This window comes from Nitrospirota bacterium, assembly GCA_016214855.1.
Classification (GTDB): Bacteria; Nitrospirota; Thermodesulfovibrionia; order Thermodesulfovibrionales; family UBA6898; genus UBA6898.
In genome coordinates this window covers 57672-115342 of sequence record JACRMT010000018.1, presented here as the reverse complement: position 1 = coordinate 115342, position 57671 = coordinate 57672, and the positions used below count along the sequence as shown (strand labels likewise).

At 50.3% G+C, this 57671-nt stretch carries 58 protein-coding genes, 1 pseudogene and 1 riboswitch (1 of these 60 only partly in view); of the genes and pseudogenes, 18 read left to right on the top strand and 41 right to left on the bottom strand.

Annotation, left to right across the window (positions count from 1 at the left end):
* Positions 1-818 precede the first annotated feature (818 nt).
* From HZB62_14920 to HZB62_14895, 6 genes are all read left to right on the top strand, one after another.
* The gene (locus HZB62_14920) at positions 819-1808 is read left to right on the top strand and encodes a glycosyltransferase (GenBank protein ID MBI5076441.1); all 990 of its coding nucleotides are present in this window, start codon (positions 819-821) and stop codon (positions 1806-1808) included.
* Positions 1808-2890: a radical SAM protein gene (locus HZB62_14915; protein MBI5076440.1), complete on the top strand. Its 1083-nt coding sequence runs from the start codon at positions 1808-1810 to the stop codon at positions 2888-2890. Before HZB62_14920 ends, HZB62_14915 begins: the two co-directional genes overlap by 1 nt.
* Positions 2891-2957: 67 nt before the next feature.
* The gene (locus HZB62_14910; protein ID MBI5076439.1) at positions 2958-4124 is read left to right on the top strand and encodes an NAD(P)/FAD-dependent oxidoreductase; all 1167 of its coding nucleotides are present in this window, start codon (positions 2958-2960) and stop codon (positions 4122-4124) included.
* Positions 4117-4704 (top strand): septum formation inhibitor Maf, encoded by a 588-nt coding sequence (gene maf, locus HZB62_14905; GenBank protein ID MBI5076438.1) that lies wholly within the window; start codon positions 4117-4119, stop codon positions 4702-4704. The genes HZB62_14910 and maf overlap by 8 nt, the downstream gene beginning before the upstream one ends.
* A 101-nt stretch (positions 4705-4805) precedes the next feature.
* Positions 4806-5024, top strand: coding sequence for a hypothetical protein (locus tag HZB62_14900; protein MBI5076437.1), 219 nt, complete (start codon positions 4806-4808; stop codon positions 5022-5024).
* 5 nt (positions 5025-5029) lie between these two features.
* Entirely contained in the window at positions 5030-5311 is a 282-nt protein-coding gene (locus HZB62_14895; GenBank protein MBI5076436.1) for a type II toxin-antitoxin system RelE/ParE family toxin, read from the top strand.
* Positions 5312-5349: 38 nt separating this feature from the next.
* Here HZB62_14895 and HZB62_14890 read toward each other — a convergent pair whose 3' ends face one another.
* The 6 genes from HZB62_14890 to HZB62_14865 form a co-directional block, all read right to left on the bottom strand.
* Complete coding sequence (locus HZB62_14890) at positions 5350-6027, bottom strand: spermidine synthase (protein ID MBI5076435.1); 678 nt, start codon at positions 6025-6027, stop codon at positions 5350-5352.
* Between the two features lie 30 nt (positions 6028-6057).
* Positions 6058-6591: an adenine phosphoribosyltransferase gene (locus tag HZB62_14885; protein MBI5076434.1), complete on the bottom strand. Its 534-nt coding sequence runs from the start codon at positions 6589-6591 to the stop codon at positions 6058-6060.
* 11 nt (positions 6592-6602) lie between these two features.
* Complete coding sequence (mtnP, locus tag HZB62_14880) at positions 6603-7370, bottom strand: S-methyl-5'-thioadenosine phosphorylase (GenBank protein ID MBI5076433.1); 768 nt, start codon at positions 7368-7370, stop codon at positions 6603-6605.
* A gap of 226 nt (positions 7371-7596) precedes the next feature.
* Complete coding sequence (locus HZB62_14875) at positions 7597-8127, bottom strand: ferritin family protein (protein ID MBI5076432.1); 531 nt, start codon at positions 8125-8127, stop codon at positions 7597-7599.
* 69 nt (positions 8128-8196) lie between these two features.
* Positions 8197-8418 (bottom strand): hypothetical protein, encoded by a 222-nt coding sequence (locus tag HZB62_14870; GenBank protein ID MBI5076431.1) that lies wholly within the window; start codon positions 8416-8418, stop codon positions 8197-8199.
* 147 nt (positions 8419-8565) lie between these two features.
* The gene (locus HZB62_14865; GenBank protein MBI5076430.1) at positions 8566-10419 is read right to left on the bottom strand and encodes an ABC-F family ATP-binding cassette domain-containing protein; all 1854 of its coding nucleotides are present in this window, start codon (positions 10417-10419) and stop codon (positions 8566-8568) included.
* A gap of 380 nt (positions 10420-10799) precedes the next feature.
* Between HZB62_14865 and HZB62_14860 the strand changes: the two genes are divergently transcribed.
* The gene (locus HZB62_14860; GenBank protein MBI5076429.1) at positions 10800-10994 is read left to right on the top strand and encodes a 4Fe-4S binding protein; all 195 of its coding nucleotides are present in this window, start codon (positions 10800-10802) and stop codon (positions 10992-10994) included.
* On the opposite strand, the gene HZB62_14855 is transcribed toward HZB62_14860, so the two are convergent.
* Both HZB62_14855 and HZB62_14850 read right to left on the bottom strand, forming a co-directional pair.
* Positions 10991-13360 (bottom strand): endonuclease MutS2, encoded by a 2370-nt coding sequence (locus HZB62_14855; protein ID MBI5076428.1) that lies wholly within the window; start codon positions 13358-13360, stop codon positions 10991-10993. The two genes, HZB62_14860 and HZB62_14855, sit on opposite strands and share 4 nt — an antisense overlap.
* Before the next feature lie 39 nt (positions 13361-13399).
* On the bottom strand, positions 13400-14158 hold the full coding sequence (locus HZB62_14850; protein ID MBI5076427.1) for a hypothetical protein: 759 nt from the start codon (positions 14156-14158) through the stop codon (positions 13400-13402).
* A 194-nt stretch (positions 14159-14352) separates the two neighbouring features.
* On the opposite strand from HZB62_14850, the gene HZB62_14845 reads away from it, so the two are divergent.
* The gene (locus HZB62_14845; GenBank protein ID MBI5076426.1) at positions 14353-14952 is read left to right on the top strand and encodes a hypothetical protein; all 600 of its coding nucleotides are present in this window, start codon (positions 14353-14355) and stop codon (positions 14950-14952) included.
* On the opposite strand, the gene aspS is transcribed toward HZB62_14845, so the two are convergent.
* Both aspS and HZB62_14835 read right to left on the bottom strand, forming a co-directional pair.
* Positions 14949-16739 (bottom strand): aspartate--tRNA ligase, encoded by a 1791-nt coding sequence (aspS, locus tag HZB62_14840; protein MBI5076425.1) that lies wholly within the window; start codon positions 16737-16739, stop codon positions 14949-14951. The genes HZB62_14845 and aspS overlap by 4 nt on opposite strands.
* Complete coding sequence (locus tag HZB62_14835) at positions 16736-17467, bottom strand: rRNA pseudouridine synthase (protein ID MBI5076424.1); 732 nt, start codon at positions 17465-17467, stop codon at positions 16736-16738. The genes aspS and HZB62_14835 overlap by 4 nt, the downstream gene beginning before the upstream one ends.
* A 156-nt stretch (positions 17468-17623) precedes the next feature.
* Positions 17624-17702, top strand: a riboswitch (cyclic di-GMP riboswitch).
* A gap of 56 nt (positions 17703-17758) precedes the next feature.
* On the opposite strand from HZB62_14835, the gene HZB62_14830 reads away from it, so the two are divergent.
* A complete protein-coding gene (locus tag HZB62_14830) occupies positions 17759-18652 on the top strand; it encodes a phosphate/phosphite/phosphonate ABC transporter substrate-binding protein (GenBank protein MBI5076423.1) in 894 nt (297 codons plus the stop codon).
* A gap of 57 nt (positions 18653-18709) precedes the next feature.
* Complete coding sequence (locus tag HZB62_14825; GenBank protein ID MBI5076422.1) at positions 18710-21589, top strand: EAL domain-containing protein; 2880 nt, start codon at positions 18710-18712, stop codon at positions 21587-21589.
* A gap of 51 nt (positions 21590-21640) precedes the next feature.
* On the opposite strand, the gene HZB62_14820 is transcribed toward HZB62_14825, so the two are convergent.
* The 16 genes from HZB62_14820 to HZB62_14745 all read right to left on the bottom strand — a co-directional run bounded on the left by HZB62_14820 (position 21641) and on the right by HZB62_14745 (position 37968).
* A complete protein-coding gene (locus tag HZB62_14820; GenBank protein ID MBI5076421.1) occupies positions 21641-21823 on the bottom strand; it encodes a hypothetical protein in 183 nt (60 codons plus the stop codon).
* A 66-nt stretch (positions 21824-21889) separates the two neighbouring features.
* A complete protein-coding gene (locus tag HZB62_14815) occupies positions 21890-23437 on the bottom strand; it encodes a 5'-nucleotidase C-terminal domain-containing protein (GenBank protein MBI5076420.1) in 1548 nt (515 codons plus the stop codon).
* A gap of 57 nt (positions 23438-23494) precedes the next feature.
* Positions 23495-25474, bottom strand: coding sequence for a response regulator (locus HZB62_14810; GenBank protein ID MBI5076419.1), 1980 nt, complete (start codon positions 25472-25474; stop codon positions 23495-23497).
* A 107-nt stretch (positions 25475-25581) separates the two neighbouring features.
* Positions 25582-28422 carry a PD-(D/E)XK nuclease family protein gene (locus HZB62_14805; protein MBI5076418.1) on the bottom strand — a complete coding sequence of 947 codons (2841 nt, stop codon included), beginning with the start codon at positions 28420-28422 and terminating at the stop codon, positions 25582-25584.
* Positions 28419-31523 (bottom strand): UvrD-helicase domain-containing protein, encoded by a 3105-nt coding sequence (locus HZB62_14800; protein MBI5076417.1) that lies wholly within the window; start codon positions 31521-31523, stop codon positions 28419-28421. Before HZB62_14800 ends, HZB62_14805 begins: the two co-directional genes overlap by 4 nt.
* A gap of 102 nt (positions 31524-31625) precedes the next feature.
* Positions 31626-31799: a type II toxin-antitoxin system HicA family toxin gene (locus tag HZB62_14795; GenBank protein ID MBI5076416.1), complete on the bottom strand. Its 174-nt coding sequence runs from the start codon at positions 31797-31799 to the stop codon at positions 31626-31628.
* Positions 31796-31993: a type II toxin-antitoxin system HicB family antitoxin gene (locus tag HZB62_14790; protein ID MBI5076415.1), complete on the bottom strand. Its 198-nt coding sequence runs from the start codon at positions 31991-31993 to the stop codon at positions 31796-31798. Before HZB62_14790 ends, HZB62_14795 begins: the two co-directional genes overlap by 4 nt.
* Positions 31994-32228: 235 nt before the next feature.
* Entirely contained in the window at positions 32229-32468 is a 240-nt protein-coding gene (locus tag HZB62_14785) for a hypothetical protein (GenBank protein ID MBI5076414.1), read from the bottom strand.
* Between the two features lie 52 nt (positions 32469-32520).
* The gene (locus tag HZB62_14780) at positions 32521-34164 is read right to left on the bottom strand and encodes an AIPR family protein (protein ID MBI5076413.1); all 1644 of its coding nucleotides are present in this window, start codon (positions 34162-34164) and stop codon (positions 32521-32523) included.
* A gap of 605 nt (positions 34165-34769) precedes the next feature.
* On the bottom strand, positions 34770-35228 hold the full coding sequence (locus tag HZB62_14775; protein MBI5076412.1) for a biphenyl 2,3-dioxygenase: 459 nt from the start codon (positions 35226-35228) through the stop codon (positions 34770-34772).
* A 314-nt stretch (positions 35229-35542) separates the two neighbouring features.
* Positions 35543-35857, bottom strand: a complete 315-nt coding sequence (locus tag HZB62_14770; protein ID MBI5076411.1) for a type II toxin-antitoxin system RelE/ParE family toxin — start codon at positions 35855-35857, stop codon at positions 35543-35545.
* Positions 35842-36030 carry a hypothetical protein gene (locus HZB62_14765; GenBank protein ID MBI5076410.1) on the bottom strand — a complete coding sequence of 63 codons (189 nt, stop codon included), beginning with the start codon at positions 36028-36030 and terminating at the stop codon, positions 35842-35844. The genes HZB62_14770 and HZB62_14765 overlap by 16 nt, the downstream gene beginning before the upstream one ends.
* Before the next feature lie 499 nt (positions 36031-36529).
* Positions 36530-36910: a PIN domain-containing protein gene (locus HZB62_14760; protein MBI5076409.1), complete on the bottom strand. Its 381-nt coding sequence runs from the start codon at positions 36908-36910 to the stop codon at positions 36530-36532.
* Positions 36907-37101 (bottom strand): type II toxin-antitoxin system VapB family antitoxin, encoded by a 195-nt coding sequence (locus HZB62_14755; protein ID MBI5076408.1) that lies wholly within the window; start codon positions 37099-37101, stop codon positions 36907-36909. The genes HZB62_14760 and HZB62_14755 overlap by 4 nt, the downstream gene beginning before the upstream one ends.
* A 264-nt stretch (positions 37102-37365) precedes the next feature.
* The gene (locus HZB62_14750) at positions 37366-37671 is read right to left on the bottom strand and encodes a HigA family addiction module antidote protein (GenBank protein MBI5076407.1); all 306 of its coding nucleotides are present in this window, start codon (positions 37669-37671) and stop codon (positions 37366-37368) included.
* Between the two features lie 15 nt (positions 37672-37686).
* A complete protein-coding gene (locus HZB62_14745) occupies positions 37687-37968 on the bottom strand; it encodes a type II toxin-antitoxin system RelE/ParE family toxin (protein ID MBI5076406.1) in 282 nt (93 codons plus the stop codon).
* 171 nt (positions 37969-38139) lie between these two features.
* Here HZB62_14745 and HZB62_14740 point away from each other — a divergent pair, with 171 nt between their 5' ends.
* Positions 38140-38331 carry a hypothetical protein gene (locus tag HZB62_14740; protein ID MBI5076405.1) on the top strand — a complete coding sequence of 64 codons (192 nt, stop codon included), beginning with the start codon at positions 38140-38142 and terminating at the stop codon, positions 38329-38331.
* Between the two features lie 12 nt (positions 38332-38343).
* Complete coding sequence (locus HZB62_14735; protein MBI5076404.1) at positions 38344-38736, top strand: hypothetical protein; 393 nt, start codon at positions 38344-38346, stop codon at positions 38734-38736.
* Between the two features lie 369 nt (positions 38737-39105).
* Here HZB62_14735 and HZB62_14730 read toward each other — a convergent pair whose 3' ends face one another.
* The 12 genes from HZB62_14730 to HZB62_14675 all read right to left on the bottom strand — a co-directional run bounded on the left by HZB62_14730 (position 39106) and on the right by HZB62_14675 (position 50060).
* On the bottom strand, positions 39106-39324 hold the full coding sequence (locus tag HZB62_14730; protein ID MBI5076403.1) for a hypothetical protein: 219 nt from the start codon (positions 39322-39324) through the stop codon (positions 39106-39108).
* Between the two features lie 55 nt (positions 39325-39379).
* A complete protein-coding gene (locus tag HZB62_14725) occupies positions 39380-39934 on the bottom strand; it encodes a hypothetical protein (protein MBI5076402.1) in 555 nt (184 codons plus the stop codon).
* A 442-nt stretch (positions 39935-40376) separates the two neighbouring features.
* Complete coding sequence (locus tag HZB62_14720; protein MBI5076401.1) at positions 40377-41105, bottom strand: hypothetical protein; 729 nt, start codon at positions 41103-41105, stop codon at positions 40377-40379.
* A gap of 241 nt (positions 41106-41346) precedes the next feature.
* On the bottom strand, positions 41347-41535 hold the full coding sequence (locus tag HZB62_14715) for a hypothetical protein (protein ID MBI5076400.1): 189 nt from the start codon (positions 41533-41535) through the stop codon (positions 41347-41349).
* Positions 41536-41635: 100 nt separating this feature from the next.
* Positions 41636-42280 carry a cytochrome c biogenesis protein CcdA gene (locus tag HZB62_14710; protein ID MBI5076399.1) on the bottom strand — a complete coding sequence of 215 codons (645 nt, stop codon included), beginning with the start codon at positions 42278-42280 and terminating at the stop codon, positions 41636-41638.
* Complete coding sequence (locus HZB62_14705) at positions 42280-42684, bottom strand: thioredoxin family protein (protein ID MBI5076398.1); 405 nt, start codon at positions 42682-42684, stop codon at positions 42280-42282. The genes HZB62_14710 and HZB62_14705 overlap by 1 nt, the downstream gene beginning before the upstream one ends.
* Before the next feature lie 85 nt (positions 42685-42769).
* The gene (locus tag HZB62_14700) at positions 42770-46021 is read right to left on the bottom strand and encodes an efflux RND transporter permease subunit (protein ID MBI5076397.1); all 3252 of its coding nucleotides are present in this window, start codon (positions 46019-46021) and stop codon (positions 42770-42772) included.
* Positions 46022-46030: 9 nt separating this feature from the next.
* On the bottom strand, positions 46031-47101 hold the full coding sequence (locus tag HZB62_14695) for an efflux RND transporter periplasmic adaptor subunit (protein ID MBI5076396.1): 1071 nt from the start codon (positions 47099-47101) through the stop codon (positions 46031-46033).
* A gap of 11 nt (positions 47102-47112) precedes the next feature.
* On the bottom strand, positions 47113-48462 hold the full coding sequence (locus HZB62_14690; protein MBI5076395.1) for a TolC family protein: 1350 nt from the start codon (positions 48460-48462) through the stop codon (positions 47113-47115).
* Position 48463: 1 nt separating this feature from the next.
* Positions 48464-48889 carry a metalloregulator ArsR/SmtB family transcription factor gene (locus HZB62_14685; GenBank protein MBI5076394.1) on the bottom strand — a complete coding sequence of 142 codons (426 nt, stop codon included), beginning with the start codon at positions 48887-48889 and terminating at the stop codon, positions 48464-48466.
* 151 nt (positions 48890-49040) lie between these two features.
* The gene (locus tag HZB62_14680; GenBank protein MBI5076393.1) at positions 49041-49511 is read right to left on the bottom strand and encodes a nuclear transport factor 2 family protein; all 471 of its coding nucleotides are present in this window, start codon (positions 49509-49511) and stop codon (positions 49041-49043) included.
* A 9-nt stretch (positions 49512-49520) separates the two neighbouring features.
* Entirely contained in the window at positions 49521-50060 is a 540-nt protein-coding gene (locus HZB62_14675) for a hypothetical protein (protein ID MBI5076392.1), read from the bottom strand.
* 116 nt (positions 50061-50176) lie between these two features.
* Here HZB62_14675 and HZB62_14670 point away from each other — a divergent pair, with 116 nt between their 5' ends.
* Both HZB62_14670 and HZB62_14665 read left to right on the top strand, forming a co-directional pair.
* Positions 50177-51109, top strand: a complete 933-nt coding sequence (locus HZB62_14670; protein ID MBI5076391.1) for an RluA family pseudouridine synthase — start codon at positions 50177-50179, stop codon at positions 51107-51109.
* Between the two features lie 94 nt (positions 51110-51203).
* Positions 51204-51701: a DinB family protein gene (locus HZB62_14665; protein ID MBI5076390.1), complete on the top strand. Its 498-nt coding sequence runs from the start codon at positions 51204-51206 to the stop codon at positions 51699-51701.
* Between the two features lie 261 nt (positions 51702-51962).
* Here the strand turns inward: HZB62_14665 and HZB62_14660 are convergent, their stop codons facing one another.
* The 3 genes and pseudogenes from HZB62_14660 to pgi form a co-directional block, all read right to left on the bottom strand.
* Complete coding sequence (locus tag HZB62_14660; protein MBI5076389.1) at positions 51963-52181, bottom strand: type II toxin-antitoxin system HicB family antitoxin; 219 nt, start codon at positions 52179-52181, stop codon at positions 51963-51965.
* A 15-nt stretch (positions 52182-52196) separates the two neighbouring features.
* Positions 52197-52481, bottom strand: a pseudogene (locus HZB62_14655) (DUF1016 family protein).
* 28 nt (positions 52482-52509) lie between these two features.
* Positions 52510-54171 (bottom strand): glucose-6-phosphate isomerase, encoded by a 1662-nt coding sequence (gene pgi / locus HZB62_14650; GenBank protein MBI5076388.1) that lies wholly within the window; start codon positions 54169-54171, stop codon positions 52510-52512.
* Positions 54172-54415: 244 nt separating this feature from the next.
* On the opposite strand from pgi, the gene pheA reads away from it, so the two are divergent.
* The 4 genes from pheA to HZB62_14630 all read left to right on the top strand — a co-directional run.
* Entirely contained in the window at positions 54416-55489 is a 1074-nt protein-coding gene (gene pheA / locus HZB62_14645) for a prephenate dehydratase (protein MBI5076387.1), read from the top strand.
* Positions 55486-56562, top strand: coding sequence for a histidinol-phosphate transaminase (locus HZB62_14640; GenBank protein ID MBI5076386.1), 1077 nt, complete (start codon positions 55486-55488; stop codon positions 56560-56562). Before pheA ends, HZB62_14640 begins: the two co-directional genes overlap by 4 nt.
* A gap of 62 nt (positions 56563-56624) precedes the next feature.
* On the top strand, positions 56625-57650 hold the full coding sequence (gene aroF / locus HZB62_14635; GenBank protein MBI5076385.1) for a 3-deoxy-7-phosphoheptulonate synthase: 1026 nt from the start codon (positions 56625-56627) through the stop codon (positions 57648-57650).
* Positions 57651-57653: 3 nt separating this feature from the next.
* Positions 57654-57671: the 5' portion of a prephenate dehydrogenase/arogenate dehydrogenase family protein gene (locus HZB62_14630; protein MBI5076384.1), read on the top strand. It continues 837 nt past the right edge of the window; 18 of the gene's 855 nt are visible here — the first part of the coding sequence; it begins with the start codon at positions 57654-57656; its stop codon lies beyond the right edge, outside the window.

The following is a 57671-nucleotide window of genomic DNA, read 5'->3' as shown; positions in this document are numbered from 1 at the left end:
TATATGAAAAGACGTTATTCGTAGAAGGATTGTCGAATTGTCATTCCTGCTTGTGCTTATGCTTGGGTATCCGGAATCTTTCAGAAAAAGAGGGACTCCCATTTCACTTGCGGGAATGACGAGTTCTTATCTTTTCGGATCTGTTTTTGAGATGCCTTCTAATTCAAATACTTCCTTGACCTGATGAAGATATGATCCTGGTGGGAGCAGAACTGTTGTTATGGAGTGCTTTTTCGGCTGGAAAGTATAGGTCTGACTGATGCTCTCACAATATTGAGGAAATCCTATAAGGATACAAAGAAAAAAGGCCGGAGGCATCATAAAATACCTCAGGCCTTTTAATACATTTATGGAGCCGTCCTCGGGTCAGCGTGACCTAATACACCCGCTGGCTTCTCAGCTTACAGCCAAACCACTATGGGGATGACCAATTACCCTACAGCGGCTCCAGTATGATAAATGCGATGCCCCAGATCCGGGAAACCAAAAGCTGTTTCTAATTGGGGGCTTCGAAAGATGCTTCAGGCTTCCTCCTCACTGCAGGAGGCTTGCTCACCGCATCTCACTCCCGCTCCCTAACCGAGTTGCTTGATCCTTTGGTTTCACCCGGTCCGGAGAACCGCAAACCCTTTTCCTGATTTTATTGTAGCGCGTTCAGCAGAGAAGTCAAGAACTATAACGTCGGCAAATCAGACCTATAAGTTTTCCTGCTAATGCAGCCTGATGCAGGTGAGAATTCCTGACATGTAAAGGATACGCCGCAAAATATGAGAAATATTTAATTGGCATATGCAGGGGGCTTACTTCATAATAAGCCGATGAATACGCGGCTGTCGGTGATCATCCCGAACCATAACGGCAGTGCCTTTGTCGGCACCTGCCTGAAGGCGTTATTCTCTGCCAGACACCAGCCCTTTGAGGTGATCGTTGTCGATGACGGCTCGACTGACAACTCTGTTGAAATTATAAGCAGGTTCCCCTGCAGGCTCATCAGACTCGAACAGCAGGAAGGCGCGTCCAGGGCGAGAAACATGGGGGCAAAGAACAGCCTCGGCAACGCCCTCTTCTTCATCGATGCGGACTGCATTGTCCAGGACGATACGATCCTGCATGCCGGCAATGCCTATGAAAAGAACCAGGACCGTGTCATAGGCGGCAGCTATACGCCTGTTGCCTTTGACGACACTTTTTTCAGCACCTTTCAGTCCATATTCATCAATTATTCGGAACTCAGGACAGCCGAGCCTGACTATATTGCCGGCCATGCAATGGTGATAGGCCGGGACATCTTCGAAAAGAGCGGCGGTTTTCCCGAGGACTTTACACCGATCATAGAGGATGTGGAATTCAGCCACAGACTGCGGAGGTCGGGACAACGGCTCATCATGGACAGCTCTATCCTTGTGAGGCACATCTTCAACTACGATCTCGGCAAATCACTCGGAAATGCCTTCAGGAAGGCAAAATACTGGATCGCATACTCTATGGGCAACCGGGATTTGACGGCAGATTCAGGAACAGCGTCAGTGCAACTGAAGATCAATGTGCTCTGCTCTTCCCTCGTATGGTTCTTTTTCCTCTGCCTCGTCATCTCCCCTGATATCATTTTCCTGCTCTGTATGATCATCGTCTTCATTGTTGATCTTGCACTTAACAGGGCGCTTATCAGTGCCTTTTTCAGAGAAAAGGGCCCGGCCTTCGGCATCAAGGCAACGCTCTACTATTCAATGATCTATCCCCTTGCAGTTGCAGCAGGCGGAGCAGCGGGCATGGCTTTTTATGTTCAATCCCAGAGGAAAGCGGCATAATGTATTCCCCTTTCCGTCATGTCAGTTCCATCTTCAGCAAGAGCCGGCCGATCCATCTGACCTTCTTCATAACACACAGGTGCAATGCCAGATGCCCCTTCTGCTTTTATCTCAGATCAGACGATGATCAGATTTCTGACCGGGAGCTTTCCCTTGATGAGATCAGGAAGGTATCCTCATCGCTGGGCAACCTGCTCTGGCTGTCATTTTCAGGCGGCGAGATCTTTCTCAGGGATGATCTGTCCGAGATCAGCAGGATCTTTTACAGAAACAATAAGCCGGCGATCATACTCCTTCCGACCAATGGCCTGATGCCAGGCCGCATCAGGGAGATGACCGAACAGATACTTAAAGACTGTTCAAAAAGTACGATAGCCGTAAAACTGTCGCTCGACGGGCTGAATGAGGCTCATGACAGGCTGCGCAATACCCCCGGCAGTTTTTCAAAGACCATAGAGTCCTATCACCTGCTCAGGGATCTTCTTGCGGTATACTCCAATTTTGAATTAGGCGTGAACACGGTCTTCTGCTCGGAAAATCAGGACCGGATGGATGAGATCATAGATTTTGTGAACAACATGGAAAGCGTAAAGACCCATACCATCTCCCTGATCAGGGGGAACCTTTCGGACAAAAGTTTTAAGAACGTTGACCACCAAAAATATCAACATGCGATCGGGAGGCTTGAGCAGAACCTGAAGAACAAGGGATCAGCCAGGACATATCGTTTCCGCGGTGCGCGCATCAAGGCAGCGCAGGACATCTTGCAACGCAGGCTCATATCCCGCACTGACGATGCGCAGATGCGTTTGATCCCCTGTTATGCCGGGGCGCTGAACGTTGTGCTTGAGGAGAACGGAGAGGTTTTCCCCTGCGAGATCCTGAGAAGAAGTCTGGGAAACGTCGGGGATCATGGATATGATATTCAGAAGCTCCTGAGATCGGACCGGGCAAAGGCAATATTGAACAGCATCAGGGACAGTCAATGCTACTGCACCCATGAATGTTATTTTATGACCAACATCCTCTTTAATCCGCGTCTGTACCCTGCCCTTGCCCGTGAATATCTCCAGGTAAGGTAGCGTTCAGGGAATATCCTCAACTATCCCCTTGCCCCCTTTTTCCGAAGAGGGGTATGATTAAACCCTGATGCAAAAAGACGTTATCATAATCGGCGCCGGGGCATCCGGCCTCATCTGCGCGATCGAGGCAGGAAAGCGGGGGAGGTCTGTTCTTGTGCTGGACCATAGCCAGAAGATCGGCAGCAAGATAAGGATATCAGGCGGCGGCAGATGCAATTTTACGAACCTGCATGTCTCTGCAGAACACTATATTTCGCAGAACCCGCATTTCTGCAGATCTGCACTTTCCCGGTACACCCCGGAAGACTTCATCTCCCTGCTCAGAAAATACAGAATAACGTTTCACGAAAAAGAAGCAGGGCAGCTCTTCTGCGATGCGACCTCTGCTGAGATCATCGTGATGCTCAGGGCTGAATGCGAAAAAGCAGGCGCAGACATTCACCTTGGATGCAGTGTCAAAAGCATTAAGCATGATGGACTGTTCTCCGTCGCAACAGACAGAGGGACTTTTCAGGCGGAATCACTGGTCATCGCGACCGGCGGACTGTCGTATCCCAAACTCGGTGCTACTGACTTCGGCATTAAGATCGCAGAGCAATTCAAGATCAATGTCATATCACCAAGGCCCGGTCTTGTGCCCCTCACTCTTTCAGGGAAGGAGCTGGAGATATTCAGAGACCTGAGCGGTGTTTCGATCAATGCAGAGGTCACCGTGAACAGGACATCCTTTCGCGGCAGCCTCCTTTTCACGCATCGCGGACTGAGCGGTCCGGCCATACTCCAGATATCCTCATACTGGAACAAGGGCGATCTGCTTTCGATCGATCTTCTGCCCGGGGTCAATGCGTATGAGCTCCTTCTTGCCAACAGACAGAGCAGAAAAGAGATCAAGACCCTGCTCTCTCAATATCTGCCTTCGCGCTTCACTCAGGCCTGGTGCAGCAATTATCTTCAGACCAAACCTGTCTGCCAGTTCATTGAAAGGGAACTGCGGGAGGCAGCTGATAAGCTCCATGCATGGCAGGTCAAACCATCCGGCACTGAAGGGTATGGCGCGGCTGAGGTGACGGTTGGCGGAATAGATACAGATGAAGTATCCTCCAAGACCATGGAAACGAAAAAAGTGCCGGGACTGTATGTTATCGGAGAGGTATTAGATGTGACAGGGCAGTTGGGCGGATTCAATCTTCATTGGGCCTGGGCATCGGGTCATGCGGCAGGGCAGTATGTCTGAGCAGAGAACGATAATCCTGGCATCAGCATCGCCCCGGCGCAAGGAACTCCTGTCGCTCATCGGCCTGAAATTCAGGGTCGATGTAAGCGACTATGAAGAAGATCTCAACCTTAAGCTCAAGCCGCACGAACTCGCCAAACATCTTTCCTTCGAAAAAGCACGTGCGGTTGCAGGTAAGCATAAGGATGCTCTCATCATCGCAGCAGACACCTTCATCGTCTTTAAGGGCAAACTGTTAGGCAAGCCGCATACAGATAAAGAGGCCATGCGGATGCTCACCCTGCTGAACGGCAAACTGCATTCGGTCATAACAGGATATACGGTGCTGGACACCAGTAACGGCAAGAAGTCTTCCTCCGCAGTAGAGACAAAGGTCTGGTTCAGGAAGATGGCGAATGAAGAGCTGCACGCATACGTCGAAACAGGCGAACCTCTGGACAAGGCAGGCGCGTACGCGATCCAGGGCATCGGTTCCCTTATCGTGAAAAAGATCGAAGGCGATTATTTCAATGTTATCGGCCTGCCGGTTGCAAGCCTTTCAGCGACCCTGAAGAAGTTCGGGATAAGCGTTTTAGATTGATAGCATACCCCCAATATGCCGTGTCCATACTTAGTTGCATTATGCAATCAATAGACATATAATGAAACATAATGCAACAGATGTAAACGGAGGAATGAACTATGGCAACAGCAGTAAGAGTATCTGAAGAGCTTCTTGTTGAGGCAAAGAAATTCAGCCGCATTGATCATAGGTCCCTGGCCGGCCAGATTGAACATTGGGCCCGTATGGGCAAGTGTGTTGAGGAGAACCCTGATCTGACATACTCTCTTATTAAAGAGATCTTGATGGGATTGGAGGAATTGGAGCAAGGCGAGAGAACCGAATACTCATTTGAATAATCCCCATGACAATATACCAATCAAGGTCTTTTGAACAAAAAGTTAAGAAAATGCCGAAGCAGGAAAAAATGGCATTAGACCTGGAGATACGAACAATTGCGAAAAACCCATCTATTGGAGAGGAAAAAAAAGGCGCCCTCAGAGGCGTATTTGTACATAAATTCAAAATTAAGACAACCCAATATCTTCTCGCTTATCGCAAAGCTGGTGTCGATCTGGAACTGGTCATGATCGGACCACACGAAAACTATTATCGAGAGTTAAAGCACTATCTGAAAAAACGATGAAACAGGATGACTATCGTCCCGGCAGTTGTATGTATCAATCAGTCTCCCCGCTGGGCAAGCCAGACCGTGTACCTCGCCCCTCCGCGCGCACCGCGTGAACGCACAGGGACCTCGTCAACCGTGAAGCCGGCCTTGCGAAGCCGCTTCACAAACGCATCATTCGTGCCGGCTGACCAGACTGCAAGCACTCCTCCGGGCCGCAGGGCATCATAGGCGATCTTCAGGCCTGCCGCTCCGTAAAGCAGGTCATTGCTCTTCCGGGTCAGGCCCTCGGGCCCGTTATCAACGTCCAGCATAATGGCGTCGTATGCATGCTGCTTCTCACGCATCACCTCTCCAACATCATTCTCACGCACAATCACACGAGGGTCCTTAAGAGGATTGCCGGCAAGCTCAGCCAGCGGGCCGCGGTTCCACACAACGACTGCAGGGACGAGTTCGGCAATTACCACGCTGCTATCACGAGTCAGACTGTTCAGCGCTGCCCTCAGGGTATAGCCCATGCCCAGGCCGCCGATCAGGACGCGGGGATGGGGACGGTTAGCAATCCTCTTGCAGGAGAGTTCTGCCAGCGCATCTTCAGACCCGTAATGACGGCTGTTCATGAGCTCGCATTTATCGATCCTGATCGAGAACTCGGTCCCGCGCTGGTAAAGCCTGAGCTCTCCGCCGTCTCCGGGCGCCTGAGCACTATCAAGGAACTTCCAGGGGATCATCAGCACCTCACTTGTCTATGCTGCAATAAACTAATCCCCTTCGAACTCGGTCTGGCAGTATGACTTATAACCCTTTTCAGCAAGCTTTTTTGCGCCACCCACATCCGGCAGGTTCACGATAAAGGCCATCTCGGCAACAACACCGCCCAGTTTCTCGATAAGCGCTGCAGCTGCAAGCGCAGTCCCTCCGGTTGCAAGCAGGTCATCGACCAGAAGCACTCTCGTCCCCTTGCTGATAGAATCGACATGCATCTCTATCTTGTCTGTGCCGTATTCAAGCGCATATTCATGGCTGATCTTTTCTCCGGGCAGCTTGCCCGTTTTGCGCACAGGGACAAATCCCTTGCCGAGCGTATAGGCAAGTGCGCCGCCAATGATAAATCCCCGGGCTTCAATACCGACGATGATGTCGAAGTCGATCTCATCGGTAATATACCGCTGGGTAAAGTTATCGATCACCAGCCTGAAGCCGACAGGGTCCTTGATAAGCGTCGTAATGTCCCTGAACATGATCCCCTTCTTCGGGTGATCGGGTATGGTCCTGATTCTTGATTTGATCGACATGGTCTCCTCCTTTATCCGCAGTGGCTGTGCACAGCCGTTATCTTCGATATAGCTTTCAGAAGCAGCTGCTTAACATTTTCTGCATTCTTATGCATGGTCGCCAGGATCATCTCCCAGGTAACAGGCTCCTCATCCTCTTTCCAGCAGTCATAGTCGGTTGACATGGCAATCGCCTGGTAGCAGAGGCCAAGCTCCCTCGCAAGGATCACCTCAGGGACCGTTGACATATTGATCACATCAGCGCCGAGCATCCTGAACATATGCGATTCTGCCCTGGTCGAAAACCGGGGCCCCTCGATCACCACGACCGTGCCTTTCGTGTGGTGGCGCAGCTTCAGCTCTTTCGCTGATCTGACCAGCAGCGACCGCAGATCAGAACAAAAAGGGTCTGCCATGGGCGTATGGACAACCTTATTCTCGGTATGAAACGTCAGGTTGCGATGCTTTGTAAAATCGATAAACTGGTCAACAAAGACCAGATCGCCGGGCCTGATCTTCTCCCGCAGCGATCCCACCGCAGTAGTAGCCAGGATATGGGTGCAGCCTTCCTGCTTGAGGCTATGCACGTTCGCCCTGAAATTCACGCCCGTCGGATAGATCGAATGGTCCTTGCCGTGACGCGCGAGGATCACAACGTCAATGCCGGTGATCTTGCCGGTCGTGAGTGCTGACGACGGGCTGCCATACGGAGTTTTTACCTTCTTCTCTTTCTTGTTCTGCAGCAGCTTCGGGTCATCCATACCCGATCCACCGATAATGCCTATCTTGATCCCAGCCATAGCATCTCCTTCTTAATATGGTGTTCAGCGTATGAAGATTAATGAAATGTCGAAATGGTTGTCAAGCAGGAAAAAATAAAACGCGTGAAGTCATTAACTGAAAAATCCCTCCTATCCTCCCCTTGTCAAAGGGAGGTATTCTACCCCTCTTTGGCAAAGAGGGGTGTGAGGAGATTTTTGAAATTTGTCAGAATACTTATTGGTAACATGCTACTGCTTCTGCAATTCAGACTTTCTTTTCGAGCAGTTTTGCAAGGCGTTCGAGATGTTTTTTCTCTTCTTCACCCAACAGTGAAAAGACCCTGCTTGCATCTCCCTCGAATCTCCGTCCCATCTTGATATACAGGTCATAGGAATTCGTCTCAAGAGATATGGCGAATTCAAGGATCGCTGTGACATCCTTATCCCTCGCCCAGAGAAGCGATTCATCAACCCTGACGCCGCCTTCCATGATCTCTCCCTTTTCTGTCGCAGGCTTATCCCCGATAGCACTGCCGCCCGAATAGGTCTTGTAGAGTTCAGCAAGCGTCTTTTCATGGCTTTCTTCTGCTTTGGCAAGGCTCTGGAACAGATGCCGGGCATCCTCGTCCTTCAGAAATTCATCGAGCCGGCTATAGAACTGCCGTGAACCGTCCTCCAGCATCCAGGCGAGCATTGCAAGTTCGTCCGGCTTTACAGCATCGCCGAAAAAGGCCATGCCCGCCTCGGGAGGTCCTTGAGCGAGCAGTCCCTCCCAGGCCCTGATGCCTCCCTGCATGTTGAATACATTATTAAAACCGGAGTCATTAAGGATTGCCGCAGCCGCCCGGCTGCGAACGCCTGATCCTCAATAGGCTATTGTCGGCTTGGCCTTGTCCACCTCATTGAGATGAGCCTGGAGCTCACCCACCGGCATGAGCCTCGCACCGGCAAGATGGCTGAGCTCATATTCGATCGGCTGACGGACATCGATCAGATTAAACTCATCAGGGTTCTTTCCCTTCATGAATTCCCGCACCTCTTCAGCGGTCATCGAGACAACAGGTTTGAAATAATCAAGCAATGCCATAATGTTCTCCTCAATAAGACAAAAGCATATTAGGTTGATTAGTCTATAGTCTTTCAGGACTATAGAGAATATTGCTACAGCAAGCTTTGTGATCCCGCAGATCTGTTCGCCCTAAGCACCTAACAATCTACTGACTTTTTACCTGCTTTATGCAACCTCTTTCAGCTGCTCCTCGAACTCCCTGCTTTTCCTCTCGAACTCTTCGGTCAATGTCGCAAGTTCATTGAACAGGGGTTCGATCTTTTTCTGCATGTCGTGGATATCCTTTGACAGACTCTGGATCTGATCTCCATGGCCCTTCTGCGTCGCGTCATGGAGCGCCTTTGTATCATGCTCTATTTTCTTTTCAAGTTTTACAATAGCATGTTCTATCTCTGTTATCCGCTTCTGGATCGGGTTCAGCACCTTCGACTTGTTCGTGACGATCTCTGCACGCATCTTTCTCAGGTCCTTTCTGTTGATGCCCTTTTCAGCCTTCGGCTTCTTTTCAGCTCCGTTCTCAACCGATGCTTCATCCTTCCACCCGACCCGGTCAAGGAAATCCTGATACGTGCCTTCAAAGACGCTCACCTTATTGTCATCGAAGATCACCAGCTTTTCAGCTATTGCATGGAGGATCATCTCACTGTGCGTAACGATCACAACAGCACCCGCAAAGGCCTCGATCGCCTCAACAAGAGAATCTATGGACTCCATATCGAGATGATTTGTCGGCTCGTCAAGAAAGAGCAGATTGGCAGGGCTGACCAGGATCTTGCCTAACAGGACACGGCTCTTTTCACCGCCGGAAAGCACGGATATCTTCTTGAGCGCATGGTCCCCGGTGAACATCATTAACCCGCAGATCTTCCGGCTGACGCCGCGGCTGTGGTCCGGGTGGACATCCATGATCTCTTCTTCCACCGTATTTGCCGTATTCAGTCTGCTGATATTTGTCTGGCCGAAGTATGCAAGCTTTGTGGCAGGATGGGGTGTGATCACACCATGCTGCGGTTTCAGTTCACCGGCAAGGAGGTTCAGGAGCGTTGTCTTGCCCTTGCCGTTCTTTCCTACGATCGCGATGCGGTCTCTCTTCCCGATAACCAGATTGAGGTCCTTGATCAGCTGCTCATGTTTGTCAAAGCCGAACGATACGGTCTCGGCAACCATAAGCTGCTTGCCGGTGAACGGCGCAGCATTAAACGAAAAATCAAGCGTCCTGAGATCGGTCAACTTTTCGAGCCGCTCATGCCTCTGGAGCGCCTTGATCCTAGACTGCACTGCCTTTGCCTTATTTGCCTGGGCCCTGAAGCGGTTGATGAACTGCTCCACATCCTTCCGCTTCTTCTCATCATTCATCCGTGTCTTCTCATGGACCTCTTCTTCAAGCAGTATCTGTTCAAAGAGCTTCTGCGTGGGCCCCGGTATCTTCCGCAATTTGCAGCGATGAACGACCATGGTATGGGTCGTTACGCTGTCCATGAAATCGCGGTCATGCGTGATAAGGATCAATTCACCCTGCCAGGCCCTTAGTTCCTGGCCAAGCCAGCGGATCGAGACAATATCAAGATAGTTCGTCGGTTCGTCAAGGAGAAGGAGGTTCGGTTCTGATACCAGCACCTTTGCAAGATTCAGACGAATCTGGTATCCGCCCGATAGAGACTGGGGAGATTTTTCGAGGTCCTCTTCAGTGAAGCCGAGTCCGCTGAGGATCTTCTTCACCTTGTATGTCTCATCGATACCGTCCTCGTTCGGCCTGAGGCTGAGGCTCGCCTCCTTGAGAACGGTCTTTTTGGTGAAATGGATATGCTGTGAAAGATGGCCGATCCGATAGCCCTGCGGCACGCTGATATTTCCCGAGTCAGGATGCTCCTCGTCAAGGATCATCCTGAAGAGTGTAGTCTTTCCTGAGCCGTTCCTGCCGACAAAACCGACGCGCTCCCCGCTGTTGATCGTCGCCGTGACGCCGTCGAATATGGTCTGCTTGCCAAATACCTTGCTGAGATTATTGATCTGTAACATAAACCCCTTCTTGTTATTCCGTGAATATATAAAATGTGTTTCTGCTGCGGTGTGTCTGAAGAATACCTCTGATCGCTGCCGCTAATGCAGGTATTTAGAATATAAGAAAAATGACCGATATATCAAGTTCATCGAGACTTTGCTCGATAAACTTGCAGTTGCGGATTGAGTCCCCTCCTTACCAAGGAGGGGTTGGGGAGGTTTTGGTAATTTTATCGATACCCCTCCATACCTCTGCTTAAAGCACCTACTTTTGGCCCTTGGAAAGGGGAGGATTTTTCTTCAAGCTATATACATAGAATATGATGCATGTCATATCGCCGGGCAGCTTACTACCGTACAATTAAGGTTAAAAAATCTTATTGGAGAGGTGAGAGCCGGTGTTTATATCTATCGTGGATTGGGAGAAATGTACGGGGTGCGGGGCCTGCATAAACGCCTGCCCGGTCAACTGCTTTGAGATGTCAGACGGCAAGAGCCTGCCTTCCCGATCGTCCTATTGCATCGACTGCGGCACCTGCAAAGAGGTCTGTCCTGCTGACGCCATAATAATCAGCATCGGCTGGGGAGGCTAAACCAGGGTAACAACCGTCACCCCTCCTGCGCCTTCGGACGGTTCCCCGTGCCTGAACTTTTTGATCAGCGGATGGCGGGTGACATGCTCACGCACTGCCTTGGCAAGGATGCCTGTGCCATAGCCATGGATGATCGTAACCTCGCGAAAACCGGCAAGGGATGCGTGGTTCAGGAACGGTTCAAGCCTTGAGAGTGCCTCCTCAACACGCATACCGACAAGGTTGATCCTCGAAGGCACCATCTCATCAGGCGTATCCTGCCGAAGAATCTTATCCTTCTTTTCGGCAAGCAGCCTGCCTTTCTTTATTCGTATATCAGACATCGGCACAAGTATCTCCTTTGAGCCGGAGATAACCTTCACCCGTTCAGCCTTTGCCATTATCCCGGAAACTGCGCCGTCATACCCCAGTGACTTCACAAAGACCTCATCACCGATATGAATATCTTCAATGCTGAGCGTTCCGGTCTCATCCATGGCATACCGGGCCAGCGTTTCCGTTATCTGCCGCTGCTTCTGCTCAACTTCCTTGATTTTGTCCTGAAGATCCTTCTTTTCCTTCTTCTTTATTTCATCAAGTTCGGCCCGCATCTGCCGCTTGATGTCTGACACAATATCAAGCGCTTCCCTGTGGGCACTCGCAAGCATTTCCCTCTTCTTTGCCTCTGCCTCTGTTATTCTCTTTCCCGCCTCTCTGATCTTTACCTCTGCCTCTTCCTTCTTTATCTGCAGTTCACTGAGCAGTGCTTCGTACGTCGCCCTCTTCTCGTTCAGATCAGCCATGAGGTCATCAAGTTCAACCTTGCCGCCGCCTAACAGCTCCTTTGCTGCATCAACAACATGGGCAGGCAATCCGTACTTCCGAGCTATCTCAAGGGCGTGAGACTGGCCCGGCTCGCCGGTCCTGAGACGGTACAGGGGAGAAAGCGTTTTCTTATCAAACTCCATGGATGCGTTCGCCATGCCAGGGGCTCTGTGCACAAAACCCTTAATGCCCATCAGATGGGTCGTTGCAAATACCAGTGCCCCCTTCTGCTGCAGTTCCTTCAGGACTGCGCAGGCAAGCGCTGTGCCTTCATCAGGATCTGTGCCTGTGCCGAGTTCGTCGATCAGGACCATTGCCTTTGCATCAGCCGTCTCAAGGACCTGCGCGATATTCCTGACATGTGCAGAAAAGGTCGAAAGGTTGCTCTCGATCGACTGCTCGTCACCCATATCTACAAGCAACGAACTGACAAGAGGGAAGCTTGAAGACGCATTGGCTGGCACCGGCATGCCTGACAGGGCCATGCAGAGCAGGAGACCGACCGTTTTAATGGATATGGTCTTTCCGCCGGCATTCGATCCGGTAATGACCATGCAGGTCTCCTCATTGCCAAGCTGAAGATCCAGGGGAACAACCTTCCTGTTACCGTCCGTCTTTTCAAGAGATAGTGCCAGAAGAGGATGGCGCGCATTGACAAGCCTGATCGTATTTGATGCGCTGATCTCCGGCACTTCCATATGCAGCTGGTCAGCAAACCGCGCAATACAGTTCAGCATATCGAGATGGACTATGACCGCAAACTCGGCTGCTATCTCGTCTGCATGCTCCCTGATCTGAGCAGAGATCGCGCGAAGGATGCGCAGTTCTTCCGCTCTCTCTTCTGCAGATACATTCTCTAATTCATTCGACAGGTGAATGACTGCAAGGGGCTCGATGAAAGCCGTCTCGCCGGACTTTGAAATGTCATGAACAACGCCGGGCACCATGCCCTTTGAGTCCATGCGCACCGGAATGACCCACCTGCTTGCCCTCTTGGTAATGAAATCGTCCTGAAGAAAGACGGAAAGAGAGACATCCCGCGTCATCTCCTCAAGTTTTTTCTGGATACCCAGTTCAAGCTTTCTCAGTTCCCTGCGGATATTGGCAAGAGCCGGCGATGCGCTGTCCTTGATATGGCCGTCAGCATCGATCGATCTCTGTATGGTCTTGAGAAGATCGGGCTGACCGGACAACTGGCTGCACAGTTCAGGAAGCGCCCTAAGCCCTTCGAATTCAGAGATCTGCGTTGATATCCCGAGTGCCATCTCGAGCACCGGCACAAAGGCTGATATCTCGGATGCCTCAAGCACCGCACCCTGCGGCCTTACACGAGCAAGAAGATAGGTAATGTCCTGAAAGACATGCAGGCTGAGAGGAGGCCCCTGACAGGATATCCGGCGAATATCACCGATCAAAATAAAGCGGCTCAGAATAGCCTCCCCAAAGGGGAAAGGCGCAATATCCAGAACCGCCTGTTTCGATATTTCACTATGGCCGGCCCGGGAGATGATTTCCAGAAGCCGGTCGAATTCGAGCAGTTGAAGGGTGTTCTTAGCGATCATGAAGAATTATTTTACCCTAACTGCCTGCGTTAACGCTTATCAGTCGAGACGCTCTATGACATTGCGCCTTTTGTCACTGATCATATGGTCGTTCCGATCCAGCCTCTTGTCGATCCTGTCCAGCTCGGGCACTGTCTGTCTGCCGTCAGCCTTCATGCGCGAATATGCAGCCCTGATCCTGTCCAGGTTCTCCTGGACAATTGCTGCCTCTCTCCTCGTCAGTTCTCCCTTGGAAGCTGCCTGGTTGATCCTGTTCTGCTGGTTCTCCATCCGGATCTCACGCAGATCCATTCTGGGCTGTTCATCGGATGAAGCTCCGGGGTCGATCCTCCTGTACTGGTGATCGTTCCGGTCACGCATATCGTTCCTTGGCTGTTCATGGCGCGGTGCAGGGGCCGGAGCAAAAGGAGGCGGTGGCGGCGCTGGCGTATAGACTCTCCGTATCGCATTATTCCTTTTATCCATTATCATGCGGTTGTTCTGATTGAGATGTTCGGACAGCCGTTCGATTTCGGACTGACTCAGCCTGCCGTCTCTCCTGGCCCGGGAATACTCATCCCTGATCCAGTTAAGATTATCGATCAGAACATCCGCCTCATACCGTGTCAACTCGCCGGAAGATATACCCTGATCGATCCTTCGCTGCTGATTATCGATGCGGGCACCGATATCATACCGGTCAGCCCGGTCGTATGGCCCATAACCATCGTTACCATACGGCCTTCGCTCCGCCTCAACACAGGCAACAAACCCAAACAGCAAACCCAGGGTCAGAAGCAGCAAGAATCCTCTTTTCATGATCAAATCCTCCTTTGTTGGTGAAACCCTGAAGCAGAAAACATGTTTCCTGTTCTTATAAAGAGTTTAGGAGCAGTTCAGATCAATGTCAAGCGCGAAAAGCCGCCATATTTCATTGATCTGAGGGCCTTGCCTTGTATCCGTGATCTGAAAGCGAATATACTAAATCATGAAGAACGGGAGAGAAAAGGGTTATGGCTATGGCATCGCTTTTTGACGATTCAGCGTTCTTCCTGAACCTCTTTAATGCGATCCCGTCCCCTGTTTTGGTTGTCGATAATGATGTAAGGATACTGCATCTGAACAGCGCGGCAGCAGGGCTTATGCCGGCCGGCAAAGGCAGCGAGAGCATATATCTTAAACGCGGCGGCGATGCCCTTCACTGCATGCATGCAGGGGAAACCCCGGAAGGATGCGGGCATGCATCGGCATGTGCAGACTGTGTCATCAGAAACTCTGTCAATGAAGCCATCTCAGGCGAAAAGGTCTACCGGAAAAAGACCATGATGGAGCTTTCTACGGAACAGGGGATCAGGAACGTACACGTTCTCGTCACCACATCACCCTTCCGGTTCGACAACAGGGACTTTTCCCTGCTGATCATCGAGGATATTTCAGAGCTCCTGCAGCTCCGCAGCCTGCTGCCGATTTGCGCATGGTGCAAGAAGATCCGGGATGACGACAACTACTGGCAGAGCGTGGAAAATTATTTTGGCACACACATGGACATCACCTTCTCACACGGCATCTGCGAAGACTGCTCAAAAAAGTTCTACGAAGAACTGGAACGCTAGGCCTTCTCTTCTACCACCACGTCCGTTCTGATATGCAGGTCCCTGAGCTGTTTTGTCTCGACCGCTGAAGGAGCGCCGGACATCATGCAGAAGGCCTTCTGTGTCTTGGGGAAGGCTATAACGTCCCTGATCGAGGTCGCGCCGACCATAAGCATCACAAGCCTGTCAAGGCCGAGTGCAAGGCCGCCATGGGGCGGAGCGCCATACTGAAGGGCATCGAGCAGGAATCCGAATTTGGTGTGGGCGTCTTCCTCGCTGATATTGAGCAGCTCGAACATCTTTTTCTGGAGCTTCTGGTTATGGATTCGTATGCTTCCGCCGCCGATCTCAAAACCGTTCAGCACAATATCATACGCCTTGGCCTTGAGAGAGCCGAGCATATTCCGGTCAGTCATATCGCCGGACATCATCTTCCCGATATCCTCATCAAGCGGCGAGGTGAACGGATGGTGCATGGCCTGGAACCTGCCTTCGTCGTCATCCCATTCAAGCAGCGGGAAGTCGGTGATCCAGACGAACTTGAACCCGGGCTGAATAAGGTTCAGCCTCTTGCCTAATTCAAGCCTCAACCTGCTCAGCACATCATAGGTCACCTTCACCTTGTCAGCCACAAAGAGCATCATGTCCCCGTCTTCTGCACCAAGCCTTTCTGCCATTGCCTTCAGCACATCTTCAGGGAAAAACTTCGCGATCGGTGATTCAAAGCCGCTCTTCACCTTGATCCAGGCAAGGCCCTTTGCTCCAAAGGACTGCGCCTCCTGGGTGAGAAGGTCAATATCTTTTCTGGAGATGCCTGCCATGCCCTTGCCGTTAATGGCCTTGACCAGGCCACCGGACTGGATCGCATCAAGAAATACCTTGAACGTTCCCTTTGCCGCAAGGTCTGCCATGTCCTTCAGCTCAAGACCGAAGCGCATGTCAGGCTTGTCATTGCCGAAACGCTCCATAGACTCCTGATAGCTCAGCATCTCAAACGGGGTCCGGATATCAAGGTTCAGAACCCCGCTAAAGAGTTTCTTCATCATGCCTTCGATCAGTTCTATGATGTCCTTGCGGTCGACAAAGGACATCTCAAGGTCGACTTGCGTGAATTCCGGCTGGCGGTCTGCCCTCAGGTCCTCATCACGGAAGCATTTGACGATCTGAAAATATTTCTCCATACCTGCAACCATCAGGATCTGCTTAAAAAGCTGTGGCGACTGCGGCAGCGCATAAAAATAACCGGGGTTGAGCCTGGACGGCACCAGATAGTCCCGCGCGCCCTCCGGCGTGGACTTGGTGAGCATGGGCGTCTCTATCTCAAGGAACCCGTTGTCGTCCAGATAATCGCGCATCAGTTTGCTTGCCCTGTGGCGGGTGATCATGTTCTGTTGCATCTCGGGCCTTCTCAGGTCAAGGTAACGATGCTTCAGCCGCAGGGCCTCGCCGGCCTCGGCAGCTTCTTCCATGCTGTAGGGCAGCGGTGCGGCCTCGTTCAGCACGACAAGCTCCTTGACGTACATCTCGGTCATGCCGGTCGGGAGGTTCGGGTTCTCCGTGCCTGCAGGCCTCCGTCTGATCTCGCCCGTTACTGCAATAACATATTCAGCACGCAGATCGTGCGCCTTTTCGTGGGCATCGCCCGATACATCCGGGCTGAAAACGACCTGGCATATGCCTGACCGGTCCCTGAGGTCGATAAAGATAAGACCGCCGTGGTCGCGCCTTCTGAATACCCATCCGGCTATAGTGATCGTTGAACTGATATCAGATTCACGGATTGCTCCGCAGACTTTATCGCGATTCATGCGCCCTCTCCTGTTCCTATTTCTCGTATGATCGAATCCATTTCCTGTGTTGTCAGCTTCCGGTATGCTCCGGGCTCAAGAGGCCCCATCTCTATGCCGTTGATCCGTATCCTCATAAGCCTGAGCACATCGTGACCCACGCGCTCGAGCATCTTCCTGATCTGGCGGTTCCTGCCTTCGTGGATAGTCATCTCTATCCATGAGTTGCTCTCCGTCTTTTTGAGCTTCTTCACCTTTGCAGGCGCGGTCAGCTTTCCGTCGATCTTGACGCCCTTCCTGAGCTTCTCAAGATCCTCTTCCTCAAGCACGCCCTTTACCTTCACGAGGTATGTCTTGGGGATCTTCCGGGAAGGATGGATAATGGCGTATGCGAAATCTCCGTCATTGGTGAGCAGAAGCAGGCCCTCTGAGTCGTAATCAAGCCTGCCGACCGGAAAAACCCGTTGTTTGATGCGTCCGAAAAATTCATTCACCGTCGGTCTTCCCTCCGGGTCGCTCATGGAGGTCATGACGCCGCGCGGCTTGTTGAAGACATAATAGACCTTTTTTTCCGGGCTGGTGAGGAGTTTTCCCCTGACCTTGATATGGTCGCGCATAAGGTCAGCCTTCATGCCGATCTCCGCTACCTTGCCGTTCACGGTCACCAACCCTTCGAGGATCAGTTCCTCTGCCTTTCTGCGGGAGGCAATACCCATCTCTGCAATGATCTTCTGTAAGCGCTGTTCCATAAGGCATTAATAATACCATAAATGTGCGGAGAGACGCAGAACAGTGCCGGCCGATTCCCTCTCCATACACGTATATTCCGGAAAAATAAGACAGGACGATGTCTAAGGTTGATTATTATGGCTGACATTATATAAAATTCTCAGGTAGCGAATATGTTATCGAAACGGCAAACTGCCTGAGAGGGTAGGACGCAAAGCCACTGGTCCTAATAAAGAGGACGGCAGGGTTATCGAAATAGCATCATACTGCCCCCTTTTGCTCCTCAGGAAGATTTGCAAAAAGGAATTGCAATGAAAAAAATGGCTTGGGCTCTCTTCCTGATCCTCTTCCTTGGTATCCCGCAGCCATCCTGTTCCGCAGCAGATGAAAAACAGCTTCTGATCGGCCTCAGCCCCGAGATGAATATTTTCAAACAAAAGCAGCGGTATATGTTGCTCGGAGATTACCTTTCAAAGAAGACCGGCGTTCGTGTCAGATTCACGATCCTGAGCAAATACGGCAACCTCATCGACAGTTTCAACAAGGAAAAACTGGACGCTGCCTTTTTCGGTTCCTTCACGGGTGCTGTTGCGATCCGCAAGCATGGGGTAGTGCCGCTTGTCCGTCCTGTAACCCCTGATAACAATTCAGCGTATAAGGGATATGTCTTTGTCCGAAATGACAGCGGCATTACGAATATCAAAGGCCTGAAAGGCAGGACCTTTGCATTTGTCGAAAAGGCGACAACAGCCGGCTACGTATTCCCTCTTGCGCTTCTCAGGGAAAACGGCATCTCTTCTCCTGAAGGATACTTCCGCAGCTTTTATTTCGCCGGCAGTCACGATGCTGCAATTGACGCGGTGCTCAGGAAGAAAGCGGATGCCGGCGCAGCCAAGAACACGATCTATGATATGATGAGCGCGAACAATCCCTCTTTGGAAAAAGAACTTCGCATCATTGCGCGTTCACCTGCGGTACCGTCCAACGGTCTCTGTGTCCGAAAAGGTCTCGATGAATCCCTTAAGAAGAAACTCCGGGAGACCCTGCTTGCAATGCACAACGATCCGAATGGGAAGACCGTTCTCAGTCAGTTCGGAGCGCTGAAATTCATCGAGACGACCGAAAAGGATTATGATCCTGTTCATGACCTCGCCAGGAAAGCCGGTATTGATCTCATGAAATACAGCGGTAAAATGAATGAATAGCGCCGGTCACTATCGGCGTCAACCGGAAGCGGCAGATCTTCAGGACAACCAAAGACCGTGAAACGAAAGATCGTCATATCCCTGCTTCTCCTCTTTCTCTTCTTTGCGGCCGGGACGGTCATATCGTCGCTGTCTATCAGGACAACGACTTCTTCCCTTGAAAGACTGATCAGTCTGCATCAGGTCGAAAACCTCCGCCAGGATCTTATCATGTCGATCCAGACGGTACAGTCGGAACTCTATACCGTAGGGACTGATCTCGGGCACAAGATAGACACTATTACCGAGAACGTAAGCCGTCTTGAGAAGAATGCAGGCGGCTGCACAAAATGTCATCATCAGCCGGCCCTGGAGAAGAAACTGCTGCAGATGCAGACCTCCATTAACGATTATCAGAACGCTCTCAGTTTTTATATGACCGCTTCAGCGGACAAGAAGAATATCGACCGTCTGAAAACAGAGGCTGCAGCTATCGGCAACAGCCTTCTCCTCACCACTGAAGAGATGTCCATGGATGCAAGCAGGAAACTCGCCTCAATGACAGCAGATGCAGTCGGAAAGATCAAGGAAGCAAGGAGCATTCTTCTGATCACGATCATCCTCGCCTTCCTGGTAGGCATTATTATCGCGATCCGGCTGACATCCTCTATTACCGGACCCATCGGCGTTCTGCTCAGCGCGGTAAGGACCATTGCAGCGGGAGATCTTGGGCACAAGGTCCCTTATCAGGACAAAACGGAATTCGGCGAACTGGCTGATAATATCAGCCTGATGAGCACGGGGCTCAGGGAAGGATATGACAAGCTCGAAAAAGAGATCGCCGAGAGGAGACAGACCGAGGCCGCTCTCACCAAATCAGAGGCCTTTCTCAGCACCATATTCGACAGCATCCACGACCCCTTCTGTATCTTTGACCGCGAATTCAGGATCGTCCGGTCCAATGACGCTTACACTGCCATGAAATCCAGGACCATTGATCCTGAGGCTCCGCCGGTATGCTATGCATTGCTGCATGGCAGAGATGCCGTGTGCGAGGACTGCATTGTCAGCGCAACGTTCCTTTCCGGCGATGCATGCGCAAAAGAAAAGACCGTCATGGACCTGCACGGACATGAGTCCTGGCAGGAGATCTACACCTATCCGATCGTTGACCGTGACAACACCATAACCCATGTCATCGAATACACCAGAGATATCACGGAACGCAAGAAGACCGAGGCCGCCCTCAGGGAGAGTGAACAGCGGTATGCGCTTGCAGCACAGGGGGCAAATGACGGGCTATGGGACTGGAACCTGACGGATAACCGGATCTACTATTCCATCCGCTGGAAGTCCATGCTGGGATACAGCGACAGAGAGGTTGGAGACAGCCCTGACGAGTGGCTCAGCCGTCTGCATATCGATGACCGTGAGAAGGTCTGGTCACGGATCCATGGTTATGTGCTGCAGGGGAACCAGCATCTTGAGATCGAATACCGCATCATGCACAAGGACGGGAACTTCCGCTGGATGCTCTGCAGGGGACTGGCCGTCAGGGATGGCAAGGGCAACTCTTCCCGCATGGCGGGATCACAGACCGATATCACCGCGCGCAAGAAGGCCGAGGAACAGCTCCTCCATGATGCGTTTCATGACGCCCTGACCGGACTCGCCAACAGGGCCCTGTTCCGGGACAGGCTCCACAATGCGATCAACCGGTCAAAGAGGCTGAAACAATATCTTTATGCCGTAATGTTCTTTGATGTCGACCGGTTCAAGGTGATCAATGACAGTTTAGGGCATGCCGCAGGCGACAAACTGCTGATCGGGGTAAGCCGTCGCATGGCAGACTGTGTCAGGCCGGGCGATACGGTTGCGCGTCTCGGCGGAGATGAGTTCGCGGTACTGCTTGAAAATGTTTCTGATGTTACGGATGTCAGGACTGTTGTCGAACGCATCCAGACCGAAATGGCGGCCCCCTTCCTGATCGACGGCAATGAGCTCTATGTGACCCAGAGCATCGGCATTGCCCTGGAGCAGGACCGCTATGAACAGCCGGATCAGATCCTGAGCGATGCGGACATCGCGATGTATGCGGCTAAAGCAAAGGGCAAGGCCCGGTACGAGATCTTCGATGACAGCATGCACAGTTATATGGTTGAGCGGCTGCAGCTTGAGGCGGATCTCAGGGTCGCGGTAGAACACCTTGATGAATTCGTCCTGCACTATCAGCCGATCCTTGATGTCGCAACGCGAAAACTGAGCGGGTTTGAGGCCCTCGTGCGCTGGCAGCATCCTGTGCGCGGCCTGATCCCTCCCATGGAATTCATACCTCTTGCCGAAGAGACAGGCCTGATCCAGCCGCTGGGAGAATGGGTCCTGCGCGAAGCCTGCAGGCAGCTGAACCGGTGGCAGAGGGAATACCATACTGCCGAGCCGCTCAAGATGAGCGCTAACGTGTCCGGCAGGCAATTCCTCAACGATAATTTCGTGGATGTCCTGCTCGGGATCATCGGGGAGACCGGCATCGCTCCAGAAACGCTTGCCATAGAGATCACGGAGAGCATTATTATGGAGAATCTCGAGGTCGCGGTGATCGCCATGAACAGGCTGCGCGACAGCGGGATCAAGATCCATATCGACGACTTCGGCACCGGATATTCTTCGCTGAGCTATCTGAACAAATTTCCTGTTACCGCCTTGAAGATCGATCGGAGCTTCATCGCAAACATGTCACTGAACGATGAAAATCGCGAGATCGTGAAGGCTATAGTAACTCTCGCCCAAAATCTTAAACTTGAGGTCATAGCCGAAGGCATAGAACTGTCTTCCCACCTTGACGAGATCGACACCATGGATTGCCATTTTGCGCAGGGGTTTTTCTTCTCGCGGCCAAAGGCCGCACCCGAGATAGCTGCCTGGATGCTGAAAGAAGCAATGGTCAGGGTTCGGAACTGATGTTTTTAATACCATCCATCGTTATGCCGGTCAACTGAAACTGCCGGGACCTTACTTCACCAGGATCAGCATCCCTTCGCACAGGGAACCGTCCAGGCCCAGTTCATTGCCCCACTGGTCATAGACCTTCTTTTCCTTTTCGATCTCTTTCAGCAGGCCGGCATGGATCAGCGCATGGCGCACGGTCATGCCTGCGGCGAGTTCGATCTCTTTTTCATTAACGCATATCTTCACCGCCCCCATCCCCTCCTTGCCAGGGAGGGGAGAAAGGGGAGGTCTGAAATGATATGAACAGAAACCTTACTCAACCTCGATTATCCTTCCTTCAACGACCGGCGAGACCATCTTCCTTTCTTTTATATGGTCAATGACCACGTCGCGCAGCCACTTGCCCGAATTGTTATATACGAGCTTCTCGCCCATCACTGCTCCGCCCACGATCGCAAAATCTCTTGAAGACCTGACTGCATCTCCGAAAGCCTTGTACCCGTCCCCGCCTGCAGCCAGAAAGTCGTCGGTCGCCACAATGTATTCCTTCTCCATGACAAGGGGACTGTTGTTGACAGATACCTCCTTCACCTTCTGCCCCACAGGCTTAGAGCGGCTGTACGTAAATCTGATGCCAGATACCTGCGGAAACCGTCCGGCATCGTCAGCAATGGCAGAGACGCCATGTTCGAGCGCCTCGCGGATCTGCCGGCCGGTAAGCCTGATGCCGACAATATAATTATTAAAGGGAGAGACCGCGTACACATGCTTGATCTTTATATCCCCCTTCTTCATGCTCGTCCTGATACTGCCCCCGCCGATGATCGCCGCATCTGCTCCTGCTGTAGAACGCACGATGTCCGCAAGAAAGTTACCGAGGTTCGTCTCGCGCTTTCTCGTATTCTGGCCGTCAAGCTCAAGCCCTGCCCCGCCGATCGTCTCATCGAGCACCGCGTCAACCCTGAATCGGTATTTTTCGACGATCGCTGCGATCTCTTTATTCTCCCTGCCCGGCAGAGGCCTGATATCCACAAGTCTTCCCTCTGCCTTCACGATCTTCCTGTCATCAAAGGTAAGGTCAAGGACACCCAGTGCCTTTCCATGCTCCCATGCCTGAAGCACCACGGTCTTGTTGATCACAACCGGCTGTAGCACCTTTGTATGTGAATGGCCGCCGACAATAACGTCGATACCGCTCACCTTCTCTGCAAGCAGACGATCAGCATTGTGGCCGAGATGGGAAAGAACGACCACCAGATCGACCCCCGGTCTCAGCTCCCTGAGATAGCGGTTCAGGGCATCTTCAGGCGCAATGAACTTCAGGCCTGTCACATTCCGGGGATGGGTGCTAAGAGGCGTCTCTTCGGTCACAACGCCGATGATTGCGATCTTTATGCTGTTGATCTCTTTCAGCAGATAGGGCTTCAGGCCTTCCATGCCTTCGACATTAGCTGCAAGGATCGGAAACGCTGCCTCGCTCAATCGTCTCTTCAGAACATCCTGACCAAAATCAAATTCATGATTTCCGGTCACCATGGCATCGAACTGCATGGCATTCATCAATTCGATCACTGATGCGCCCTGAAAAAGATTAGCCCAGTTATTGCCCTGGATCATGTCGCCGGCAGAGAGAAGCAGCGCCGGCCTTTCCTTTCTGAGTTCGTCGGCAGCTGTGGCAAGCCATGCCATACCGCCCAGCAGCCCGTCAGAGGCGTAAGGCTTGTACGGCTCTGCAAAACCGTGAAAGTCGTTGACATGCAGGATGCGCAGAATGGCCTGTTCTGCATTAGCGGGCAAGACTGCAAAGAACAACAAGATCAGAACAAGAGAAAAAATACGCACAAGAGTAAAGATACTCATTAGCCTCACAAAAACCTCCAGCTGTTATGATCACGATACCGTCCTGGCCTCAAGAAGCTACCTCTTGCCTTTATCCAGCACTTCCCTCACTTTTCTCAGAAGTTCAAAGGGTGAAATGGGTTTATAGATCAACTCTGCATCCTCATCGAGCAGCACCTTCTGCCGGACAATGTCAGGAGAGTAGCCGCTGGCAAATATGACCTTTATGTCCGGATTTATCTTCCGTATCTTATCAAAGGCCTCACTGCCGTTCATCTTCGGCATTATGAGATCGAACAGAAGGAGCTGAATACTGTCTTTGTGCTCCTTGAACCTGTTTACGGCATCCACGCCATCTACAGCATCGATGACCGTATACCCATATTGCGTCAATACGCTATGGTTAAGTTTCCGGAGCGATTCCTCGTCCTCAGCCACCAGGATCGTTTCCGTGCCTCCCGCAACAGGCTGTTCCTCTGCACCTGCAATGGCCGATCCGCCATCTTCTTGCACAGCGCTCATGAGCGGCAGGTATATCCGGATTGTCGTACCTTTTCCCTTTGTGCTGTTCACCATGATATTCCCCTCATGCTGCCTGATAATGCCGTACGCAACGGCAAGTCCAAGCCCTGTGCCTTTGCCAACCTCTTTTGTGGTAAAAAAAGGCTCGAAGATCTTCTGACTGGTTTCATTGTCCATGCCATAGCCTGTATCCGAGATACTGATCAGGGCATACCTTCCGGCCTTACAGAGCCCGCACGTAGAGGTGAACTCTTCATCCAGCTGGATCTCTTTTGTTGTGATCGTGAAGGTGCCGCCCTTCGGCATGGCGTCACGCGCGTTTGTGGCCAGGTTCATAAGGACCTGCTCAAGCTGGTGTGTGTCAGCCGATAGCATAAGTCTTCCTTCAGAAAGCCTCGCATCGCAGATAATGTCTTCCCCAATGACCCGTATCAGAAACTTCTGCAGCCGTCTGATCGTCTCATTAAGGTCGAGGGGTTTCCTGTCTATTGCCTGCTTCCTGCTGAACAGAAGCAGGTCCTTGGTAAGATGCGCTGCCTTGTCTGAGGCCTCAAGTATGTTCTCTACGTTCAGGCGGTTGGGATCATCGTCTGCCATCTTCATAAGGGTAAGGTGGCCATAGCCTACTATGGATGAAAGGATATTGTTGAAATCGTGGGCAATTCCTCCGGCAAGCTGTCCGATCCCTTCCATCTTCTGGGACTGACGGAGCTGCTCCTCAAGCTTTCTGTGCTCCGTGACATCGGTCCCGAGACTGGCCATGCCGATTATGTTGCCTTCCGTATCCCGCAGAATAGAGTTATCCCAGACAATAAGCTTTGGTATCCCCTCCCGGGTCATAATAGGATTCTCATAGTGGAGAGCAAGGGCGTTATCCTTAATCCCGGAGCTGAACACCGCATAAACGGTTTCCCTGACATCATTGGGGAGAAATAGATCGAACCAGTTTCTGTTGATTACTTCGTCTCTTGTCCACCCGGTCAGTCTCAAAAGATAGTCGTTGCAGAAGGTGATATTGCCATCATTATCAAGCATTATCGCCAGCATATGAACATCTTCCAACAATGTTTTGTATTTCTTCTCTGCGGTGAACAGGGCCTTTTCTGTAGCCCTGCGCTCTTCCAATTCCTTGGATAATCGTTCATTCAATCCTTTTATTTCTTCAAATGCCTTTGTCAGGCTCGGCATGGCAATAGCCCTGGGTATAAGGGGGATGAAAAGAAATGCAGAAATGATCGAGACAACCGCTGTGGTGGCTTTAACCATGCCTTCATACCAGTATGCAGGGACATATATCGTATATGCGGCAAACAGATGTGTCGTTCCGCAGGCGAATATAAAAACACCGAAGAGAATAAATATTCTCAGGAAAGGGATATCACGTCTTTTGTACGCAAAAAAGAACAGGGCAATGGTAATGGAATAATAGGTTATGCCGGTAAGGATATCTGATAGTACATGCAGCCATACCAGCCGGGGTTCCCAGAGGAAACAGAAGCCGTGAGCCATGAAATCGCTGGTAGCGCTATGATCCATGTTGAGCATCTCCTTTTTTGCCAAAATAGCACAATCAGGATACGATAAAGATTATCATAAATACGCCGCATAAGGGGGCCGTATTTCATCCGAATCTCACTTAACGGCTATCGCTTCTTTACGATCCACTGCGTGCCGCAGATGAACCGGAAATCACAGAGCGGACATGCAGTCTTCAGGTCATGCGCAGGAGAAAAGGGTTCAGCAGGGTCCGTGATTTCTTTGAGCAGGCCCTGTATAACCTGCTTCAGCGCCTCAAACTGCTCCTGCATCGGTTCACCCTCCTTAAAAAGCGGGGATTCTATGTCCCTGTCCATGCGCATCCTGCCTAAAAACAGAAAAAGCGGTGTGATCTGATCAGGCGCTATGCTTTTCGCCTCTGACAGCAGAAGCAGATAGAGAGGAAGCTGAAGAGAGCCGATCGCCTGATTCCAGGTTGTGCGATCATCAGGATCGAGCCTGTCATGCCTGATCCTGAGATAGCTGTCACCTGCCTGGGTCTTATAGTCAATGATATAAAGCCTCTCCCCTCTCTTTTCCACCCTGTCGAGCCGACCCTTCAGGACAAAGTCATTCCAGGTGATCTTCAGGTCGCTCTCAAGTTCGAGGAGCTCGATTTGCCCCTGCTCAAGCATTGCTGCCTGATAGCCTTTCAGAAAATCCCTGAGATGACGGAGGATCTGCATCTTCAGCAGATGCAGAGAACCGACTGCATCCGGTCCGTATTCCTTCCTGAACTTCACTGCTATCATCGCATGCATGACCTCTTCGCTTAAGTCCTCTAACGTAAGAGGTCTTCCCTGCTTATCCGCAAAAAAGTCATGCAGCAGATCATGCACGAACCTGCCGATGTCAGCCCTCTCGATCTCCCCGCTGATGCCTTCCCGTTCGCTGATCCTGAGCACATACCGGTAATAGAACTGCAGCGGGCAGTTCAGATACGAGTCGAGTGACGAGGCGCTGTATTCGAACCCGCGCAGAAGGTCTGTAACCGCAGCGGTCTTCGGGACGGCTGCAGGTTTTCTGCTGTCGAGCTTCACGTCATAGAAGACTGCCTGCAGATAATTGTCGGGCTTTATCTCCCCATCTTTTTTCTGCATGTCCCAGAGGAGCTTTTCGACAAACCGGCTCCTCTCTTTTCTGCTGTTCTCGACAAAAAAAAGATGTGCTTCGCGGGAAGACCTGAGGAGCGTCTCAAAGTAATAGGCGGTCATCCGGTCACGATCAAGGTATGTCGGCAGATGCAGCGCCATGCGCGCCTGAAACGGCAGAAGAGACTCGTCCCTGTCTGTGGCAGGCATCACATCCTCGTTCATGTCGAGTATCACGACACGGTCAAAGGAAAGGTTTCTGGTTTCGAGGAAGCCGAGCACCTGAAACCCTTTCAGCGGCGTGCCCGGAAAAGGCACGTGGCATGTGCCGAGGTATTTCCTGAAGAAATGGAAATAGCTGCCTGTCTCGTCAAAGGCCAGGTCTTTCATCAGGGAAACGGAAATGGCCTGCATGGAGGAGATGAATGCCTCGGCAAAGGGATGGAAATAGGGATGGAACTTTGCCGTGCTCTTCTCATAGATATATTCAAGGACAGCAGCAGTCTTCAGCGCAAAATCAGAGAAGGAACTGAGCGTGAAAAAGCCCCTTATGAGCCTGTCATGGATCTTTTTGAGATGATCTTGGACCTGCCCGGCAGTTATGCCCGGCTCTACCTGGACAACCTTTTTGGTGATGCTCTCCAGCATCTTCCTGTCCTTTTCGATCTCGTCGAGCGTCAGGAAGGAACGGGTCCTGTTCTCTGTCATCTCATCCTCAAGCGTATGAAAGATGATCCGGGTGACATCAGCCCGCTCATGGAACAGCATATTCTTAACATATGGGTGAAGTACAAATTTCAGATAATCAGGAAGATAGAGCCGTTGCCCCTCCATCGAAAGCATCATCTGGCTGAGATTATTGAAAAAACCGAAGATAGGCGTCCTGTTCAGGGGATACCCCATGGATATGTTAAAACGGTCCTCAGGGATCGTTGCGATGCCGTGATGCAGAAGAGGGAAAAGCGTATCTGCAGACGGAAGCACGATCACCGTCCTCTCATCAAGGGCCTCTCCTCTGTTTTCGATCCCTCTGATCACCCTGTTCAGCCCGAAGGTCTGGCCATGCGTATCAGGACTCTGATACAGGGAGACAGCAGGAGCAGTCCCCAGCCCCTCGATCACTTCAGGCTCCATATCAAGAGATGCCAGCAGCTCCTGCATGCCCGGACCGTCCTGAAAAAAGAGGCACACGTTTTCGCGCACAGCAAGTTTTCTGAACAGGGCCTTCTCCGCTGTGGTGAGTCCAAAAAAACCGGCAAGCACGATATGCGAAAATTGAGACAGGCTGCCTGCATCAAATGCCTCGGCAGCAGAGCAGTACCGCATTGACCGTGTCGAAAGACCCTGTTCCCTGACTTCCTGATAAAAATGCTCATAGAACCAGGAGATTGACTGGAGCCTTTCGAGAGAGCCCCGAGGGATGACTTCCTGCACCAGACTGTCGGTCTGCTTCAGATCATCGATACTCACGCCCTCAATATAGAGTTCCTCCAGGTCCCTGCCGAGCTTCAGGCTGATCGGGAAAAAGCTGTCAAGGGAAAGGAATCCTTTTTTGCCGAGAGGCTTGGGGGCCTTCCGGTGAAGGCCGAAAAGTATTGCTGCAGCGTCAATGCTGTCAATCCTGCGGACAGCCTCCTGCTGCACGCAGAGCAGATCAATGAACTCATCCATGGAACAGATCCTGGGCGGGATAAAGGCCTGTCCCTGTGTTTCTCCAATATGCCTTCTCAGAAAATGCGCAGGCCTTTTACCGGGGAATACCACAATACTGCCGGAATAGTCATTGTCCCTGCAGTCCAGGCATGCCGAAACATGGCTGATCAGGTCTGCATTTCCTCTCAGAAGATATGCCTTCATGAGACCATCCTGACCTGCATCAGTTCTACATAGGCGATCATGCCTATGATTTTTTTGTCAGCATAGAGAGCGGCCAGGATATTCATGTAATTCCTGATCTGACGAAGATAACCGGATTCCTTTTCCTGGTCCCTGCCGGTCTTGAAATCAATGACCGTAACGCATTCAGGGTCGATAATCAGCCGGTCGAGCCTGAAGAGGTTCCCCTTGCTGTCAGCGATCTCTGTCTCCTTCTGTACAATCCTTCCGGCCCGTTCGCTGAAGAGGTCCTTCACTGCAGGACAATCAAGGAACCCGTGGATAAGACTGCAGACCGGCTCATCAGGATATGAGGTCATGAATTCCCGGTTCACCTTCTTTATGATCTCGCTGACAAAAGATTCCCTGCCAGTCTCCCATATATCGATATGCGAAAGGACCTGGTGAATGAATTCCCCCCATTGCTTCTCCGCAACATTCATGGACTTCTCGGCGCTCACTGCAGCAAGTGCGCGGATATTGCCATGCTCCAATGCGATCTTCCTCGACTGTCGCTTCTCCCCCGGAAAGATCTCTGCCGGCATGTCCAGGGCCGGATATTCCTCGTCAGGCAGAAACCTGCAGGCATGATAACTCTCTTTTCTCGTCTTGTTCTGCACGCAGAGCACATACATCTCAGCCCCTGCCCTCGTAAGCGCAACATAAAGACTGTTTAAGCTATTGACCGTTTCCTTTGCCGAAAGCTCGTCGTACAGACAACCCAATTCCTCAACTTTATCGGCGATGTTTTTATTCAGCCGCGTAAAACAGAGGTCCTCTGTCTTGCTGATCTCTTTGAGCACATGGGAAAAACCTTTTGATGTCTTGCCGTATATAAGAAGGATGACAACAGGGAATTCCATGCCTTTTGCCTTATGCACGGTCATCACCTTTACAGCCTCCATTTCCTTCGGCAGATCTATGTTCCAGTCAGCCTCGTTTCTCTCTTCATCCGTCACAAACTCTATAAAGTCCCTGAGACTGTTCTTTCCGGACTGCTCATAGGTCTTCACCACCTCAAGCATCTTGGCAAGTGCAGCCTCTTCTTCCCTGAAGGCAGGGAATATCCCGAAGATTCTGAAGACCTCGGTCACCAGGTCATACAGCGGAAGATAACCCGCAGACCTGAAGAGCCCGTTAAAGCATCGCTCCCAGAGGGCAGGAAATGCGGGCTGAAAACTCTTATACAGCGGCCTGTTCCGCCGGTGGCTGAAGATGAACTCCTGCATCTGTTCAAGTCCAATGCCAGCGTCCCTGAGCATGGGGCTGAAGATATCGCCGAGCAGCACGATCGAAAACGAAAGGTCATCAAGCGGTGAGTCGAGGAACCTCAGGAGTGAGACGATCTCGACAATGACCTTTCTTCTCCTGATGTCGAGGCTGCTGTACGAGACAAAATCAATGCCCTGTTCATTAAGCCATGCCGTGATATTCACCACATCGTCATTATCAAAAGTCAGGATCGCGATATCACGAAGGCCGTATCCACGGGATGTCAACCCTGTTAGCAGGTCCTGAACCTCTGCACGTTCAGGGGTCTCATCACCCTCTTGCTCAATTATCCTGATCTGCACATGACCTTTTCCCTCATTGCCCGCCTTCACCTTCTGGATATAGTCTGTCAGCCCGCTCCGAGCAGCAATACAGCCGTATTCCTCATCAGCAGCCACCTTCTGCTTAAAGACCCTTGCATTAAAATCAATGATCTCCTGTAGGCTCCGGTAGTTCGTATCGAGCTCTTTTACCTGATGGTGCGCTGAGGGGAAGGGACGCTTGTCGGGATTTTCCATCTCCCTCATGATCCGGTAGTCAGCATCTCTGAACCCGTAGATCGCCTGTTTTGTGTCGCCCACAACGAAGAGGCTGCCGAACTCGGCAAGGGAATTCTCGACCAACGGGAAGAGGTTCTTCCACTGTACCGGAGATGTGTCCTGAAACTCGTCAATAAGATAATGGTACACCGTCTCGCCGATCCTGAAGTACACATCAGGGACAATATCCTTTTGTATATATTCTGCAAGGTTATGGTTAATGTCCTCTATGAATACGGTCTCTTCCTTTCTCTTGACCCGCTCGATCGTCTCCCTGATTGCCTCATAGACCCTGAGATACGGAAAATAGTAGGACTCTGCATGGAGGCAGATATAAGTTGCAAGCTCGCAGACAACCGTCTCCCATTTGCCAATTATCTCGTCATAAGACAGTTTTTTCTCTGCATCCTTTCCTTTATACGATTTTATTGGCTGGGTCTTCATACCTTTGCTCAGGATATCAGGGAAACGGTCCTGCCTCACCAGATCGAGAACTGCCGGAAACGTACTCTTGCTGTTGCGTTCGAATGCTGATCGCTCAATGAGCGCCTCGAGCTCTTCTGCAGCAGTCCTGATCTTCGCCTTCTGCTCAGCTATTTCAGGCGTATGGTCCCTCGTCCTGATCGTTTTCCATGTTGAGGCAGTCTTCCGGTAGATGCTCTTTACCTCATCGAGGATCGGGGCAGAGGGGTCCCAGGGAAAACCGGATGTCTGGAGCTTTGACTCCATGATCCGCCCTATCATTGCCTCAAGAAACCGGCTTGCCTCGCTCTTCTCCCTGACATTCTTCAAAAACATGTCAAAGGCATATTCCATCAGCGCATCATTTTGGAGCACTACGTCAAAGTCAGGGTTGTAACCCAGATCAATTGCAGAGGCCTTGAATATGCCGGTCATAAAACTGTCGATCGTCTTTACCTGCAGATCAGCATAATGGTCGAGCACGAGCGATAGCGTGGCCGTGGCCCGGGTCATAAGCTCATCCCTGTCAAGGCCGGTTTCAGCCTTAAGATCCTTGATTGCCGCGTCCTGACCAAGCGAAAGGGCCTTCAGCCAAAGGAGGATGCGCGACCGCATTTCAGCTGCAGCATTATTTGAAAAGGTGATCGCAAGGATATTGCGGAGCCCGTTCTTTTTTATGGTCTTCGAGAGCAGAAATGCGACGAATCGCAGGGTCAGTGCATGGGTCTTGCCAGAGCCTGCAGAGGCCTTCAGGACAATGGAATGCGGGAATGTGTGTTCGTTGGAAACGGTGTTGTTAATGTCAGCCATAGATCTGTTTCATCGGCATATGATAATGCCTCTATCATACCATTACGAGGCTGCAAACACGATGGCTTCGTTGTCTAAAGAAGAAGCTCAAGGCACCTATTGTTATGACAATTCTTTGATTATGTGCCGTGAAAGGTTTTCGTCTATTTCGTTATGACGGGGAATTGGCTGTTTCTTGCCGGTTTTAGGATTGAGGTAGAGATCGTGCCGTTGACCATGCCTCAGCAACACACAGCCGGAGGAGGTGATTCTTTTGATTAACTCTTTTCTTTTCAAACTGACAGGACGAGTTCTTTAATCTTATGTTTCGGTGGAACATCGTCCATAGTCATAAGCGTGTAAGCCTCTTTCATGTTTTCCTCAAGTTCTTCTAATGTCTCGCCTTGAGTCATTATTTCAGGGTGGTTGAGCAATTTCCCTACCCAGAATTTCTCGCTTTTCCAATAAATCATTTTCAATTTCGTTTTCATTTTTTCACCTCATTTGTTTCAGCAGCATAAAAATATGATACCACAAACGTTATGTCACCATCCTAATTCCATCTTGGAGTTTGATACAGAGGACCCCCATTTATCCTTTATTTCACACATTCTGGCAGCTCCGCTGTTTGACTTGAAGCACCAGATTTCTATTTGATAACGATATGTTACCGGTGAGCATAGGCTTAGTCAATTCAAGCACCAGAACAGAGGTGTCAACATCCTGTCAGCCGACGAGATTCCCGGCCCAGCGGGAGCTAAAGAATGACCCCTTAATATCTTTAACCCCATCCTGCATCTCAAAGACAAAGCGGTTGATATTGGCTGAACTCCATCCAAATGACTTATTGTTTATTCTCTCGCCGCGCACAAAGGAAAAGGTGTCCTGGGGAGAGATCCCGCCAAGGGCGTTCGCGCCAACGCTCAGGATGACCTCAACAGAATTTTCGTATACAGCCTCTACCACCAGGGTCCTGGTCCTATAGACTCCATTACGCTAATTCTGTCTTCATCAAGAGTCATGTAGTGCTTTTTACTTTTTCAAGAATCTTATTGTCGCTCCTTGAATCCTTGAGAAATTTTTCAAGATTATAAATTGAAAGCCGGTTTTCCTTCATTTGATCATTAATTACCTCATGAATAATATGCGCGCCGAAGTCAATTAACTTCATTACCGCACTCTCATTATCCAAATCAACATTCTCGCTGTCTAACTTCAATTTAGCGGCATATAGAATATGAAATGGCGCGATTGAAAAGCAGTATTCTTCAAGGCTTATTGGCTCCTTACTTCTCCGCTTTTTTTGAACCACCCTCTTTTTCACATCAATCTTGGAATACAACTGAAAAGGAATTAGAAGTTTGCCGGCAGTAGTAGAATATTCATCGAAGATTTCCTCGTATTTCTCCCCAAAGACGATGTATTTTTCTCCCTTTGCCTTGGATGGCAATCCATAATTATATGCAAGAGATAGTTGTCCCAAGAGCTCATTATCAAGTCTTCTTTCTTTGGGTTCGTCCGCATAGTAATTGATCTTTCGCTCATAAAAGTACCCCAATGCCCTAAACTCTTCCTCAAGTTTCTTTTGAATTGAGTCATTTGAGTGAAGATCTCTGCTTTTCACCGGGATTTGAGAGTTTGTTGTCTCTCCGATTTTACTGGAAATTGTTTGATTTGTTCTGATCTCACAAATCCTCACCAATAGGTCGATCGTATCCACTTTAGTTGGATCCATTAAGTAAGCTTCAAAGAGTGAATGCGATGTTTGGCCTCCGTTTACAATCTGAAAATTGAGAAGCTTCGCTTTAGGAGATCGAGTTGGTTGATAGATACATTCATCGCAAACGATCGTAATACCATTGTTAAGATACCAAAACTCGTAATTTTCTTCAGAAAGAGCAGTTGCAATAATATTATGATTGATTCTGTGATTTTTTTTGTAAAGGCGGATATTTTCATTAAAGACATCCTCATTTACCTTCGCTGGATTTTGAGGATCTTTTAATAATTCAATTATGTCATTCGCTGAAACGGTTGCAACAATGCCTTTAAGCGTACCATCAGTTCTCGCGAAATATTGCTTATCAATAAACGTAATATCGCCTGTTACCTTATTAAATTTCTTTTCTATAATTTTGCTGGAAATTGTTTCTTGGTCGAAATAATGAAATTCAAAAGAACGGTATTTTTCAAGACTTTTTTCAAATTTGTCAGAGGCAGCAGCAAGGGGTTTTTCCTTGTTAGTACAAAAATACAACTTAAAATTTACTGGTCCATTATCGAAGAGTGACCAAATTTCCTCAACCTTCGTCCACAAAAGATCGTTGACTTCTGTTTCGGCCAGATTTTTGTCAAAAATACGAACAAAAGTGTTAACTACTTTGTCGAATTCGCTTTCTGGAAAATTCTTTTTGGAGTTGTCAAAACTCTCGGTATATTTAAAATTAAACGCATGAACAGTCTGTCCTTCGACGAATATAGCGTCAATGCCCCCATCGTTACCGCCATCCGTAATTACGTTTTCGATTTCATCAGGACCAATCTGATAAATTGAACCGAGAACTACCCAAGCAAAGGCCACGCCAGGAGATTCAAGGTCATAGTCGTTTTGAATTTTTTTAACTTTCTGATGAATCATACTAAAAGAACTTAAGTTAGCCATCGAATTACCTTTCTTCTCTCAGTTTGCGTTAAGCTGGGCATTTTGGGGACGTTGATGAATTAGTGAACTTATTCATGATGCTGAAACCGGCTTTGCTTCTGAAAGGCCTTCTGTTTTCCCCTTGCACGTCATCCCCTCCCTAAGAATTGAGCCTAATATATCAATCAGCTTCTCCCTGCGTCAATGCAAATGTTATTTCTGTCTGCAGATCTGATCTGCTCGAAGTTGTCAGAAGCACTCTTGTCAGTGCCAAGCATAGATTTATTTCTTTTGCTTTCTGTCAACAGCAGCTAACAATTCCAGGACTTGTGTCGCCGGATAAACCCTGTAACCGCTTCTTGACTGGAGGTCATCGCCTCCATAGACCACTGCGTCTCCCCATGGGGCAAGGGATAGAACTTCATGAAATTATTCAGCCCCTTGAAATGCATCTTGCAATTTGCAAGTTTAACATTCATATTACAACTATCGCGTCAAAGGTGAATCGCAGTACATTTCCGCATAAGCACATGGGGCTTGCCAAAGACATGGAATGGGGGAATTTGAGACTGTCGGCAATGGTACTTTTAATGTCAGGTATTCGTGCTCTTTGACTCAAGACCAATCTACCTGATAACAATGGTCCCGACCATGCCGCCTTCGGAATGGTCTTTGATCGTGCATTTCAAATCGTTCACCGTTGCCGTTTTGACCGGCACGAACCACCATTCCGCTGTGCCGCCGGGATGGACCTCGATCTCCGAAATTGCGCCCTTCACCTCGGCGATAGCCTTTCCGTCTGCGCCCAGGACCTGGACTTTCCTCGTAAACACTGCACGCGACAACGCCTCCGAACTGAAGTAGTGCGCCATGGTGCTGGGATTGCTCAGAACGAGCTTGTAGAGCTTTCCTGTTTCCATCTCGATCTTGTCCGGGAAAAAGCGCAGGGCATTCGCCTTGTCCCCCATCTGGACCTTTATCTCGACCGGAGTCTGTGCCGTCAGGTCGCCTGCGGCGAGCGCCGTGCCGGAACCGAACAGGCCAACGATTACCACAAGCGTCAAAATGAGATGTGCTGTCTTCATATCATGATCCTCCTTTTAACAGCAGACGCAACCCGTTTTAGCGGGTTGACGGCCAAGCTGAAAGTCCGCGCTCAACAACCTCCAATAGATGGATAGATATTCCAGTGCAATATGCCGTCGGTATCAGGATGAGGTGGTTGTGTCGAGACAGAGGCAGTTGGAGATTGATCGATTTTGCTTCTGAAAGGCCTTCTGTTTTCCCCTTGCAATTCATCCCTTCCCTTAAAACTGAGCCGAATATATCAAGCACCTTCTTCCTGCGTCAATACAAATATAGTGTTGTTTTCCAAGTCGTCGCGCCTACGCACGCACGGCTAATTTTCTCTTTGTTCCTCTTCCCATAATGCTTTCAGATCTCTTCTCCCATGAATCAGACCTATGATAACGACACGCATTTCTTCTATGCTATAGACAAGACGATATTCTTTTATAAACAGTTCACGAATATTCTGATTGGAAAGTTCGGGAACTATGCGACCTCTTTCAGAAAAGACATTAAGGGAGCGGCTCGCTTCACGAACTTCCTGAACAAAGGAAGCTGCATAAAAAGCGGAATCTTTCGCAATATAATCGGCAATTGTGCCAAGGTCAGCTGTCGCTTCAAACGACCAAACTATTTTCCGAGCCATTTCGACATCATCTTCTCGACTTCTTCCTGTGAGTACACACGCCCTTCTTCAGCATCTTTCAAACCACGCTCAATTTTTTGCAGGACATAAAGATGATATTGAACATCCTCAAAAGTGCAATCATCCGGTAAACGAGTAAGGAGTTTGCTTACCTCTTGCTTCGCTGTCTGCATCTCAGCCCCCTGTTTTGTTTTATTACTGATATGCATATTTTATCAGATTTAAGTTCTTCTTGGATTTAATTTTATCATGCATAACTCGGCAACAATGCTCAGCTGTTTCAAAGACGGATGTGTGGAGACTGAGGCAGAGAAATAATGACACTGTTTGATTTTACTGCTGAAAGGTCTTCTGATTTCCCCTTGCACTTCATCCCCTCCCCTACGAAATTGAATCAGCCTGCTACAGCATATTCGACAACCCGAGGGTTTTCCATACGTCGCGATGCATCCAGTATTTCCAGGCAGGCATTTTGGGGACGTTGATGAATTAGTGAACTTATTCATGATGCTGAAACCGGCTTTGCTTCTGAAAGGCCTTCTGTTTTCCCCTTGCACTTCATCCCCTCACCTACGAATTGAGCCTAATATATCAAGCAGGCTCTGGCAGCGTCAATACAAATTGCCGGCTGGGTTCGTGCCCAGCCCCTCTTGACACGCTTGATGCAGGTAATTAACGATACATGTCGAGGGACAGGAACTTTGAAATTACACGAAAGTGCCTGTCATTTGACAATAACCGTAAGCCCCCTTGAATTGCGTTTTGCGCAATGATCAGATCCGGAATGCCAACCCCATTATTTCCATGCTGCAGGCATAACGTCTGCATTCTGACGATATCATCCCAGTCAATATTCATAGGCTGCCGCTTGATCTCCCGGAGGAGGGTGATAAGTTCTCTTAATTTCCGCAATCGAAGAGCTGGAATAAGTTCCGCCAGAATCAATTCATTTGTGACCACGAGGTTTTCTTCAATAAGCATCTCCAGTACATCCGATTGTCCCGCATTCCGAAAGTATTCTATCCAGACAGATGAGTCAACAAGAACACTCATGGACGTTTTCGCAGTTTATCGAGGTCAATATCCAGATTAACCCGTCCTCTGAACTTCTTCAATCCTTGTATTCTGTTCTTCCTGACAAAATCTTCAAGTGCTGTCACAATCACAGCCGTTTTGGTTCTCTGGTGTGACACTTTCATTGCTTCCTCAACAAGCCGTTGCGGCAGATCTATTGTTGTTCTCACGTAATCCTCCATATGCATTATTTTGACAACTTATGCATATAAAATACATCTTATCTTCATGGAAATCAACTTGAAGGAAAAGAAATTCCGGAGCAATATGCACTTAGCAATCAGAATGAGATGAATGTGTGGGGAGACAGAGTTTCGCTTCTGAAAGGTCTTCTGCATTCCCCTTGCACTTCATCCCCTCCCCTAAGAATTTGGCCTAATATATGAAGCAGGCTCTGGCAGCGTCAATACAAATATCGTGCTCCGTAATTGGCCTCATGCCGCATGCGAAAATGGACGAACGTCCTTCTTGATCTTATCCTGCATTTGGTCGCGGGTGACTTCCATATCATAGCGGGACTGCAGGTTCATCCAAAACTGGGCTTCCATGCCAAAGAACTGACCAAGACGCAGCGCTGTGTCAGCCGTAATGGCGCGGCGGCCATGCACGATCTCATTAATCCGTCGCGGCGTAACGCCGATATCCTTGGCAAGTCTGTACTGGCTGACTCCTAAAGGACCCAAAAACTCCTCAACCAGAATTTCTCCGGGATGAATCGGTGGGAAATCACGTTTTTTCATATTGCTCTCTCCTCTCTAATGATAATCGACGATTTCAACATCAAAGGCATCGCTGCCTTTCCATATAAAGCAAATTCTCCACTGCTTATTGATACGAATGCTGTGCTGCCCCTTTCTGGCTCCCTTAAACTCCTCCAGATAATTGGAAGGCGGGATTCGCAGTGTTTCGAGGACAGTTGCAGCATTAATCACTTCAAGTTTAATTGCAGCGGCGCGTTGAATTGCCTGCGGCAATTTCGAGGAGAAGTGGCCCTGAAACAATTTTTCCGCCTCTCTGCTCTTGAATGATTTGATCATTGCTTTATGTTATCTTAGCTGGATATTATCGTCAAGAGATAATATATCACGGTCATTGCACTTAGCAATCGGGATAAGGCGTATGGGTAAAGTAAATCAGGTTGTTTAGACCAGGGTCTGTGCTTAAAGCCTGCTATTGTTTAGGACTGAGCAAAGAACAAATCAGCCTAAATGATTGCCACGAATCTCCGCAATCCCGGGGGCAATATGACCGGCATCCAGACGATCGGCAGCATCGAAAAGGCGCTCGAATGGCACACCCTGGCTTTGCCTACCGTCAAAAAGATACTGGTTCCCTATAATCAAAGCGATCTGAGTGCGTCCGGCGGCCTTGATGAACTTGAGAAGGCGGCTGATAAATGAGGGATAATGCTCGTGACCAGAAGAGTCGAAAGCCCGGAGGAACTCAGGACAGCGTTTGCCGATATCCCCCCTGGTACGGGCGCCATCTGGCTCCTCCCCTCCAATTTTCTTGATTCCCAATATCAACTATTCGTGGAAGCGTCCAAAACTCATAAGCTCCCGGTGTCCACTTCGACAGCAGTCTTCTCAAGCATAAATCCGTTTCTGTCGTACGGCCCTGACCTCGAAGCAATGGGTAAACAAGCCAGCAGGCCAGTGGGAAAGATCCTGAAAGGGATAAAGCCGGGTGACATTCCGATCGAACAGGCCGAGTTTTTTCTCAAGATAAATATGGCGGTCGCCGGCGAACTTGGTATCAATATCCCCGAAGAAATTTTACGGCGGGCTGACGAGCTTATACGCTAAATTCTGGCTGGACCGGGCAAATCTGAGATTCCGACACTTTCACGACAGTGTGATGTTTTTTTCAGGAGACATGGGGTGTTCCGGGATCTCGTTCAGAACCGATCTTCTCCTGGTCGGAAAGTGCAAAGGCAGCATATAGTGCCAGTTTCTTGCGTAATGGCACTGTCTTAATGCTGTTCGTGTCCAATATGTCCGGGATGCTGACCCGGTGCGGGTTCCGCTTTATACCCTATTGAAGAACATCCCGATAAACTCATAACTGACACCAAAACAAGCATGAGAATGATAAGAACTATCTGTTTCATCTCCATCCTCCAACATCTTTTTTTGCATATTGGATTCCATTATATCAGATTATTGTTAGAAGCGTTAACGACCGAAGCTGAGCGGACTGATGATAATTTTTGTATTTGATTCCAGAGAACCATCGTTATCAGTATACCCAACAACAAAAAGCTTTAGTTTTGAGCTCTGTTTTAACATTTCAGCCATTTCAGCAATTTTGTGCTTAGATTCCGGTTTGATCTCCGGCTCCTCCGGAATCTTTCTGTGGGAAGGACTCCCGGCAAGCGGGAGTGACAGGGCCATTCATGATGCAGGAATCAATAATACCTCCTCAGGTATAACTCGGCAACTTGAGAGATTATTTATCATTCTCCTCTTTAATCAGTAGATCATCATTGTATATTACACCGCTGGACAATGATGGGGGCGCATAGAGCCCAAAATGTGCCTGAGTAAGAAAGCCGGCTCCTCTCTTTACGTCCGCCTGGGACACTAACTGATCGTCTTGCCACACTTTGGCATATCCACGGTCGCTGTCGAAATGAAGAGACACGGTAAGTTTCACCCACTGCTTCATGGGGAACTTAAGAGTTGACGTTTGGAAGGTACGTTCCCCTTGGCCGCTATAGGGCACATGCATAAGATGAACAAAGCCCTGATCGCTCAAATTCACTAATACGGCATCCCAACTGTCAGAAGTCGTATGATCCAGGGTCGCAAAACTGAACCATTCGCCAGGTGAGAGATTCACATCCAGCCAGACCCAGAATTCGATTAATACAGGGGTTTTATAAGCGCCGCCGGCCGTTTTATAAAGCTGAATAGTGGGATAGGCGCGATGGTTATTATTTTGCGTTAGTGTGCTGGGCGGATTTGCGGCATAAATCCAGCCTTTGTGAGAATTGTTGCCCATGCGAGTCTTTTCAGACGATAGGGCATGCGAAGCAGACTTCATGTGATTTTGTGGGACTATGTAAAAGCCCTGAAAATCGTCAACTGATTCAAAGCTGGTCTGAAATGTTCTTGGGAGAGACTGGGGGTCGGATGCGGGAGACTGGGGGCTGGATGTGGATGAGCTGCCACAAGCGGACAAAACCAAAGCTAACAGCAGCATTGAGCTCGATAATGACCGTTTGAGCAAGGACACTTCCCTTGAATTACAATAATAGGATGAATAATTATTATGCATTCTTCTCCTTATGATAATGGCAATATTACTGCGTCATCGAGCGTAACGCAAGGACCATGTGATCTTCTTATTCTCAACCAGAGATGAAAGATCCTTCTGCACAGAGACATCAAGTCAAGACCTATCCGGTCATCCGCGGGTGGATAAAAGATGAGCCATCTAAAAGTCATCTGTTCGCTGTGCCGCTGCCGGTGTACGCAGCATAATGTCTGTCTGTCGTGTTTTTGTACCCGCGGGAATATTTTCGGGCAATGAGATTCAATAACGGGTCCGTAAAACCATTCAAGAACGCATAATTGACATTGTCGCCAATATGATGCTGTGCGTGATGTTTTTTCGATAAAAAGAGGCCGGGATATCTCAAATACCGTGCTGCTCCCGAATCCGACAGATGGCAGCAATAATGAGAGACCTCCGCAACGGATGACAAGATCCCGATACACACCATGATATAGGAAAGGACTGGATGGATGGACGCGGTCCTGACCAACACGGCAGCCAGCAGAAGATATACCGCAAGCCAGTTCTTCGCACCCGATTCATTGAAATAAACCAGCAGGAGGTTGCTTTTTTTGTAGAGCGGGGTCTTATGGTGAAGATGGAATGCTGCGATCAACGGCCCTGCCAATGAATCATAGTCGTCATTGCCGTCCATGAACATATGGACCAGTCCATTGATAAAGTCTGCAGCCAGATATGCCGCGGAAAAAGAGAGTATCTGTAAAGGCAGTCCTATGGAAAGGGGAAGGACCAGATAGAGCAGATAACACTGCAGCGAAACATTGACCAGAGATACTGTCCGGTAAATTGCTTTGTAAACACCGGCCTTTTCATAACGCTCCATTGCTGCGTTAAACTGTTTTTGTTTCAATTCCAGCGCTGAATCCTGGCCCACAATACCCCTTCACACACGGCATCAAATTCTGCGATCAGTGAGCAGACACGCGACGCTATCATGTCCCTTCAATAACTGTAGTATACCTCAAATCCGGCGGGACGGGCAGATCGGTCTAACAGACATTATCAATGAGATCTTCAAGTGCTATAACGCATAGAAAAAGGGCGGATGCCCTTCGGCATCCGCCCTTTTTTGCTATTCCTTTAAGACCGAACCGGTCTTAGCACCCTCTGGGGCTTCAACCACCGCCGGAGAACATACCGCTCATCTCGGCAGCGCTTAACGGGCCTTCTATCTTCAGCTTCTTCTCGCCGCAGCTCGGGCAGGCTTCCTTCTGCAGTTCCTCATCAGAATTGATGATTGTTGCATAATGACTCCCGCACTTCTGGCATGAGCATCTATTATAGGTTGGTCCACTTGTTTCCATGATCATTCACCTCCGTTTAAGATTGTTTCGTAGTTGCAATATATATTGATTATACACGATGCACACAATTTAATCCATGATTTTCGTCATGCACCTTTTTTTAAAAGGCAAAATTGCCGATGACGAGGATGTACAGGCCAAAGGCAATGAGCACGGTGCCTGTTATATACCGCACAACAGCTTCATGCCTCGCAAGAGCGGTAAGCCTGCGCTGCAGAATATGCGATGAATAGGCTATGGTCAGCAGTGGTATTGCCAGACCCAGGGAATAAAACCCGAGGAGAATGACTCCTTTTGCCAGTTCGCCGCTGGTGCCGACCATCGTAAGAATGCTCGAAAGCATCGGTCCGATACAGGGCACCCAGACGATGCCTAACGCCATACCGAGAACCAGCCCGCTGAACCTGCCCTCAGACTTTACCTGAATATTGGAAAGACGGTACATTCGCTTGAAGATGCTGACATTGAAAAAGACCATCAGGCCCATGACGAGTATGACCGCTCCTCCTATCTGTTCAATGAACCGGGTACGGCCGACCAGCAGCGCACCGAATAGAGACGAAACAGCGCCCATGCTCATGAAAGTTATCGAGAGCCCTAAGACCACGAGGAGTGGCCGCAGCCAATCCTTCTTTTCAGCGCTGCCGACCGCAATGACCGGGATCACCGGCAGCACGCAGGGGGAGAGTACGCTGGCAAGGCCGGCTCCCGCTGAAAGCAGGATATTGGCGATGCTGATCTCCATCACTTGATACTGTCGAGAGACTGTGCCAGGGTCTCATAGCTCTGGATCCCCGGAGGGAAGACGCGGCTGATATTGCCGCTTCCGTCAACAAGCACCAGCGACGGCAGATTCCTGATCCCGTATTCGTAAAAGGCCTTCTGATCCTCAGGCTTCATGGAGTTCACATAGGCAACAGCGAAATTTCCCTTCCTGTCCTTCAGGAGCTTCTGGAGGATCTCATTCTGGGCTCTGCAGGGGCCGCCATTGGGATTCTGGAAAAAAACAACCGTCTTCTTGCCTGCTCCGATAAGCTGCTTCAGTTCAGGGGTGCTCTTGGGAGCAGCGTTTGCCGCTGCGCTGATCTGTATCAGAAAGACAGTGAGACAAAGACCAACAAAAGAAACAATAAGACCTCTTCTCCTCATACCTGTTCTCCTTACCGTGATGTTATTGATATATCCGTTGCTGACATCATTCAACAAAGCATATGCTATTTTGTGCATATGCACATTATAACTCTTCAGGGCCGGTCTTTTCAATGCTGTGACCGGAGCCGAGAGGGCACGGCCTGCTCTTAAAATATTCATAATAAAGCAGGGGCACGGCGACAAGGGTCAGGGCAGTAGCGGCCAAAGCACCGAACATCATCGCAATGGCAAGCCCCTGAAAGATGGGGTCAAAGAGCATCACGAACGAGCCCACGACCACGGCAGCTGCGGTAAGCGCAATCGGCCGGAACCTGACTGCCCCGGCCCTGATCAGAGCCGCCTTGAGGTCGCCGCTGTCCCTCCACTCCATCTGCACAAAATCGATCAGCAGAATTGAGTTCCTTACGATTATGCCTGCAAGGGCTATGAATCCTATCATGGATGTTGCGGTAAAGAACGCACCAAATATCCAATGACCGGGCAATATGCCGACAAGCGTCAGGGGTATGGGAGCCATGATAATGAGCGGCGTCACGAAATTCCTGAACCAGGCTACAACGAGAACATAAATAAGGATCAGCACCGCGCCAAACGCAATGCCGAGATCACGGAAGACCTCGTAGGTGATATGCCATTCGCCGTCCCATTTTATGGCATAGCGGTCTTCAAGCCAGGGCTGCTCGGATGAATACTGCTTCAGCTCATACCCTTCCGCAAGCTGGAGGTCCCTGATCTTTTCCTTCATCTTGAGGATCGCGTATGCCGGGCTTTCCGCGATGCCGGCCACATCGCCGGTAACATAAAGGACCCTCTTGAGGTTCTTATGGTAAATGGTTTTGTCTTCCACCCCTTCCCGCATCTTCACCAGTTCTGAAAGGGATATTGGCCGGCCGTCTGCAGAAGGTACCGTAATTCCGCTGAGTGAGGCAATCGTTGACCGTTCGCTTATTGGCATCCTCAGGACAAGCTCAACAGGCTCTTTCTCTTTTTCCATATGAACGAGACCGGCCGACATGCCGCTCAATGCTATTCTGAGTGCCTGAGATACTGCCTCTGTTGAGATGCCGTGTTGGCCGGCTTTGTCACGATCAACATCAAAGGTGATCTTCTGCTGGTCATCCTCAACATACCAGTCCACATCAACCACACCGTCGGTCTTTTCAAAGATATCACGAACGCTTCCGGCTATCACGGTCTGGCGCTGCAGATCAGGTCCGTACACCTCTGCCACAAGCGTGCTCAAAACAGGAGGACCCGGAGGTATCTCTGCAACCTTGAGCCGCGCATGGTATCGGTCAGCGATCCTTTTCAGCCCGGGCCGAAGCCGCTTCGCGATCTCATGGCTCTGCGCCTTGCGCTCAGACTTGGGAACAAAATTGACCTGAATATCGGCAACATTGCTTCCGGATCTCATGAAATAGTGCCTGACCAGACCATTAAAGTTATAGGGCGCTGCAGTACCGATATAGGTCTGGAAGTCTGTCACCTCAGCCACGGTCTTGAGATACTCTCCCATCTCCCGGCCAAGCGCTGCGCTTTCTTCGAGCGTGACTCCCTCGGGCATGTCCACGATCACCTGCAGTTCGCTCTTGTTGTCAAAGGGCAGCATCTTGAGCGTCACGGCTTTCAGCGGGACCAGCATCAGCGAAAGGGCGAGGAGCAGAAGAACGACGGTCAGGGCAATGATCCGTTTATGCTTCCGCTCGATCAGCGGTCTGAGCATGCGGTCATACAAAGAAGCGAATCTTCCATTGTCCTCATGCCCTCGGCCATGGTCGTCATTGCTCCTGATATTCTTCAGCACCTTGTAGCTCATCCATGGGCTGACGATAAAGGCAATAAGAAGCGAGAAGATCATGGCAGCAGAGGCACCGACCGGTATCGGCCGCATGTACGGCCCCATCAGGCCTGTCACAAAGGCCATGGGCAGAAGCGCAGCAATGACCGCAAAGGTTGCGAGGATCGTCGGATTGCCGACCTCATCCACCGCATAGGCAGCAGTAAGCGGATCGATCCTGTGCATCCTGAAATGACGGTGGATATTTTCGACAACAACAATCGCGTCGTCAACAAGTATGCCGATAGAGAAGATCAGGGCGAAAAGCGTAACTCTGTTCAGGGTATAGCCATAGAGGTAGTTGATAAGCAGGGTCAGAGACAGCGTGACAGGCACTGCCACGCCGACCACCAGAGACTCCTTCCAGCCAAGGGCAAGGGCTATGAGTATGACGACCGACAGGGACGCTATGAGCAGGTGTTCGAGAAGTTCGTTGGATTTTTCCTTTGCTGTCTCGCCGTAGTTCCTTGTAATTGTTGTCTCGACCTCAGAAGGTATCGCCTTGCCTTTCAGCGCTTCTATTTTGCGTATGGCGTTTTCGGCAACCACACTTGCATTGGCGCCTCTCTTCTTTGAGACCGTCAGCGTGACCGCCTCATACTGTCCGGCACTGGAATGAGAAGCTGCAATACCACGGGACCGGGCAGCAGGCCCAAGCCCCATGAAGACATACGCTGCAGGCTCTTCCGGCCCGTCAGATAATGCAGCTACCTCCCTGAGGTACACTGGCCTGTTGCTGCTCATACCCACCACGACTGAACCGACCTCTTCCGCATTCTTCAGAAATGTACCGGTATCGATCAGATATTCCCTGTTACCTGACGAAAAGGCGCCGGAAGGCATCAGAAAATTCGCCTTCTGAAGTGTTCCGATGATCTGTCCGGCAGAGAGGGAATATGCGCGCAGACGGGCAGGGTCGAGACCGATCCTTACCTGCCGCTTCTGGCCGCCGATGATCGATGTTTCAGATACGTCCTTGTCTTTCTTGATCTCGTTGCAGAGCTCCTGGGCGACCCTTCTCAACTCATAGCCGTTATAACGTTCAGACCAGAGCGTGAAGGTAGTGATCGGCACATCGTCAATGGACTTGGGTCTTACCAGAGGCTGGGATACTCCCGGCGGTATCTTGTCAAAGTTTGACATCAGCTTGTTGTAGAGCTTAACCAGACTTGCTTCCATGTCCTCGCCGACATAGAACCGCACGATGGTAAGGTTCATACCGGGCCTTGCAATGGAATAGACATACTCGACGCCCTTGATCTCCCAGAGGAATTTCTCCATAGGCTTGGTGACCCGCTCCTCAACCTCTTTTGCCGAGGCGCCGGGATAGGTGACCATCACATCGATCATAGGCACAACGATCTGGGGTTCTTCCTCGCGGGGCGTTACCACCACAGCAAAAATACCCAGCAGCAGCGAGGCCATCACGATCAACGGCGTCAGCTTTGACTGTATGAACGCCTTTGCGATCTTCCCTGATATTCCTATAGCCTTCATTTTCGTTCCTTATTGTTTAACAATGCCGCCATCGACAGCCTTTTCGACATGGTCGACGATTATTCTTTCATTGGGGTTCAGGCCGGAGAGGACCTCGACCCTATCACCATATATCCTGCCAGTCCGGACCAGCCGGTAGGTCACGACTGAAGTGGCATCCACAACATAGACACCGGTAAGCTGTCCCTTTTCGACAATCGCCTTTTTGCTCACCAGCAAAGCCTCTTTCTTGCCTGTCGGAATAGAAACCTTTCCGTACGAGCCGTTCCTCAGGCCTTCTCCGCTGACAGAGATCTTCACAGGAAATGTCCTTGTGAGCGGGTCAACAGAGGGAACTGTCTCTGTTATAACTCCCTTTATATCTCTACCCAGGGCGTCGATCGATATCCTTGCCTCAACGCCCTGCCTGACCTTTCCCGCATGCTTTTCGTCAAGGTTCGCCTCGAGCCTGTACCCTGAGGTGTCCTCTATGGTAAAAAGCGGTACTCCCGGCACTGCCATGCTTCCGGGGTCTGTAGTCCTGGCAGTAACAACACCGGCCACCGGAGCGGTAAGGCGTGTAAAGCCATGATATATTCTGGCCTCCTGATGCATTGCCTGCGCCCTGTCATATTCCATATCAGCGACCTTCTTCTGCGTCTCGACCTGGTCAAGCTCCTGGCCGGTCAGCGCCCTGTCATCGTGGAGCTTTTTGTACCGCTGGTACGTCACGTCTGCCAGCATTCCCTGCTGTTTTGCCACCTCGACACCCTTCTCTGCAGCCTTGACCCTCTGCACAATATCTCTGTCATCAATAGTCGCCAGCACCTGTCCCGCCCGCACCCTGTCGCCCTCTTTCACGTTAACAGCGATAATAGTGCCCATCATGCGGCTGGCCACAACACTCGTGGTCTTTGCCTTCACCGTTGCCGACGTCTCGATATATTCATCAGCCTGCGACAGCTGCATTGTCTCAATGGTTACACCCTCAACCTGCTGTCGCCTGATCTCCTTTGTCTCGTGAGCGTCCTTGCCTCTGCAGCCAGAAAAAACCATAACCGAAACCAGCAGTAATATTGTGATAAATCCGATACGCTTCATATCATCTCTCCTCATCTGTCCAGATCCAGGTCTTTCATAATCGTTCCGCTCAAGTAGCTGAGCCTTGCAATTGCAATAAGATATGCAGCCTCTTTTGCCACAACATCAGCCCTGACAGCATCAAGGCTGCTCTGCACATCAAGCATATCCACTGCGGCCGACAGATTGTTTTCATAACGAGTCTTTACCAGTCGCCTGCTCTCCTCTGCCGAGGCAAGGTTTGTCTTTGCAAGTTCAAGTCCCTTGCCTGCCTCCTCAACAGAGAGATACGCTTCGTACACGGCAAAGGATATCTGCTTTTTCATGCCGTCGAGATATTCTCCTGCCTCTGCGATTTTATGCTTTGCCTTATTCCGCTCTGCTTCGCGTTTCAGACCGTCAAAGAGTTCCCACCGCAGAAATGCCATCACCTGCCAGCTTTGCCCTTCTTCCCCAAAGATAGTCCTATGACTGTTCAGTTGGTATGTCCCGCCGAGACCGATAACAGGAAGATACGCTGCATGAGCCATTGTCAGGTTATTCTCTGCGTTTTTTTGCCGTGTTTCCATAGCCTTGACGTCATTTCTTGCTTCTGCCATCCCGCTGTAATACGCAAGACTTTTCAGAGTGAGGGGCAGGCTCTGCTCCTGCACATCTACGGCTTCAGATGACCCAAGCATAAGGCCGAGTGCTCGCCGTGAAACCATCAAATTCTTTTCAGCAGAGACCTTCCGCTCTTCTGCAGTCCTGAGGGCTACCTCGGCCCTGAGCATGTCGGAGTACAGGCCAAGACCGACCTTGTTTCTGCTTTCGGCTATCCGGAGATGTTCCCTGGCGTCTTCAACTCCTTTTTCCGTAACAGATACAAAAGCGCGTGCGGTCTGGGAGTCAAGATAGGTCCTGAAGACCGAGAAGGCAATCTCTTCTTTTTTGCGCTGTACGTCATCGCCTTTGGCCTCGAATTCCTTTTGGGCCATCTTCATGCCGATATATACCTTTGGGGCAAAGACAGCCTGCTCAAATGAAACGCCTGTCTGAAAATCAGATACAGGTCCGGGGTTGTTAAGAGAAGGTATGGCAAAGTCCGTCATCGCAAACCGCTCCTGATTCAGCTTTGCCATGAACGCATAGGTCGGATTATTCGTCCGCATGAACCGCTCTTCAAAAGTGACCCTCGGCAGCAGAAAGCTTTTTGCAATGCCTATCTCCTCTTTAACCGCAAGCAGCGCATGCTCATTTGCCCGTATCTCAGGATTGCCTTTCATTGCCTGCGTCAGGGCATCATGGAGAGAGAGCACCTGCGCTTCGGCATATGCTGCACTGTCTGTCAGCAGAAGAAGCAGCGATATCAGCATCCCTGTCCATTGAATATTCATGCGCATATCAGTTTTTCCTCCCGGATTTGTTTACGGTCTTATTTGGCTTCCTCTGCATGAACTCCTTCAGCGTCTTCATATCGCACTTCCCGGCCTTCTTCTGAAATTCCTCGCAGTCCTTCAGGGAAAGCTGATCACCCGAGAACGCCTTATCAGCCCTGGTCAGCTCCTGCAGAAGATCGATCACCTTCTTGTGGGACTGCTGCATCTCCTTATTCAGGGAATAAAAGACCAGCTTGCCGTCCCTGCGTTCTTCAAGAAGACCGGCATTGTTCAGCAGGGCAAGGTTATGCGATACAAGAGGTTGGGCTATGCCGAGGACGCCCATGATCTGGCAGACGCAGAGTTCTTTTCGTGCCATGAGCATCAATATCCTCAGGCGGGTCTCATCAGAAAAAAGCTTTAACAATTTTACCGTGCTTAACATATGCATATTTAAACATACGTTAATATGTTAGTCAAGCGTTTTCGCAACCACGCAACTCACTAGGATAGAAACCGGCACGGAGCAGAAACGACAAAACAGGGGGTTTCGATAGATAAGTCGAAAGACAATTGTGGATCAGCCGCGAAGTACAGCGCAGCTACGGTGCTGAGTTAGGGACTGCGGCCTGGTATCGTGCAAGCAGTTCAGGGTCATCGATCGAGCCGTGATGATGGACCTGTCTCCATCTGCCGGCGATCTTCCTGAAGATACGGCTCGTGCGGATCGCAAGCTTCAACTCCTTATCTCCAAGCCGGAAATAACCACGCTCCCTGCCGACTGCGCAGAACATTTCAGGCGTTTCGCAGATCGTATAGTCGTAATATTCGACGTAAACCCTCGCAGGCCCGCTGAATATCCTTTCATACACCGGCCCGATCTCTGACCAGCCCCTCTTGATCCCGCCCAGGGGATTGTCCATCGCACTGTCATCGCTCTGCGCCCAGTTGTCAGCCATCTCTTTTATGTCCCGGTGATTGAAGGCATGGTAGAACTGCACAAGCGCCTCGAACGGGTCTGCCAGCTTTCCCTGCCCTTCCTCGCCTGTTATCGGTGTCTGTATGGGGTCCATATTAAATTTCTATGCAGTCGGCTGGTCGAGGTGACCCTCGCGTATCACTTTATATTCGCCGGTCGTGACATTCAGGTTGTACACACTGAAGTTCGTCCTGATATCAAAACCCTCATAATGGATAGCAAGGTTCAGGGATGCCGAACCCTCAGTGCCTGACTGTATGCGATGGAATACGCCCGTAGGCCAGCAGAGCATGGCGCCTCCTACGTGGATCACCTTGCCGTCTTTCAGAACCTCATGGGGCGTTACGGTAAACTTCTCGATCCGGCCGTGCTGCGGGGTATAGATCTCCACATGGCGAGTGCCGTAGAGCACGATCAGATTGTCTTCCTGATACGGATGCATGTACCAGGGCCTCTCGATCGTGCCTACAGAAGCTGGAGAGGTTGCATTGCTTTCGTGGATCACGCGGTCAATAGCATCGATCCTCGGGAGAAGGTCGATCGGCACAAAGTCAAACGTCACTTTCTGGGTCTTTCGGAATAACTTGAGGGGAAGGATCTTATACAGGCCGGGGATTTCCTCGATAATTCTATCTTCTGTCATGGCTCGTTACCTCCGTTACAACTCTCTTATATATTTTATCACCTGCCACCCATTCATGCTCGATAAAAAATGCAGAAAAGAGCCAAAGCCCTGCCTTTTCCTGTAAAATTACGATCATGACTGAGACCACGTTTCATATTGATCCGGAACAGGCAGGGAAGCGTCTTGATCTGCTCGTGTCAGAGCTTTCAGGGCTGACCCGTTCACAGGTACAGAGGCTTCTCGAAAAGGGTCTGATGACTGTCAACGAAAATCCGTCCAGGGCCAACTATAAGGCCCATGCCAACGATGTGGTCCGCTTTTCGGTTGCCAAGGACAACGAAGAGCTTTTGTCTGAAGACCTGCCGATCGAGGTTCTTTATTGCGATGATTTTCTGATCGTGGTGAATAAGCCGGCAGGCATGGTCGTTTATCCGGCAGCAGGCCACAGCAGCGGCACGCTGATGAATGCGATCGCCTTCCATGCAAAGAAGCTTGCGACCATCGGCGGCCCGCTCAGACCGGGCGTTGTGCACAGACTGGACAAGGACACTTCAGGGGTCATGGTAGTGGCGCTTGATGACAAGGCGTACTATGACCTGGTTGAGCAGTTCAGGGAACGGACCATGAACAGGAAATACCGGGCTCTTGTCTTCGGCAATCTGAAGGAAGAGACGGGTGAGATCTCCCTCAGGATAGGCAGGTCAGCAGCTGACAGAAAGAAGATGTCTACAACGTCTGTCAGGAGCAAGGAGGCGGTCACGACATGGAGGGTGGTCGAAAGATTTCATGGAGTTACGTTGATCGAGGCAAAGCTCGGCACAGGAAGGACCCATCAGATCCGCGTTCATTTCACCTCCATCGGTCATCCTGTCCTGGGCGACCGAACCTATGGCTCGAAGACCTCAATAGACCTCGGAAGAAGGAAGATAACCTTTCCCCGCCAGATGCTCCATGCCGGACTCCTCGGCTTCACCCACCCTATCACAAAAGAATATCTTGAATTTATCAGCCCGCCGCCGCAGGATATGGAGGAAAAGATCGGCGTTCTCAGAGGTGCCGCCCGCTGACAGGCCTTCACGCTTTTTTTCTTGCTTTGACAGGGGGCAGTGCTATACTGAAAAAAGAGATCCTACCACTGAACAGATAAAGGAGAGAACTGCCATGGCAACCGCTGAAGGAACAGAACTGGCCCGCACCATCCGCACCAACATAGAAGAACTTGAGAAGATCTGTGTAAATATTGATGAGGAGACGGCATCCCGCGCTCCTGTTGGCAGATGGTCTCCCAAACAGATCATTTCGCATATAGCAGGCCAGGACGGCATCGGGTACATGCCTGCCTTTGAACTCATCCTGAAACAGGATACACCGCGGATCGACATTATTGCAGAGGACCCCTTCTACACAGAGAGGCGGACAAAACTTACGATGAAGGAGCTTCTTGCCGAGGCTGGCAAGGAATATGCGAAAATCGCGGAACTGCTGCTCACCCTTTCAGCGGATCAACTGGACCGCAAGGCCCATATTCCGCTCTTCAAGGATACTGCGCTGGGAGAATATCCGACCCTGGCCATGTTTATCGGAGGGCTCGGCGGCTGGCACCTGAAATTTCATATCGACCACCTGAACGAAGTCCTGAAGGCGCTGGGCGTCTCGTAGTAACTGTCAGTGTTTTCAAAACTCCTAAGGTAAGCCCCCTCTTTCTGACAGGTGCTGACCATGTCCCCTCGTTTAGAATTTAGGCTTTAGACCTGCCTGCTTGCAAAGTTCATTTGCTACAATCCGGTCTATGACCCGGTTTCTTTTGACCGGAATTGTCTTAAGATTGTTGGTATAAATGGAATGGTTACTACCTTCGCGCAGGATATAGAAGCCTTGTTCTTCCATGTATTGTATACTCACGCCGTTTTACTGACATTATTAGACTTCAACAGGTATCTGCTCAAAAAGCGTGTGGCCGGATGGGATGGCCTTGTCTTGCTGCCTGTATGCCTGAATCATTTCTTTTAGCGCGTCTTCAAGCATTGCTCTGCAAGCCTCAATTGTTTTGCCTTCTGTGACGACTTCAGGCCACTCCACAAGTTGCCCCATATAGCCCGACGGTATTTTACTGTATACGGCCGTATAAGAGTTTGTCATCACACTCTCCTTTTGTTATAAGCTAATTATATTCTCAAGCTGGCCATGTTGGCAACGATTTATTTTCAACTGAACTTGAGAATCTGGATACTGGCCGATGTCCTGATGGGTGAGCTTGCCGGTCTTCAGGTCAATCAGAACAAAGCATTTGAGGATGTAGTTGTAGAAGACCAGATCAATAAAGAAATCTGAGGTCTCGGTTGAGATCCGTTGCTGCCGGGCCACAAAGGCAAACCCCTTGCCCAGTTCCAGCATAAACGCCTGCAGTTTTCCGATGATAGACTGCTCAAGGTCCGATTCATTGAATGTCATCCAAAGTAATCACCCTCTATCTGCCCTCTCCTCTCATCTCCTTCCAGGCATTGATCAGACCGTTTGTCGATGCGTCGTGAGAGGTAATATCAGAACCGCTCTGCATCTCCGCAAGTATCTTCTTTGCAAGCACCTTCCCCAGTTCAACACCCCACTGGTCAAAGCTGAAGATGTTCCAGATTACGCCCTGGACAAAGATTTTATGTTCGTACATGGCGATCAGGCTGCCGAGCGTCCGCGGCGTGACCTTTTTCAGAAGGATCGAGTTTGTGGGCCGGTTGCCCTTGAAAACCTTGAAGGCTGCGAGCCGCTTGATCTCCTTCGCAGTTTTACCTGAGGCAGCTAATTCGGCAACCACCTCATCGTGAGTCTTGCCCTTCATGAGCGCCTCTGTCTGGGCAAAGAAGTTCGAAAGCAGGATGTTATGATGGTCGCCCAAAGGATTATGGCTGATAGCAGGCGCTATAAAATCGCAGGGGATCAGTTTCGTGCCCTGGTGGATCAGCTGGTAAAAAGCATGCTGCCCGTTCGTGCCCGGCTCTCCCCATATGACCGGCCCGGTTTGATACGATACCTCTCTGCCCTTCCGGTCAATATATTTACCGTTGCTCTCCATATCTCCCTGCTGAAAATAGGCGGGGAACCTGTGCATATGCTGGTCATACGGCAGGATCGCATGGGTCTCTGCTCCAAAGAAATTGTTGTACCAGATGCCTAACAGTCCGAGGATGACAGGGATATTCCGGTCAAGCGGCGTTTCCCTGAAGTGCCGGTCCATGGCATGTGCGCCTTCAAGCAGCTCACGGAAGTGGTCAAAGCCAATCGAGCAGGCGATCGAAAGCCCGATGGCTGACCAGAGGGAATATCTGCCGCCGACCCAGTCCCAAAAAATGAACATATTCTCAAGCGCTATGCCGAATTTCCTTACCTCAGCCTCATTGGTCGAGATCGCCACAAAATGTTTTTTGACATGCGCCTCATCCATTGCAGCCTCAAGAAACCACCGGCGTGCAGTGTGGGCATTGGTCATGGTCTCCTGTGTAGTAAAGGTCTTCGAGGCGATCATAAAAAGCGTTGTTTCAGGGGAAAGACCCTTCAGCGTCTCCGCGATATGGGAACCGTCGATGTTCGAGACAAAGTGCGTCCTGATATGCGGCTTGCGGTACGGCATAAGCGCCTCTGTCACCATGACCGGGCCCAGGTCAGAACCTCCGATGCCGATATTCACGATATCGGTGATCGACCTGTCGGTATAGCCTTTCCATTGTCCATCAATGATCCTGGAACAGAACCGTTCCATCTGGCCAAGGACTGCATTCACTTCAGGCATCACATCCTTCCTGTTCAGAAGAACAGGAGTATTTGACCGGTTTCTCAAGGCAGTATGAAGTACGGAACGATCTTCGGTCTCGTTGATCCGGTCGCCTGAAAACATCTTCTCAATAGCGCCTTCAAGGCCAATCTCCCCGGCAAGATCAAGCAGAAGCCGGAGTGTTCTGTCATTGATGATATTCTTGGAATAGTCGAAAAGGATATCCTCGAACCGGATTACATGCTTCCGGAATCTGTCAGGGTCTTCGACAAACAGATCCTTCATCTGCCGGTCTTTCATCAGGTTGAAATGCGCCTTCAGTTCCTTCCAGGCTGCCGTCCTTACAGGGTTCTTTTTTTCAAGCATTCTTCACCTCACGATCTTAACAGGTAGATTATCACAGATGAAGATCTATGACTACGGGGATGCTGTTTTGTAGTTTGTCTTTCTATTTCAAAGGGTTAGAACTTTTTAGGAGGAAAAACAGAGGAAACTTCAGGGAAATCTCTCAGTGCAAACTCCCAAACTCCTTGATAAAATAAGGAATTTTCCGGTAATATTGGTGCTCAATCATGCCTCAAAACATGCAGAGAGGGAGCAACTGACAATCATGGGTGAACTGGACAGGCTCAGAAAGAAAATCGATACCTTTGACGACGAAATTCTCGAACTCCTGAACAGGCGCTCAGAGGTAGTCATCGAGGTCGGCGGCATCAAGCGCACGCAAAAATCCCGCTTCTATAAGCCTGACCGGGAGCGCCAGATCCTTGAGCGTCTCGCATCACGCAACAAAGGGCCTTTCCCCAATGACGCGCTGAAGGCGATCTACCGCGAGATACTGTCTGCTTCGGTCTCGCTGGAAGAGCCGCTGAAGGTCTCGTGCCTCGGCCCCCTTGCAACCTATACACATCTTGCGGCCCTTCGCCATTTCGGCTCGTCAGCCGCCTTTGTGCCTGTTGACAGCATCAAGAAGGTCTTCGAGAATGTCGAGACCGGCAAGGCAGAATACGGCGTCGTGCCGATCGAGAACTCCAATGAAGGCGTGGTGAGCCATACACTCGACATGTTTGTGGACTCCGAGCTCCAGGTCGTTGCAGAGATCATAATCGAGATCTCTCATAACCTGCTTTCGAAGCAGACGGACAGGTCAAAGATCAGGAAGATCTATTCACACCCGCAGGGACTCGCACAATGCAGAGGATGGCTTGAAGCCAATATGCCCGGAGTGCCGGTCGCTGAATCGACCAGTACTGCCAAGGCTGCGGAGCTTGCTGCAAAGGAAACGAACACTGCTGCCATCGCAAGCGAGATCGCGGCCCGCATGTATGATCTGAATATTCTCGAAAGGAACATACAGGACAACAGGAGGAACATCACCCGGTTCCTGGTCATCTCAAAGGAGTTCCCGCACCGCACGGGCTATGACAAGACCTCGGTCATGTTCTCGATCAAGCACAAGCCGGGCTCCCTGTATGATGTACTTATGCCGTTTAAACGGGCAAAGATCAACCTCACCAAGATAGAATCCCGGCCTTCCAAGCGAAAGGCGTGGGAGTACATTTTCTTTGTTGATATGGAAGGCCATGTTGAAGACAGGAAGATACGCAAAGCTATTGACTCGCTGAAAGAAAACTGTCTGTATCTCAAAATCCTGGGATCATATCCGCAGGGGAAGGTGTCATGATAAAACCGCCGGACTATATCAACGCTATCCAGCCCTATGTGCCGGGTAAACCGATCGAAGAGCTCGAACGGGAACTGGGTATCTCGAACTCGATCAAGCTCGCCTCGAACGAAAACCCCCTCGGTCCTTCGCCAGAGGCCCTGAAGGCGATAAAAGATTCCTTTGCAGATCTGAACCGGTATCCTGACGGCGCAGGCTATTACCTGAAGAATACGCTTTCAGAAATGCTGGCGATTAGCCCAGATGAACTGATCCTCGGCAATGGATCGAACGAACTGCTCGACATTGCTGCGCGGACCTATCTGCAGGCAGGAGACGAGGCTGTCATGGCATCGCCCTCTTTTGTTGTATACGGCATGGCCGTGCAGTCAGTGGGAGGCAAGTCGATACAAGTGCCGCTGAAGGACTTCCGCCATGACCTCAAAGCTATGGCAGCTGCCATCACGCCGAAGACCAAAATGGTCTTTATTGCGAATCCGAACAACCCGACAGGTACGATCAACACAAAAGACGAGTTTGACACACTGATGGAAAAGATGACGGACAATATGCTTGTTGTTATTGACGAAGCATACTATGAATATGTTTCAGCCCCTGACTATGCTGACAGCATGAAGCATTTCAGGGCAGGCAGGAACATCCTCATCCTCAGGACCTTTTCGAAGATATACGGCCTTGCAGGCCTGCGTATTGGCTACGGCATTGCGAAGAAAGGGATCCTGACAGATATGAACAGGCTCCGCGAACCGTTCAATACCAACTCAGTTGCCCAGAAGGCTGCTCTCGCTGCGTTAAAAGATAAAGCTCACGTTGCCGCTTCCCGAGGGACCAATGCCGAGGGCAAGGAATATCTTTATCAGCAGCTCGCCGCCCTCAACATTGCCTATGTGCCGACAGAAGCGAATTTTATCTATATCCCGATCAATGACTCGATCGCAATCAATAACAGCCTGATGAAAAAAGGCGTTATCATCCGGCCTATGGGGCCAAAGGCGATCCGCGTGACGATCGGTCTGCCCGAAGAGAACAAGAGGTTTATTGAAGCGTTGACGGCCGTAATTCGTGATGCGTAAAGCGTGATGAGCAACAGCCTTTTCTGCATGAGAAGACATTAACATCGTATTAAGGAGAAGCAATGGATATTATCGTATTAGGTTCGGAAGCAACGGAAGAAGACATACGCCACATTGTCAAGAAGCTTGAAAGCCGAGGCCTTCAGGCGCATATATCAAAAGGCACGGAGCGGACGATCATCGGCGCCATCGGCGACACCTCCAAGGTGACCGAGGAAGAAGAGGACTCCTTCCGCGCTGCACACGGCGTTGAAAATGTGGTCAGGATCGTCAAGCCTTACAAGCTTGCGAGCCGCGAGTTTCAGAAAGAGAACACCGTGATCAATGTGCGCGGCATTCTGATCGGCGCCAAAAAGATACCGGTCATGGCAGGTCCCTGCGCAGTTGAGAACAGGACCGTGCTCACCACCATTGCTGAAAAAGTGAAGGCTTCAGGTGCAACGTTCCTGCGCGGCGGAGCATATAAACCCCGGACATCCCCGTATGCATTTCAGGGCCTCGGCGAAGAAGGGCTTCAGTATCTTGCAGAGGCGCGCGAGAAGACCGGGCTGCCGATCATCACCGAGATCATGGATCCGCGCGACATGGATGTGATCAATAAGTACACAGATATCATTCAGATCGGCGCACGAAACATGCAGAACTTCAGGCTCCTTCTTGAGGTCGGCTCGTCGGACAAGCCGGTGCTATTGAAGCGCGGTCTTTCATCGACGATCAAGGAATGGCTCATGTCAGCGGAATATATCATGTCCCGCGGCAATCATAACGTCATGCTCTGCGAGCGCGGCATCAGAACATTCGAGACTGCTACAAGGAATACGCTTGACCTGAGTGCTGTACCTGTGTTGAAGGAGCTTACCCATCTGCCTGTTGTGGTTGACCCCAGCCATGGCGTGGGCAAGCGGAGTCTGGTCGCACCCATGGCAAAGGCAGCTATTGCAGCAGGTGCTGATGCACTTATTATCGAAGTGCATTCCAATCCTGAAGAAGCAATGTCTGACGGAGACCAGTCCCTCAAGCCGGAACAGTTTGAACAGCTGATGAAAGAGATGAAACCGGTGGCAGCAGCCGTCGGCAGGGAGATCTGATCGTTGGCATTCCGTAAGACA

What these genes read in the sequence shown, in the direction of transcription:
- mtnP (MBI5076433.1), bottom strand. Translation starts at nt 7,370, where the DNA reads ATGGCTGGGATCAAGATAGGCATTATCGGTGGATCGGGTATGGATGAC.
- HZB62_14710 (MBI5076399.1), bottom strand. Translation starts at nt 42,280, where the DNA reads ATGGAGATCAGCATCGCCAATATCCTGCTTTCAGCGGGAGCCGGCCTT.
- pheA (MBI5076387.1), top strand. Translation starts at nt 54,416, where the DNA reads ATGGGTGAACTGGACAGGCTCAGAAAGAAAATCGATACCTTTGACGAC.
- HZB62_14855 (MBI5076428.1), bottom strand. Translation starts at nt 13,360, where the DNA reads ATGATCGCTAAGAACACCCTTCAACTGCTCGAATTCGACCGGCTTCTG.
- HZB62_14910 (MBI5076439.1), top strand. Translation starts at nt 2,958, where the DNA reads ATGCAAAAAGACGTTATCATAATCGGCGCCGGGGCATCCGGCCTCATC.
- HZB62_14845 (MBI5076426.1), top strand. Translation starts at nt 14,353, where the DNA reads ATGGCTATGGCATCGCTTTTTGACGATTCAGCGTTCTTCCTGAACCTC.
- HZB62_14745 (MBI5076406.1), bottom strand. Translation starts at nt 37,968, where the DNA reads ATGATCAAATCATTCAAGAGCAGAGAGGCGGAAAAATTGTTTCAGGGC.
- HZB62_14835 (MBI5076424.1), bottom strand. Translation starts at nt 17,467, where the DNA reads ATGGAACAGCGCTTACAGAAGATCATTGCAGAGATGGGTATTGCCTCC.
- HZB62_14760 (MBI5076409.1), bottom strand. Translation starts at nt 36,910, where the DNA reads ATGAGTGTTCTTGTTGACTCATCTGTCTGGATAGAATACTTTCGGAAT.
- HZB62_14815 (MBI5076420.1), bottom strand. Translation starts at nt 23,437, where the DNA reads ATGAGTATCTTTACTCTTGTGCGTATTTTTTCTCTTGTTCTGATCTTG.
- HZB62_14730 (MBI5076403.1), bottom strand. Translation starts at nt 39,324, where the DNA reads ATGGCCCTGTCACTCCCGCTTGCCGGGAGTCCTTCCCACAGAAAGATT.
- HZB62_14770 (MBI5076411.1), bottom strand. Translation starts at nt 35,857, where the DNA reads ATGGCTCGGAAAATAGTTTGGTCGTTTGAAGCGACAGCTGACCTTGGC.
- HZB62_14875 (MBI5076432.1), bottom strand. Translation starts at nt 8,127, where the DNA reads ATGCAGGGAGGCATCAGGGCCTGGGAGGGACTGCTCGCTCAAGGACCT.
- HZB62_14695 (MBI5076396.1), bottom strand. Translation starts at nt 47,101, where the DNA reads ATGAAGCGTATCGGATTTATCACAATATTACTGCTGGTTTCGGTTATG.
- HZB62_14805 (MBI5076418.1), bottom strand. Translation starts at nt 28,422, where the DNA reads ATGAAGGCATATCTTCTGAGAGGAAATGCAGACCTGATCAGCCATGTT.
- HZB62_14725 (MBI5076402.1), bottom strand. Translation starts at nt 39,934, where the DNA reads ATGGGCAACAATTCTCACAAAGGCTGGATTTATGCCGCAAATCCGCCC.
- HZB62_14740 (MBI5076405.1), top strand. Translation starts at nt 38,140, where the DNA reads ATGATTGCCACGAATCTCCGCAATCCCGGGGGCAATATGACCGGCATC.
- HZB62_14700 (MBI5076397.1), bottom strand. Translation starts at nt 46,021, where the DNA reads ATGAAGGCTATAGGAATATCAGGGAAGATCGCAAAGGCGTTCATACAG.
- HZB62_14810 (MBI5076419.1), bottom strand. Translation starts at nt 25,474, where the DNA reads ATGGATCATAGCGCTACCAGCGATTTCATGGCTCACGGCTTCTGTTTC.
- HZB62_14715 (MBI5076400.1), bottom strand. Translation starts at nt 41,535, where the DNA reads ATGGAAACAAGTGGACCAACCTATAATAGATGCTCATGCCAGAAGTGC.
- HZB62_14850 (MBI5076427.1), bottom strand. Translation starts at nt 14,158, where the DNA reads ATGAAAAGAGGATTCTTGCTGCTTCTGACCCTGGGTTTGCTGTTTGGG.
- HZB62_14675 (MBI5076392.1), bottom strand. Translation starts at nt 50,060, where the DNA reads ATGACAGAAGATAGAATTATCGAGGAAATCCCCGGCCTGTATAAGATC.
- HZB62_14685 (MBI5076394.1), bottom strand. Translation starts at nt 48,889, where the DNA reads ATGCATATGTTAAGCACGGTAAAATTGTTAAAGCTTTTTTCTGATGAG.
- HZB62_14870 (MBI5076431.1), bottom strand. Translation starts at nt 8,418, where the DNA reads ATGGCATTGCTTGATTATTTCAAACCTGTTGTCTCGATGACCGCTGAA.
- HZB62_14900 (MBI5076437.1), top strand. Translation starts at nt 4,806, where the DNA reads ATGGCAACAGCAGTAAGAGTATCTGAAGAGCTTCTTGTTGAGGCAAAG.
- HZB62_14705 (MBI5076398.1), bottom strand. Translation starts at nt 42,684, where the DNA reads ATGAGGAGAAGAGGTCTTATTGTTTCTTTTGTTGGTCTTTGTCTCACT.
- HZB62_14885 (MBI5076434.1), bottom strand. Translation starts at nt 6,591, where the DNA reads ATGTCGATCAAATCAAGAATCAGGACCATACCCGATCACCCGAAGAAG.
- aspS (MBI5076425.1), bottom strand. Translation starts at nt 16,739, where the DNA reads ATGAATCGCGATAAAGTCTGCGGAGCAATCCGTGAATCTGATATCAGT.
- HZB62_14670 (MBI5076391.1), top strand. Translation starts at nt 50,177, where the DNA reads ATGACTGAGACCACGTTTCATATTGATCCGGAACAGGCAGGGAAGCGT.
- HZB62_14775 (MBI5076412.1), bottom strand. Translation starts at nt 35,228, where the DNA reads ATGAAGACAGCACATCTCATTTTGACGCTTGTGGTAATCGTTGGCCTG.
- aroF (MBI5076385.1), top strand. Translation starts at nt 56,625, where the DNA reads ATGGATATTATCGTATTAGGTTCGGAAGCAACGGAAGAAGACATACGC.
- HZB62_14680 (MBI5076393.1), bottom strand. Translation starts at nt 49,511, where the DNA reads ATGGACCCCATACAGACACCGATAACAGGCGAGGAAGGGCAGGGAAAG.
- HZB62_14915 (MBI5076440.1), top strand. Translation starts at nt 1,808, where the DNA reads ATGTATTCCCCTTTCCGTCATGTCAGTTCCATCTTCAGCAAGAGCCGG.
- HZB62_14750 (MBI5076407.1), bottom strand. Translation starts at nt 37,671, where the DNA reads ATGAAAAAACGTGATTTCCCACCGATTCATCCCGGAGAAATTCTGGTT.
- maf (MBI5076438.1), top strand. Translation starts at nt 4,117, where the DNA reads ATGTCTGAGCAGAGAACGATAATCCTGGCATCAGCATCGCCCCGGCGC.
- HZB62_14830 (MBI5076423.1), top strand. Translation starts at nt 17,759, where the DNA reads ATGAAAAAAATGGCTTGGGCTCTCTTCCTGATCCTCTTCCTTGGTATC.
- pgi (MBI5076388.1), bottom strand. Translation starts at nt 54,171, where the DNA reads ATGCTTGAAAAAAAGAACCCTGTAAGGACGGCAGCCTGGAAGGAACTG.
- HZB62_14790 (MBI5076415.1), bottom strand. Translation starts at nt 31,993, where the DNA reads ATGAAAACGAAATTGAAAATGATTTATTGGAAAAGCGAGAAATTCTGG.
- HZB62_14665 (MBI5076390.1), top strand. Translation starts at nt 51,204, where the DNA reads ATGGCAACCGCTGAAGGAACAGAACTGGCCCGCACCATCCGCACCAAC.
- HZB62_14895 (MBI5076436.1), top strand. Translation starts at nt 5,030, where the DNA reads ATGACAATATACCAATCAAGGTCTTTTGAACAAAAAGTTAAGAAAATG.
- HZB62_14765 (MBI5076410.1), bottom strand. Translation starts at nt 36,030, where the DNA reads ATGCAGACAGCGAAGCAAGAGGTAAGCAAACTCCTTACTCGTTTACCG.
- HZB62_14780 (MBI5076413.1), bottom strand. Translation starts at nt 34,164, where the DNA reads ATGGCTAACTTAAGTTCTTTTAGTATGATTCATCAGAAAGTTAAAAAA.
- HZB62_14800 (MBI5076417.1), bottom strand. Translation starts at nt 31,523, where the DNA reads ATGGCTGACATTAACAACACCGTTTCCAACGAACACACATTCCCGCAT.
- HZB62_14640 (MBI5076386.1), top strand. Translation starts at nt 55,486, where the DNA reads ATGATAAAACCGCCGGACTATATCAACGCTATCCAGCCCTATGTGCCG.
- HZB62_14865 (MBI5076430.1), bottom strand. Translation starts at nt 10,419, where the DNA reads ATGTTACAGATCAATAATCTCAGCAAGGTATTTGGCAAGCAGACCATA.
- HZB62_14920 (MBI5076441.1), top strand. Translation starts at nt 819, where the DNA reads ATGAATACGCGGCTGTCGGTGATCATCCCGAACCATAACGGCAGTGCC.
- HZB62_14660 (MBI5076389.1), bottom strand. Translation starts at nt 52,181, where the DNA reads ATGACAAACTCTTATACGGCCGTATACAGTAAAATACCGTCGGGCTAT.
- HZB62_14690 (MBI5076395.1), bottom strand. Translation starts at nt 48,462, where the DNA reads ATGCGCATGAATATTCAATGGACAGGGATGCTGATATCGCTGCTTCTT.
- HZB62_14890 (MBI5076435.1), bottom strand. Translation starts at nt 6,027, where the DNA reads ATGATCCCCTGGAAGTTCCTTGATAGTGCTCAGGCGCCCGGAGACGGC.